Raw genomic sequence first — 56,556 nt, 5'->3', positions numbered from 1 at the left:
TGCCCACCACACTCCGCACAGCGCCCCTCTTTGACGTTGAAGGAGAATCGCCCCTTCTCGTAGCCGCGCTGTTTGGCGAGTTTCGTCTGGGCGAACAGCTCCCGGATGTAGTCGAAGACGCCGGTGTACGTCGCCGGATTCGAGCGCGGGGTGCGCCCAATGGGCGACTGGTCGATCAGTCGAACGGTCTCGATGTCCTCGATTCCCTCGATGGCGTCGTGGTCGCCCGGAATCACGGAGGTGTTGTCGTTCATCTCCCGTGCCAGGGCCTTGTAGAGCACCTTGTGCATCAGGGTCGACTTTCCAGAGCCCGAGACGCCCGTGATCGCCGTGAAACACCCCATCGGGATGTCCACGTCCACGTCGTCCAGGTTGTGCTGGCGGGCCCCGCGGATCGTCAGCGCACCCTGTGGCTCGCGGCGCTCCTCGGGGACGGGAATCCCCTTTCGCCCGGAGAGGTACTCACCCGTGATCGACTCCTCGCAAGCCTTGACCTCCTCGAGCGGCCCGTTGACGACGACTTCGCCGCCGCGCTTGCCGGGGCCAGGACCCATGTCGATGACCTGGTCGGCCCGCCGCATCGTCTCCTCGTCGTGTTCGACGACGAGCAGCGTGTTGCCGATGTCGCGAAGTTCACAGAGGGTGTCGAGCAAGCGGTCATTGTCGCGCTGGTGGAGCCCGATGGAGGGCTCGTCCAGGACGTAGAGCACGCCGACGAGGCCGGACCCGACCTGAGTCGCGAGCCGGATGCGCTGGCTCTCGCCGCCCGAAAGCGTCGAGGCCTCCCGGTCGAGCGTGAGGTACTCGAGGCCGACCTCGCACATGAAGCCCAGGCGGGCGCGAATCTCCTTGAGGATCTCCTCGGCGATGGTGAGGTCGCGACCCGACAACTCGGCCTCGAGCCCCTCGAAGTGCTCGAGGGCGTCACCGATGGACAGCCGGTTGACCTCGTCGATCGAGGTTCCGCCGACGTGAACGTGGCGGGACTGCTCTTTCAACCTCGAGCCGTCACAGGCCGGACACTCCGTGACGGCCATGTACTTCTCGATGTGGTCGCGGGTGCCGTCGGAGTCGGTCTCGAGGTAGCGTCGGTCGAGGTTGGGGATGACGCCCTCGAAGCGCTTGGTCTTGCGGCGAATGCCGTTCTTGGTGCGGCGCTTGAAGACGACCTGGCGGTCGGTGCCGTAGAGGAACTGCTCTTGAATACTCGCGTCGAGGTCTTCCCACGGCGTCTCGAGGCTCACGTCGAAGTGCTCGGCCACCGCATCGAGTCGCGTCTGGTAGTACGAGCGATTGTAGCTCCAGGGTTCGAAGACGTGTTTGAGCGACTTCGAGGGGTCCTGGATCACCAGATCCTCGTCGACCTCCTTGGTCTTGCCCAGCCCCTCACACTCGGGACAGGCGCCGTGCGGGCTGTTGAACGAGAAGCTTCGGGTCTCGATTTCGCTGAACTGGAAGTCACTGTTTGGATTGCCCAGCGCCGTCGAGAACTCGATGGTCAGGCGGTCGTCACCCTCGCCCGCCAGGTCGCCCGTCGAGCGGGTGTTCGATCCGAGGTCGATCTCGTCGCTCGGATCGGGGATGATGAGTTTGAGAACGCCGTCGGCCTCCTCGAGGGCCGTCTCGACGCTGTCGGTGATCCGGGGACGGGCCTCCTCGCTGATCTTCACGCGGTCGACGATCACGTCGATTGTGTGGTCGTAGTTCTTGTCGAGGTCGGGTTTCTCGGTCGCGAGGTCGACCTCCTCGCCGTCGACTTCGACTCGTGAGTACCCCTCGGTCAGGAGTTCTTCGAACAGGTCCTCGAAGGCCCCCTTCTGGTCGCGGACGATCGGGGCGGCGATTTTCGCACGGGTGCCCTCGGGTAGGGACATCACCTGCTGGACCATGTCCTGGGCGCTCTGGGTGCCGACCTCCTCGCCCGTGATCGGATCGTACTGGGTGCCGACGCGGGCGTACAGGAGACGGAGGTAGTCGTGTAACTCGGTGACGGTCCCGACGGTCGACCGGGGATTGTTCGCCGCGTTCTTCTGGTCGATCGAGATGGCAGGCGAGAGCCCTTCGACGGTCTCGACCTGGGGTTTGTCCATCTGCCCCAGGAAGTTGCGGGCGTACGCAGAGAGGCTCTCGATGTAGCGGCGCTGGCCCTCGGCGTAGATCGTGTCGAACGCGAGGGAGGACTTTCCGGACCCGGAAAGCCCGGTGACGACGGTGAACGACTCGCGCGGAATCGAGACGTCGACGTCCTTGAGGTTGTGTTCCTGTGCCCCACGGACGTCGATCTGGTCCTTGCTCATCGCTGCCCTCGTCTCGATCGTTCTCGCGGTCGTTCGGCGGCTCGATTCATGTACCATAGCCAGTAGTCGAAGCGACTTAACGAGACTGATAGCGGCTCATCGAGTGGCGTGATATCAAGGCACGCGGATCGCCGGAGTGGTCGACGATGCCGATTCGAGAGCGAAGTCCGTAATCGGACGGTACGGTGAGCGTACACCCGTCTGGGAGGCAGATGCAAGCAACGCGTTCCTTTGCGTGAGTGTCGAACGCATCGTATGGTCGTTGCCACAGCCATCGTCTTCCTCGTCAGCCTGCTGCTTGGCGCGGTGGGCATCTACGTCGGGGCACGGATCATCGTCGGCGAGAAGGACTTCGATCACGCGATCGTCACCGCGTTGCTCGGCGCGATCGTCTGGACCGTCGCCGGGGCGCTCGTCGGCTGGATACCGCTCGTCGGGCCGCTCGTCGCGCTCATCGCCTACGTCGGCGTGATCAACTGGCGCTACTCGGCGGAGTGGACCGGCGCCGCGATGATCGCCCTCCTCGCGTGGCTCACCGTGTTTGCCGCGCTGTACGCACTCAGTCTGGCCGGCGTGACGGGGGTCGAGGCCACCGGCGTGCCCAACGTGTGAGACGTCAGCGGGAGCGAGCGATCCGGCTCACTCGAGGCTCGATACCCGCCCGGACGTTACGTAGAAGGGAACCGTCTCCATCCGCTCGTAGGTGCCTGCTTGCATCTGCTCGATCACTTCCCGGCCCATTTCGCGCCAGGCCCGTCGCAGGTCGTCGTACTCCTCGTCCGTGAGGTCGCTCTCGAGCATCGTCGCCCGGTCGTCGGCCAGACCGGCCCCCGTCGCCTTCCGGCGGGCCACCGTCAGCGCGTGGTCGTCGTAAGGTGATTCAATCGAGCGGTCGTGGTCGTAGCGCACGGTGGTGACGTCCTCGAGGCCAACCGACTCGAACACCTCTCGAGCGTCCGCCCCGAGGGTCACGTCCGTCTCGATGCCACCGAGGTAGGCTCGGCGAGCGCGACGCTCGAGGGGAGCCTCTCGCGGGACCGTCGACTCGACGGTGACAGCCCCGTTGTCGGGTTCGACGGCGGCGACGCCATCGCTGGAGACGCGGGCGAACTCCTGGACGGCCACGGCCGGGTCGGGCAGGTTGATCAGGAGCGCCTGACAGAGCACGAGGTCGAAGCTGTCGTCGGCGAAGGGGAGGCGGATGGCGTCGCCCTGGACGACGGGGACTGCCGACGCCTGCTCGGGACCCGACGAATCACCAGCGAACTCGAGCAACGACCGGTCGACGTCACACCCGACGACCTCGCCTGGACACTCCTCGGCGAGGACGCGAGTGAGTTCACCCGAGCCACAGCCCACGTCCAGGACGCGTTCGCGAGAGCCGAGGTCGAGACTCGAGAGGGCCTCGCGGGAGTCGGCCCACATTCCCTCGCGGGTCCGGCGGAGGTAGGCTTCGGAGAACGCGCGCACGCCCTGGGGATTGCGGGTGGCGGGTAAAAAGGCGTCTGGATTGTGGCGACGAGGCGGTCTCGAGTTACGTGGGCGCTGGCGAATCGTGAATCGGGGGTCGACGTCAAGTAGCCTCAAGCGATGTCCAGGACCCTCGAGTGATTTCGATCGATGCCCAGCGTCCTGATCGACATCGAGCATTGATGCGCGTCGGTGGCCACAGCCCACGCAGTGCCGTCGGCCTGGCACACACAAGAGGTACAACACGCCCCACCGTAGTGTGACTCGAGAACGATGCTCGAGACGGTCGGAATCGTACTGTTCGTGCTGGTGGTGGGGTTCGTGCTGTTTCTCCCGTCGATTGCCATCTCCTGGTGGCAGTCCAGAGAGCGGGACGACGACCACGAAGAGCGAGAGAGTCGCTGACGCGGCGTTTCGATCGGTTGAGGAAGATTTCGATGATTTATGAGAGTTCGCCGCCCACCCCGAGCATCCTCGAGGAGCAGATCAGGCCTCTTCGGCGGCGTATCGAAACGCCCGAAGCACGTTCCGTCCGTCCTCGGTGAGGGTGACGTACTTCTCGCGACCGACTTTCTCGATCTCCAAGTACCCCTTCTCCAGCAGGGGATTCACGGCATGTCGATCCAGCAGTCGATAGTATCCCTTCCGCGTCGTCGCCTCGGACCGCGCGACGAACGGGAACGCCGACTCGAGGGCGAAGTCGATCAGGTCTGTCTTGGGAACCCCGCGATAGCGCCCGCTGGCCGTCTCCGCGGTCTCCGCGTCGACGTGTGCCAGAAACGCGACGTGGACGTCCGACGGTCGTTCGATGGGGTACCTCGGTAGTTCGAATATTTCCGCCACCTCCTCGTGAAGCGGTTCCTCGGGGATCCGCGACGCCTCTGGGCCGTACGACGGCCGGGCGTAGATCGGCCGTGCGCCGGTCGCCATGCAGGCGATCATGCCCGCGATGGCGGTGATCTTGCTCCCGGCGGAGAGGTTGACGAAGACGTCGTCGTCGGCGTAGTCCGCGATCGCCGCCGAAATCGTCCCGAGCGTGTCGTACAGGTCGAAGATGTCACAGGAGCGGCGGTCGACTGTGATGCGCTCGTTTGCCTCGAGTTCTTCGAGGAGCGCTCGAACGAACGGAATCTCCCGGTCGCTGTCACGGTACTCGATCGGTACGACGCGATCGGCCTTCCACCGCAGGATCGGTTCTTTCACGCGAGCGTACTCGAAGCCGAGCGGGACGACGTGAACGCGGTCGGTCACCGGCGAGTCGCGGCTCATACGTGGCCATGAGCGACCAATAGTAAAAGGAACCCGTTACCGTCGTTACCAATACTACCTCCGCCCAGCGACCTGGATGAGCAACACGCCCACCAGCACTGCGGCCATGCCGAGACCGTCCGTGAGCGTGAGCGACTCGCCGAGGAAGATCCAGCCGAGGAGCGCCACCTGCACGAGCATCGTGTTGTTGATGACGCTCGATTCCGTCGCGGTAAGCGTCTGTAACGTCCGGTTCCAGAGGGTGAACGCGAACGCCGTGTTGACGACCGCGAGCCAGAGGACGATGGCCCAGCTCCGAAGGCTCAGCGACGGGAGGCCCTGCACGGCGATACCCGTCCCGAGGAGTAGAGCCGATCCGACCCCCATGCTGACCGTCGTTACGGCGAGCGCCGACAGCGTTCCGTCGCGATTCGCGTATCGGCCGAAGATCGACGCGAGGGCGTTCGAGAGCAGCCCAACGGCCATGATACCGAGGCCGACCAGCGCGAGGACGCCGAGGTCGAACGGGTAGAAGTAGACCCCGACGCCGACGAACAGGACCACCATCCACAGCCACTGTCGTCGCGAGGCGCGCTCGCCAAGAAGCGGGACACTACACAGGGCAACCACCGCGGGTGTGAACGTCAGGAGAAGGCTGACGGTCGCCGCTCGCAGGTACTGTAGCGCGAGGAACTGCGCCCCTTGCGTGATCGCGTACATGAACAGCCCGAGGGCGAGCAACACGGCGAGTTCTCGCCGCTCGAGCCGTCGGACGGATCGGTGCCCGCCCTCGCGGAGAAAGAGTGGAACCAGAACGACCGTCGCCACGCCGTAGCGCAACCCCGCGAACGTCACCGCCGGAATCTCCTCGAGGCCGACTTTGATGAGGACGTACGAAGACGACCAGAGGACAGTCACGAATAGCGCTTCGAAGACGGCTCGCGTACGTTTCGATCCGGATAGGCCGCCTGCTGTCTCCGTCGTATCCGCGCGAGTTCGCATCGAACGGAGGACGGCTGGCAACGATGGTAACAGTATTTCCGTTACTATCGTTACTGATTGATACTGTTCGTTACTGTGCGTTACTGTCGACTGAGACTGACGAACTACAGAGCACGCCGGGGAAACGTGTAGAAGACGAAGAACTACCTCTTGCAGCGTTCATACTGCTTCTCGCAGCGTTCAGTGATTGACCATGTTCTCCCGTTCTTGCTCGATTGGTGAACGCGGTCTTCCTCCCTTCCGACGCAACAGCCGCCGTTACTCGTGTTCTTCGTCCGGTGCCACCGGTTCGCCGTCTTCCATCGGCCACTCGAGTTCGACTTCGAACTCGGCCTCGTCGTCGGTGACCTCGTACTCGACTTCCAGTTCGAAACGCTCTGGAACGTCCACCGTGAAGCCGTCTTCCCCCTCGATGTCGATCGTCCCGTTCTCGACGCCATCAGCGACTTCGCGCAAGATTGCCGCGCCGTCCGATCGATTCATTACCCGCTCGCCTTCGCGTTCCGTCTCGTCGGCTTCCGATTCCGCTTCCGTCTCGGATTCGTGTTCGTCGTCTGCCATACCGGAAGCACCACGGCTGCTGGTAAAATAGACGTGCTTTCAACGTCACGTCTCTGCCTCGAATCCTTCCAAACGAGTTGCGGTACCAACTCCGAAGGAGTACGATACCGGGGACTCCGAACGGGTGTCGAGGCTGGGGCTAGGCCTCGCGCAGTTCCTTGACCTTCGCGATGTTCCAGGCGAAGCCCTTCCCGTCCTCGGTAGGCGTCTCGAGCGCGAACGGCAGGTCACGGAGGTCGGGGTGATTCACGATGGCGCGCATCCCATCTTCGCCGATGTAGCCCTCGCCGATGAGCGCGTGCTCGTCCTTGTGAGTGCCCACGTCGTGTTTCGAGTCGTTGAGGTGGATGTACTCGAGGTGCTCGAGGCCGACCACGTCGTCGAAACGCCCGACGGTCTCGTCGACGGCTTCGGGCGTCGTGAGGTCGTTGCCCGCGACGAGGGTGTGGGCGGTGTCGATGCAGATACCGATGTCCTCGTCGGTGCGGTCGATGATTCCCGCGAGGTGTTCGAACTCCCCGCCCAGCTTGGTCCCGCTGCCGGCGTCGGATTCGATCAGGATGGTTACGTCTTCGGGCACATCCAGGTCGTCGATGACGCTCGCGGCGTTGTCCAGGCCGCCCTCGACGCCCGCGCCGGTGTGGGCCCCGAGGTGGACGTTCACGTACGGGACGCCCAGCTGGTCGGCCGCGTCGAGTTCGGCTTGCATGCTCGCCATCGACTTCTCCCGGAGGCCCTCCTTAGGGGTACAGAGGTTGACCAGGTACGCCGAGTGGATCACCCACGGGCCCTCAAGCAGGTCATCGGTCTCCTCGCGGAAGCCGGTGGCGGCCTCCTCGCTAATTTCGGGCTGGGCCCAGACCTGCGGGGAGGTGGTGAAGATCTGTCCGCAGTTACCGCCGAATGCGAGCTGTCGGTGAACGGCGTTGCGGACGTCGCTGTACGGTGGCGTCTCCTCGTCAGAGGAGACCCGCGATCCGGAGATTGACACGTGTGCGCCGACGTGCATAGACATATCGACGAGTCTGTATCCGGGGATCAAAGGTACTTCGAACCCGGCCAGGGAGACGAGCCGTTCCGGCGAGTTTCGAACGTACTCGTCAGACTGGCAGACTCGCCTTCGGGCGCCACGCCTCGTCAATTCGGGTGCCCGTCTCCGCCAGCGCGTCGAACACCGTCTCGATGTCCGCCTCGGTCGTCCGGTGGCTGCAGATCGACATGCGGAGGGCCCGTCGACCGCGAATGGTCGTCGTCGTGAGGAACGCGAGACCGCTCCGGACGACCTCGTCGGTGATCGCCTGGTTGAGTTCGTCCAGGTACTGGTCAACCCGCGCCAGTGGCACGTCCGGTGGGTCGGCCAGCGTCATCTGAAGGTCGTCGGGCACGTACCTGAACGAGTAGATGAACAGGTTCGGCTCCTGGACGGCCAGGAAGTCCTCGTGATCGCGAACGAGCGTATCGAGGTGTTCGCCACAGCGAACGCTCGTTCGCAACAGTTCCCGGTAGCCCTCCAGTCCGTAGTACTTCATGGACACCCAGAGCTTCAACGCGCGGAAGCTGCGGGAGAGTTGCGGGCCGAACTCGTAGAAGTCGAACTCCTGTGGCGTCTCCGCGACCGATCCCCGGAGATACGACGCGTCCATCGCGAACGTCTTCGCGAGGCAGTCCTGGTCGCGGACGAGCACTGCGCCACACTCGTAGGGAACGAACAGCCACTTGTGCGGGTCGAGCGTCACGGAATCGGCGCGCTCCATGCCGTCGTATCGCGACTCGAGTTCGGGAACCATCGCCCCCACCGCACCGCACGCGCCGTCGACGTGAAACCAGAGTTCGTGTTCGGCACAGATGTCGGCGATGTCCCCCAGGGGGTCGATGGCACTCACGTTGATCGACCCGGCCTGGCCGACGACGCAGAAGGGCTCGGCCCCCGCTTCTCGATCGGTCTCGAGCAGCCGTTCGAGGGCCTCTACGTCCATCGTGAAGTCGTCGTGGCTCGGCACCCGCCGTACAGCGTCGCGGCCGAGGTTGAGCATGTCCGCGGCCCGAACGACGCTCGAGTGGCCCTCGTGGTCGGCGACGTAGAGCGTGTATCGCGGACGATCCTCCTGTAGCCCAGGCCCCGTCGTCTCGTACGCCGTGTGATCACGCAGTGCGGTCATGAGGGCGGTGAAGTTGGCCATCGTCCCGCCGCTGGTGAGGAGGCCACCGGTGTCGGACGTGTAACCGATCGCCTCGGCCAGCCAGCGGATGCACCGCCGTTCGATCTCGGTTCCGGACGGTGCCGGATGCCACCCACCGACGTTCATGTTGACCGTCGCCGCAATGGCGTCGGCCAGCGGGGCGAGCGGCGTTCCGGACCCCATCACGAAGCCGAAGTACCGCGGCGAGGGGTTGTGGGTCGCGTACGGGATAACCGACTCCTCGACGGCGTCCAGGATGCGTTCCGGATCCTCCCCCTGCTCGGGAAGGGGTTCGTCGAACGCCGCGACGACGTCCTCGGGGTCGTCCTGGACGTAGACGGGGCGGTCGTCGATGCGCTCGTAGTAGTCGGCGATCAGGTCGACGGTCCGGTAGCCGGCCGCCCGGAACTCGTCGGGATCGAGATCGCCCACCGGCCGATCCTGGGTAGCCATGACCGCACCACCACACGTGGTGAGTTAACACTTACCAGTGGAGAGGTGCCGTACGTCGTGCGTAGCCCGGGGAACGGACGCGGTCAGTCGGTTGCGCCGCACTCGAGCGTCCTGGATGTGGACGACACCCGAGTGGCGAATTCCTCACGCGCAGGACCGCTCCCATTGTTTTCCGACGAGCGAGACGTGGGCCTCGAGTCGAGTACGTACGCTAACGAGGCGCATGGTCGTGTAGCTGATGAGGAACCACGAGACGCGCGTCGAATACGGGGAACGCTGGAGCACGACTGGATCGCTAGTAGACCCGCCCGCTACTCGCTGCTCACCCCTCGAAGCTGCTGACGTGTTCGGGTCGAATCGAGATGATGACGCGTTCAGACTGGATCGGATTCGGGTACTCGTCCTCGCCCATGTAGCGCTGTGCCAGTTCGTCGATGTGTTCGCGCGCGCCCTCCGTCGTGACCTCGTCGACTTCGCCCGTCACCGACAGCATCCGGTAGGGATTGTCCGGGTCGGTCATGCTGATTGCGATTCGCGAATCGTTCTCAGCGTTCTTCGTCTTTCGCCGGTCGCGCTCGGTGTTCACCAGCAGCCGATCCGCGTCGGCGTCGTAACCGACCCACACCGGCGTGACGTGGGGCGCCCCGTCCGGAAGCAAGGTGGCGACGTGGGCGAATGTTTGTTTCTCGAACAGGTCGTGGAAGTCGGTCGGGATCGATGCCATATCGACCGTTCGCTCCCGCGGAACTAAGATGCAAACCCCACTTACGCAAATCCCCCTCGATCACTCGAGGCGAGCCCGTTCAATCAGTTCCACGGGATGGGGCGGTCGGTCGGCCTCGAGCACCTGCGCAAGTTGACTCCGACAGGAGGTGCCGGTGGCCGTCACGCGGTCGCCTGGACTCGCCTCGACCTGGTCGGCGAGCAAGGTTCCGATAGCCAGTGACAGGTCGTAGTGCTCGGCCTCGTAGCCGAACGAACCGGCCATCCCGCAGCACGTCGAGTCCAGCGGGTCGACGGCGTAGCCGGCCCGTCGAAGGACGCCTACGGCGTGGTGATCGGTTCCCTGCGCCTTCTGGTTGCAGTGGCCGTGGTAGGTCAGCGACTCGCCCGACGCGTCGAACTCGAGTTCTCGATCGAGGCCCAACCGGTCGACGTACTCCAGGACGCCGAACGCCGCGCTCGAGACGGCTTCGAGCGCTCGCGAGTCGACGTCCGCACCGCCAGCGAGCAGGTCGCGGTACTCGTCCTGAAACATGACGGCGTCGGAGGGCTCGACGAAGACGACCGACCAGCCACGGTCGGCGTAGGGAGCCAGCGCGCGGACGTTGCGTTTCGCCCGGTCGCGCGCCTCATCGAGCAGGCCCATCGAGTAGGCCGCCCGGCCGCTGGGAGCGAGGTCGGTCGGAACGCGGACGTGAACGCCGGCGGCCTCGAGCAGGCGAACCGCGGCTTTCCCTGGCCCGAGGTCGCTGTAGGTAGTGAACGTATCGGGGAACAGGACGACGGCGGCCCCGGCGTCGGATTCCGGAACGGCGGGACCATCCCGGGCGTCCCACCAGTCGTGGAACGTCTCCCGTTCGAACGACGGCAAGTGACGGTCGCGGGCAATCCCCAGGGTTCGCTCCATCACGGGTCGAACGCCCGGCAGGTCGGGCACGCGGTTCGAGACGGGCGCGACGGCGCTCGCGAGGGCCGCCAGTCGGTCGATATTCGTGAACAACTTCGTCCGGAGGCTCGCGCCCTGATCCTGGTGGTACTGGTGTTTGGCCGCCGCCTTGAGCTTCGCCAGGTCGACACCCGTCGGGCAGTCGCTCGAGCAACCCTTACAGCCGACACAGAGGTCGAGGACCTCGGACTGGAACCGTTCGGTGTACAGTTCCTCCGGTGGAAGTTCGCCCGAGATTGCCGCTCGGAGCAGGTTCGCCCGTCCGCGTGTCGTCTGGATCTCCTCGCCGGAGGCGCGATAGGTCGGGCACATCACGTCGCTATCGGTCTGGCGGCAGGTGCCACAACCGTTACACAGTTCAACGAGGTGAGCGAAGCCGCCCTCGTCGTCGAACGAGAGCGTCGACCGCGGCTCGAGCGAGTGGTAGGCGGGCCCGTAGCGCAGGTTCTCGCGCATGTCGGCGCCCACCCCTCGTTCGCAGTCGGGACCGACGTCGTCGGGCCCGTCGCGGTAGACGACGTTACCGGGGTGGAGACGCCACTCGGGATCGAAGGCCGTCTTGAGTGCCTTGAACGCCGCCCACAGGTCGTCGCCGTACATCTTGGGGGTAAACGCTGTCCGGGCCTTCCCGTCGCCGTGTTCCCCGGAGAAGGCGCCGTCGTGCTCGAGCACGAGGTCGGTCACGTCCTCGGTGATGGCCTGCATCGTCTCGACGCCGTCGTCCTCCTTGAGGTTCAGGATGGGGCGAATGTGGAGGGTACCGGCGCCCGCGTGGGCGAAGTACGCCGCCGATGTGCCGTGGTCGCGTAGGATCTCCTCGAACCGGCGGACGTAGGTGGCCAGTTCAGCCGGCGGCACGGAGGCGTCCTCGATGAACGGGTAGGGTTTGGGGTCACCGTCCATGCTCATCAGGAGCGGGATCGCCGCCTTCCGGAGCTTCCAGAGGTCGCCCTGGGCACCGTCCGTGTAGGCCTCGACGACGTCGAAGGCGTCGCCGTCGTCGACGAACTCCGCAGTCGTTTTTGCGATGGCCGCCTCGAAGTCTTCGACCAGTTCGGAGTCGAACTCAAGCATCAGCGCCGCAGCAGCCTCCTCGGGGATGGCCCCGGCGTAATCGGCGTACCCTTCTGACTCGCGGGCGAGACGGAACACCTCGTCGTCCATCAACTCGACGGCGCTGACGTCGTGGGCGAGCGCGCGAGGGACAGCGGCGAGTGCGTCGATCAGGTCCGTAAAGGGGTAGACCACGAGCGCCGTCTCCTCGGGAACCGTCACGAGCGAGAGGGTCGCCTCGACGACGATTCCAAGGGTACCTTCGGCACCTACCAGCAGCTTCGAGAGGTTGATCGTTCGCTCGCCGTCGTCAGTCTCGTCGATCACCTTCTGGAGGTTGTAGCCGCTGACTGACCGTTTGAGGTCGGGGTAACGCGCCTCGATTTCGGCCTCGTGGTCCTCGACTAGGCCGCGTACCGTCTCGTAGATGTGGGCCTCCTGGTCGTCTTTCCCGACGATTTCGTCCCACTCCGGCCCGTCCAGGACGACTTCCCGCGCGTGGATCAGCGAGCCGTCGGCGAGGACGACCTCACAGGCCTCGACGTAGGCGTCCGTGATCCCGTAGCGAACCGAGTGCGCTCCCGTCGAGTTGTTGCCGATGCCGCCGCCGACCGTCGCCCGGTTCGAAGAGGCCGGATCTGGCGCGAACTTCAGTCCGTGGGGCTCGAGGCGGGCGTCGAGGTGGTCCTGGACGACGCCGGGCTGGACGACTGCCCGCCGGTCGTCGGGGTCGACCGCGAGGACGTCGTTCATGTGGGTCGAAAAATCGAGGACGAGACAGCCCGGACCGACGGCCTGGCCGGCCAGCGACGACCCGGCCCCGCGAGGGAGGATCGGCACGTCGAACTCGGCAGCCGTTTCGACGGCCGCGCGCACGTCGTCGACGTCAGTCGGGTGGGCGACGCCGGCCGGTCGAGCCTGGTAGATGCTCCCGTCGGTGGCGTAGAGCACCTGGGCGTACTCGTCGAAGGCGACCTCGCCCTCGAGGCGCGTCTCGAGTGCCTGGGCGAGAGCGGCGTACTCCTCGACGGGTGGGCGGTCCCCGCCGGTCGACTCGAGGTGAGATCCGACATCGCCTGCCACAGGTGGAACGTCCTCAACTGCCATGCCCCCTCGTACACGGAGGGCGGTCAAATATGCTGTGCCAGATAGTCTCTCACGAAGGATCCACAGCGGGTCGGCACCGACGCCTTCCGGATCGACCAGCAGACATACGTCGCTCGCCTCGAGAGTCCCCAGCATGCGACTCGCGAGACTGTCGACGCCCGACGGGCCCGTCTCGGGCCAGCTCGAGGTTGGGACTGCAACCTCCGAAGACGGCTACGACGGCGCCGTCCTCCGCGCCGACGGCGGGACCTACGAGGTCGGCCGGGACGGCCGCCTCCTCCCGCCGTGTGACCCCTCGGCGCTGTACTGCGTCGGGAGAAACTACGCCGACACGCTCGAACAGATGAACTACGAGCGCCCAGACGAACCGGACTTCTTCATCAAGCCTCCCACCTCCGTACTCGGACACGGTCAACCGATTCAGTATCCGGGGTTCACCGACGAGCTGACCTACGCGGGCGAGTTGGCGGCCGTGATCGACCGACGCTGTCGGGACCTCGCACCCGAACAGGTCCCCGAGGTCGTCCGCGGCTACACGATCATGAACGACGTGGACGCCCTCGACCAGCAGGGCCGAACCGCCCGCAAAGCCTTCGACGGGTCGGCGCCGCTGGGCCCCTGGCTCGAGACCGACATCGATCCGACACGCCTCGAGATGCGGACGGACGTCGCCGGGGAACGTCGCCAGGAGGCGAGCACTGAACTGATGCTGTTCGATCCCTTCGAAGTCGTCGCCTTCCTCTCCGAGCGGTTCACCCTCCGTCCAGGCGACGTGGTCGCCTTCGGCAGCCCGGCGAACCCAGGGCTGCTCGAACCCGGTGATGCGGTCGAGATCACCTACGAGGACGTCGGAACGCTACGTAACGTCGTCGAGCACTAACCGAATTCGGGCAATTCGGCCGAGCCGTCGCTCGGTGGATGCAAAAATCGAGAGAAGGGGGTATCGAGCGATTACAGGTAGGTGATCGCCGGCGGCAACTCGAGCTTCATGCCCTTGCGCTCGCGAATCTCCATGATCGTCTCGCGCTGGAGCGAGTCGGCCATGACGTCGAAGCCGGCGTTCTCGGTGTTCCATGCCGCACGACCCTCGGTGGCCGAGCGGATGTCACTCGAGAAGCCGATCATCTCCTCGACTGGCGCGACGCCTTCGACGACCATGAGGTCACCCTCCTGGTACATGTCGTCGACCTGGCCACGGCGGCCCTGGATCTCGCCGGAGGCAGCGCCCATGTGCTCGTTGGGCACGTCGATCCGGACGTCCTGCATCGGCTCGAGCAGCTTGATGTGAGCGTCGATCAGCGACTTGTGGACGGCCTCCCGCGTCGCGGGGATGACCTGTGCCGGACCACGGTGGATGGTGTCCTCGTGGAGCTTCGCGTCGTGCAGTCGGATCAGGGTTCCCTGGACTGGCTCGGCGGCCAGCGGCCCGTTGTCGAGAGCGTCCTCGAGCCCCTCGATGACGAGCTCCATCGTCTCGTTCAGGTGCTGGATACCCTTCGTGTCGTCGATGAGGATGTTCGTCCCGTGGATGTGCTCGACGTTCTGGGAGGTGTCCTTGTCGAGGCCGGCCTCCTGGAGCGCTTCACGGCGCTCGAGTTCGGGCATGTCCATCGACGCTTCGCCGAGTTGAATCGTCTCGACCAGTTCCTGGGTCAGCGGCTCGGCGGAGATGTAAAAGCGGTTGTGGCGGTTGGGCGAGATGCCCTCGACCGTGTCGCTCGGTCGCTGGACGGCCTCGCGGTAGACGACGATCGGTTCGCCGGTGTTGACCGGGATGCCCTGGTTGGCCTCGATACGCTGGGTGATGACCTCGAGGTGAAGCTCACCCTGCCCGGAGATCAGGTGCTCGCCGGTGTCCTCGTTGATCGTAATCTGAATCGTGGGGTCTTCCTTCGAGACCTGGCGAAGCGTTTCGATGAGCTTGGGGAGGTCGTCCATCGTCTTCGCCTCGACCGCCTTCGTGATGACGGGCTCGGAGATGTGCTCGATGGACTCGAACGGCGTCATATCGATGCTCGAGACGGTCGAGCCGGCGATAGCGTCGCGCAGGCCGGTGACCGCGGCGATGTTCCCCGCGGGAACGTTCTCCACTTCCTCGCGCTCGCCGCCCATGTAGATGCCAACGGACTGGACGCGGTTCTTGCCCGCAGTGCCCGATACGTACAGCTCCTGGCCCTTTTCGAGGGTGCCCGAGAAGACGCGCCCGGAGGCAATCTCCCCGGCGTGAGGGTCCATGGAGATGTCGGTGACCATGAAGACGACCTCGCCGGATTCGTCGACGAAACGCATCGTCTCGGCGAGTTCGGACTCGGAGTCGCCGCGCCAGATCCGAGGGATACGACGGGGTTGAGCGTCGACCGGGTTCGGGAAGTGCTCACAGACCATGTCCAGCACGACGTCCGAGAGCGGTGTCCGCTCGTGGAGTTCCTGGCGCTCGTCGTTGCGCTCGAGTTCCATGATGTCTCCGAAGTCCATGCCGGTGCGCTGCATCGACGGCATCGAGACGCCCCACTTGTAGAGGGCGGACCCGAAGCCGACGGTGCCTTCTTCGACGGAGACGGACCAGTCGTCGACGTCGTCCATCTCCTCGGTCATGCCGCGGATGAGGTCGTTGACGTCCTGGATGACCGAGAGGAGACGCTCTTGCATCTCCTGGGGGCCTTCCTGTAGTTCGGAGATCAGGCGGTCCACCTTGTTGATGAACAGCGCGGGCTTGACGCCCTCGCGGAGTGCCTGCCGCAGGACCGTTTCGGTCTGGGGCATGGCACCCTCGACGGCGTCGACGACGACGAGCGCACCGTCGACGGCGCGCATCGCGCGGGTGACGTCGCCACCGAAGTCGACGTGGCCCGGCGTGTCGATGAGGTTGATGAGGTGGTTCGTGTCCTCGTACTCGTGAGTCATCGAGACGTTCGCCGCGTCGATGGTGATCCCACGTTCCTGCTCGTCTTCCTCCGTGTCCATCGCGAGCTGCTGGCCGGCAGTATCATCGGAGATCATACCGGCGCCCGCGAGGAGGTTGTCGGAGAGAGTCGTTTTCCCGTGGTCGACGTGAGCGGCGATGGCGATGTTCCGGATGTTCTCCGGTTCGTCCATCAGCCGTTCACACTCCTGGACGATCTTTTTGCGTCGGCCCATATACCCACCTGTACCGGTAGCGGGGTCAAAAGGGTGCTGTTTCGTCTCGGCGGGAACAGGCCCCAAGACCGCCTCGAGACTCGAATTGGCCAATTTGCGTGAGAGAATAGCAAGCATTGAACGCCAGGGGTTCGACCGACGGCCGACGAACACCGGCGTAAGAGCCATAGGCGCCCGACCCCTGTTACGGACACACATGGATTTGCGCATACAGGGACCGGGACCTGCCGCACCGTTTCTCAGCGCCCAGGACCTGTTCGAAACCGAGTGTGACCTCTCACTCCCCGTCTACGTCCACCTGCGTGACGACCCCGACGAGCGAACCTGGGCCGCCCATCACGACGACCGGCACGTGCTCAACATCTCGAGGCAGGCCGCATCCTCGGCGATGGCGCGCGAGCTGGCACTCCACGAGTTCGCCCACATGGCCCGTCACGAGCAGGATCACCCTTCACACGTCCAGTCGACGAAGGAGGCCCTCTACCTCGCGCTGGCCGGGCAACGCGTCGAGCAGTACAAACTCTCACACTGCTACCAGATCGCCAACCACATGAAAGACATCTACGCCGACGACATCACGCTCTCGGTCGGCCCCGGGGAAAAGCTACTGGCGTTCCTGGAGTCCTCGCTCGCGACTGCCCTCCGTGATCGACCGGAGACGCCCCCTGGGACGAATCCGGGCGTCGAACGGCTCTCCCCCGCCGCCGATCCCGATATTACCGCCGTCAACGCGGCCTTTGCGCTCGCACTCGCCGAGCGACACGACCTGCTCGAGGCCGACCACCGCCTGTACGACCTCGCCCACGTGGCAGCGATGGACGCCCCGCAGATCGACTTCGAGGCGTTCCGGCGGCGATTCCGAGAACTCAGCCAGGATCCCGACCCGAGCACCTACCGGCAGGTGCTCGTCGAAACCACTCGGTCGTACGTCGGCGAGGGGACTCGAGCGGCAGATTGAACGGCGCGCGAACACCGCCGATTGGCCGTGCCTCCCGCTCGAGACGTGCCGCTTCGACCCAAACGCTTAATGTTCGATACTTCATAGATGCGGAACATACTACTGATGTTTTCGGGGAAGGATTGTCGTAATGGGACGACGGAGCGCGCATTCGCCGACGAACTGTCCCGGTTGAAACGACGAGGGGCGAGCGTCCTCGTGACCGGTGTCGTACAGGCCGACCAGCGACAGGTGATCGCTCGCCGATTGCTCGGAACGGCCCCCGAGGAAATCCGGAAGCGCATCGTGATTTCGACGCCTGGCACGGAGTTCGACATCGACCGCCTGGTCGACGACGTAGATTCCGGGAACGCCGAAATCGTCAGTTACCAGGGAACGGCCCGCAGCGTCTCGGCGGAGACGGCGGGGACAGCGGGGACAACAGAGACAGCAAAAACGACAGAGGCAGCCGGGACCAAAACTCCCTCGACACCATCGACACCAGGCGCCAAAGCACCAGTGACGACGGCCGAAACCCTCGGCGACGTCGGCATCGCCGTCTCGAGCGCCATCGAACGATTCGAACGCAACGGCGACCTCGAACCCGGCGTACTCCGCGTCGGCATCGACTCGCTCGTGCCATTCCTTGAGGAGTACGGCAGGGAAGCCGTATTCCAGTACCTGCACTTGCTCAACGGACGGACTCGAGCCGCCGGCGGCATCGCCCACTACCACCTCCCGATCGAACGCGACTCGAGTACCGTCTCGATCCTCACCCCCCTGTTCGACGTCGTCGTCGAACTTCGAGAACGAAACGGCATCGTCCAGGAGCGATGGTCGCTCACAGAGAGCGACCTCTCCACCGGCTGGGTACCGATAACCCAGTGAGCAAGACGCGTCGAGGCGCCGGTCGGGTGTCCCATCCTGGACGGGGCCGACTTCAGAGATTACTGAGATGAAGCCGACATTCGAAGCAGTCGATGGCGGGCTCGAGATTATCGATCGGATAGAGCGCCATCGCTACCGGTTGACGACCCACGAGTCGGTGTCGCCGGAGCCGGTCAGCGACGATTGTTTACAGTATCCGGTCGATTCGGCCGTCGAAATCGAAATCGAGAGCGTCACGCTACCGACGAACGACCTCGTGTACGTCCGGGACGAGACAGGTGCGATGGTCCACGAGGTTCGACCGGGTGAACAGCAAATACTTCCAGAAGGGGCGTACACTCTCGATCTCTCGACACCGTTCAAGATCTACCTTCATTTTAAAAGTTCGATGCATATCTACGCAGATAGTCAACAAACACACATCACTCTTGACGATGCAACCCGAGTGATCGTCGGCGCCCGTTCTTCACACACGCGCCCTGCAGGGACGATTATTACGACAGAAGAGCCGGCAGACCTCATGGAAGCAGTTACGGCCTTCGGGTCAGCGTTAAAAACCACCACTCCCGAACGATCCTATCCAACGCTCAGAGGACATCCACCAGCGCTTGAAATCGGAGAGACGTTATCGATTCCAGACGAGTTTGACCGCCCGGAAACCGGAATACGAATCGAGATTCCGCCGAGTCTCGAGAACGTATATGTTATAGCTCCACTCGCATACTATCTCGGAGCGGAGGTCACCTCCGGAGATGCATCGAGGATATCGACCGATGCCGGGCTATCCTATTCACTAACCAGTGACGGTGGTTTCGAAGAAACTGCTGAACGGTTACTCAAGCAGATCTTCTTCCTCGACTGTATCGTCCGTACCGAAGGGATGACTCCCGTACCGTTACACGAACGGCAGGCGATCGAATCGTCCCTTCCATTCGACTTAGAACAGGTGTACGAACAGCCCCTCTCCAAACAACTCGAGGAATATCTCTCGACGCCGTTTTCGACGATCGAACCAGTCATCCCCGAGTGGCGTCTCGAAGCCCATTTGAAGCCGACATCAGAGAGCATTACGTTCCTCCCCTTTATCGCGAACGATCTCGCAATCATTCAGATACAGCAAACCGATAGTGCTTCGCCAGAAGCCCCCGCACAGCGTGAAGCGATCCAAGAGTTTACACGGGGTGTGAGTACCTCTCGAGGTGCCGAGGAGCACGACATTCGCGATCAGGGACTGGACATACCAACAATTGAACAGCATTGGGAAACTGATGACTCGACGACTTTGATAAGTACAACACCCCTGTCCGCGTTTACTCACAGTATCGGACGAGAGCCGCGAGAGGATCCTATCGAGATCAAAGTCGTCTGTAACGACTCAGAGATGAAAGATGAACTCGAGACTGTAAACGGGATATACGGTAATCGCGACGAACTCCCGTTCAACGTGGCCGAGTACTATTCTCTGACGATGGACGAACTCAGAGAATTATTGGCCAAAGAGAGCGATTTTGTACATTACATCGGCCATATCGATCGGGAGGGGTTCCAGTGCTCGGACGGCAAATTATCGGGAACGACGCTCGAGGAAGTCGGCACAAAAGCATTCTTGCTCAATGCGTGTCAGTCACGCGACCAAGGGCTTCATCTGGTCGAAGCCGGAAGTTCTGGAGGGATTGTCACGCTCGGCGACGTAATCAATAGCGGTGCAATTCGCATGGGTAGCATGATCGCTAGAGTGCTAAATCGAGGCTACCCGCTCTATGCTGCACTCGACGTGGCACGAAGAAAGACACTTGTGGGACAACAGTATCGAATGGTCGGAAACGGATTAATCTCTATAGCGCAGTCAGAGACTGGTGCCCCGACTATTGGGAGAATTACCCAAAAAGATTCGAAAACAATGATTGCACTCGATACGTACGAGACAACCGAATTACCAAAAGGTACGATAGTTGTTCCGTATCTCGACTCGAACGACTCTTATTTTCTTACTGCAGCAACTGCAGGACCATTCCCAGTAACGAAGCAGGAGCTCAACCGGTTTCTTCAGTTAGAAGACATCCCAATTCTATACGAAGGCGAAATTCAGTGGAGTGAAACGTTCTCCATTGACGATTAAGGTCCAGTGTAAGCGCCGTTGTTCCCCGCCGCAACCGTTCCCGCCTGGGACAGCAACAGCATTGCCGTGAACAGGACGCCGATCATTCGTGGGTGGTTCTTCAGGTAGTCGCTAAGTTCCGTCATAGTACATCCAATCCATGGTACCGACACGTAATGAATTTATTTTAAGAAATCACACACAGAATACATGGGAAAATCTGATAGTATAAATAGTTAAACAACGATTTGATATAGAAAAAGGGGACTGCGTCGGGGTGGCCAGAAAATCGGCGGAAAATAATCGTTACTCGCTGAGTAACCGACGAAGCGCCCGGTCGAACCCGTCGCGCGAGAACTCACCTCTGATCGAATCCGCCCGCTCTCGCCACTCGTGTAGGTCAGCCACCACCTGCTCGTATCGCTCGTCGACGTCGACACCCGCCTCGCGTTCGTTCTCGAGCAACGCCCGCTCCGTCGCGAGTCGAAAGTACTCACTCATCGCCTCCTGGTAGGCGTGCTGGAGAACCAGTCGATCGATCGTCGATCGGAGTTTCTCGGCCGAGACGGGCGTCACCAGATACTCGTCAGCGCCGCGGTCGATGGGGTCGTCCGTCGGGACGTCGCTCGTGACCACGAGAATGGGCGTCGATGGCGCGTTCTGGCTGAGCGCATCGAGAACCCCTCTGGGGTCTGGACTCTCGAGTTCCCAGTCGACGAGGATGACGTCGTCGCCCGCCTCGAGCTGATCCAGGATCGATCGATCGAAGTCGATACGGCGAACGTCGTACACCGCGGAGAGGGCCTCAGTATCCGACACGACCTGAGAAACGTCGTGGTGAACGGCGAAAACACGAGGTGACGTAATAGACAACACAGTTAGTACGTAGAATCCACGTGCAAGGATTATAAATCTGACTCGCCTCGCCTGCAAGTGCAAGCAAACCGGTCCGAGAAGGTTGGTATCTGTCGAGGCGGGCTCGATCGACGTACGCTGTCCGGACCAGCAGTATCACTCTCGAGGTCGAATTCGAGGATACCGAGTAACGAACGTCGAGTGCGCTCGAGGAGGTGCCCGATAGATGGAGAGTCAATTGGAGGTCGACAGTTGGTAGTCGGTGTCAGTGATCGACAGCAGCCAGCCAGCAGTCAGTAGTCGACAGGCAGCGATCAGCAGTCGACAGCTGACAACGGGCCGAAACCGAGAAAAACGCAAACGTAAACGTAAACGAAACGCGGTTATCTCGCCGCAGCCGCGACGCGTTCTTTCTCCTCTTTCTGGTTGATCGCGTACGCCTGGACGTCGTAGTTCGACGCCCCAATGAGCTGGCTGGCGAGCGCTTCCGAAGCCGACGTCGGCGACTTGAACGAGGCACTGTAAGCACCCTCGGCGATGAACTTCAGGGCCTGGTCGACGCGGCGCTGGGGCGCGACGTCGACGGCCTTCGGGACCGAGATACCGCCGTACTTGAGGCGGACGGTCTCCTCACGTGGCGCCGCGTTCTCGACGGCGGTGACGAGGACCTGGACGGGGTTCTCCTCGGTGCGGTCGTTGACGATTTCGAACGCATCGCGAATGATCTTCAGCGTCTGCTGTTTCTTGCCCGTGTTCTCCTCGGTCTGCATGAGTCGGTTGGCCAGTCGCTCGACGATGGAGAGTTCGGACTTCTTGAACTGCTTGCTCGCGTGGCGACCCGCCGTGTGCGCGATGGGCGTCACCGACAGGTAGCGCTCGGTCGAGGGGTCGTTGTACTGGATTTCGGAGACGTCCCACGTGCCAAAGAGCTTGGTAGTGAGGTCGCTGCCGCCAGCGGGGGCGTCGGGTTCGGGTTGTTCTTGCTCGCTCATGTTATCGCACCGGTTTCTCCGCGTTGCCGCGAACCAGTTCGAGCATGGCGACGCCGTTGACCTTGTCGACCTTGTAGTTGACGCCGGAGAGGTCACCCATGGCACGACCCTTCGCGCCACCGATACCGGCGATGGTGACCTCGTCGTGTTCGTCGATGAACGAGATTGCCCCGTCGCCAGGACAGAAGGCCGTGACCTGCTTGCCGTTCTTGATCAGCTGGACACGGACGCACTTCCGGATGGCCGAGTTGGGCTGTTTTGCTTCGATGCCGACCTTTTCGAGGACGATACCGCGAGCCTGGGGCGCACCCTCGAGGGGGTCCGATTTCTCGCGCAGGCCGCGTGCTCGGCGCGCGTAGTCAGAGTCGGACCACCGCTGGTTCTGGCGGTCCTTCTTGAGTTTGCGCGCGGCGTATTTGCCGTTTGCCATGCCGATGGCTATCCGACGAAGGCACTTAAGCATCCCCTTTTGCTTCCGAGAGAAACGCCTCGAGAGCGCTTTATCGAGCCTCCTCGAGAGATCTGAGGGCGTTTCGCAGTCTCGAGTTACGGCCACAGCACGGTTTATCGTCCCTCGGCGTCACTGAGGCGCCGTCACTCGAGATCGAACGCCGTCCGAGCACAATCTTCTCAGTACTGAGACCGAGCGCGAGGGCGAACGTCCCAGCATCGGGCGCTCAGGCTAACTGCACGTCGTCGATTCCGAAGTGACGGTTGGCGAGCGTTCGTGCGTCCTCGATCCGCTGGCCACCCGTCCCAATCGCCACCCCGCGGTCGTCCTCGGGCACCTCGACGTAGGCGACCGTCGTGTCGTTCTCGCTGATCGTGACGTTGCGGATCGCTGCGGGCGCTAGCGCGTTCGCCACGAAGGCTTCGGGGTCGCTCGAGCCCTCGACCAGCCGCACGGATCGCCCCGTTCGGCGCTCGAACTGCTGGACGTGCTGCCCGCGGGCGCCGACTGCCTGCCCCATCGTCCCCGCAGGGACGACGATCACCAGGCGGTCCTCGAAGACGAGACAGTCCTGGCCGGAGATGCCTGAGACGTCCTCGAAACGGGCAATGAACTGGCGTGCGTCGTCCTCGAGGGTGATGGTCATCTTGGTATATGACGTCTAGAAAACGAGCGGTATGTCAGTCCGCCCGATTCGGCGACGACCCCATCCGCAGGTCGACGTCACCGGTACCGAGCTTGATCGGCTTGCCGACGATAACGTTCTCGGTGACGCCGTCGAGTTCGTCGATCTCGCCGTGGATGGCCGCGTTGAGCAGGTGGTTAACCGTCACCTCGAACGCCGCGCGGGCGAGCACGGAATCCTTCGAACCCGAGATGCCGTGACGACCGATGGACTCGATGGTCCCCTCGTTGGTCATCATGTCGGCGACCAGCATCAGGTGGCGAACGTTCACGTCGTCGAGCCCCTGCTCGGCCAGCGTGTTGTTCGTCTCCTCGATGATCGCCTCCCGAGCGGCCTCGATACCGAGGTTTCGGTGAATCTCGTGAATGTTGTTACAGGTTGTCCGCGAAGCGTCGACGCCCTCGATCGAGAGCACGTCGCCAAAGGCCGACCCCTCGGTGTAGAGGACGAACTCCTCGCGCTCCTCGACGCCGTCGTCGGTCTCGACCTCGAGGTCCTCCCGGCGGATGACGACCCGCGAGATGTCCTCGATCCCCTTGAACGTGATGTCCCGAAGCTCCTCGACCAGCTGGAGGAGGTCCCGGTAGGACGGCTCCTCGGGGCCGAACTCGATCTGGGTCCCCTGCTGGGTCGTCTGCACGCCCAGAGAGTCTTCGATGATCTCGGCAACCTCCTCGGCCGTGATGAGTCGTTCCTCGAGCGTGTCCTGATTCAGATCGATCTGGACGCGCATGTCGGCGACGTTCGTCGACACGTCACCCAGCGCGAGGATCTTCGTCGCCTCGATGTTCCAGACGACCTCGTGGGCCTTCTCGCGCTCGGTCGCGTACTCCTCTGTGAGGTGGACCTGCATCGTCGGCGTGTCCGGCGTCTTCCGGGCGTCGACGAGTTCGATCAGTCGGGGCAGTCCCTGGGTGACGTCGATCTCGGCGACCCCCGCGTAGTGGAACGTGTTCATCGTCAGCTGCGTCCCGGGCTCCCCGATGGACTGGGCGCTGACGGTCCCAACGGGGTCGAGCGGATCGACGCGCGTCTCGACGTACTCGGTCTCGACGGCGCTGACGATATCCTGGGCCTGCTCGATCGTCACGTCCCCCTTGTCCTCGAGCACCGCGTAGACGCGATCCTTGAGCCGTCGCGGGAGTTCGCTATCCTCGACGATGACGACAGCGTCGTCGTCGACGTCGTAGTCCTGGACGAAGACGTTCTCGGTCTTAGTCATCCGAGCTCACCCCCTCTGGCTCGACAACTCGACGGCTGTCGGCGTGTTCCGAGAGGTTGGTCTCGATCCGCTTGCCCGAGAGGAACGCCTCGCGCTCGGCCTCAGAGTCGAACTCCTCGTCGAGCACCGTTTCGGCGATGCCCTCGACGTCGACGTCGTGGTCGTCGTCGTAGGCCACCTGGACCGGCGATGTGCCGTCCTCGCCGAACTCGAACTGCACGATGGTGTCGCCTGTGTCCCGGACGGTGCCGTCGTACTGGGCCTCGAGTTCCGAGAGCGCGTTGATCAGCCGACGCTGGAGGTAGCCGGACTTCGAGGTCCGGACTGCCGTGTCGACCAGACCCTCGCGGCCACCCATCGCGTGGAAGAAGAACTCCCGCGGGTCCAGGCCGACCGTGTAGGAACTCTCGACGAAACCGTGAGCCTCCGCGGAGAGGTCGTTTTGCTGGTAGTGGCTCAGGGTGCGGTTCTCGTAGCCGCGGTTGATCCGCTCGCCACGAACTGCCTGCTGGCCGACACAGCCGGCCATCTGGGTCAAGTTGAGCATCGACCCACGCGCTCCGGACTCGGCCATGACGACCGCGGGGTTGTCGCCCTCGAAGTGCTCCTCGGCGATGTTCCCCGCGTTGTCACGCGCCCGCGAGAGCGTCTGCATGATCTTCATCTCGAGCGTCTCGTCGAGCGTCCGCCCGGGCAGGCTCTCGAGTTCGCCGCGCTCGTATGCCTCGATGAGTTCCGCGACGCGATCGTAGGCCTCCTCGATCGTCTCGTCGATGCGCGCTTCGGCCTCGGCCGGAATCGTCTCGTCGTCGATCCCGATCGAGAACCCGAAGTGCATGATCGCCCGCATCGCGAGCGTCGAGAGTTCGTTGATGAAGACGCGCGAGCGAGTGTTCCCGTACTGCTTCGTGATCGCGTCGACGATCTCGCCGCCGAACTCGCCGACCTCGTCCTCGGCGATGGTTCCCGAGACGAGTTGACCGTCCTCGATGACGACGTCGTCGCCGACCGTCCCCGTGAACTCGAGGTTCATGTCGTCGGGCAGGAGTTCGGAGAACACGTCCCGGCCAGTCCAGAACGGTTCGTCCTCATCGTCGATGCCGCTGGGTTCGGGCAGTTCGTCGATCCGGGTCGCCCGGAGCAAGTCGAGCGCCTGCGTCTCGTTGAACCGGGGGTTGTCCTTCGTCAGGAGGTACGTCCCGGAGATGTGGTCCTGGATCGCCCCGATGATGTTCTTCCCGAAGCGGGGACTCAGGATCTGTTCTTGCACGCGCATGAGGACGCGCGCCTCCGCGCGGGCCTCCTCGTTCTGCAGGGCGTGCATGTTCATCTCGTCGCCGTCAAAGTCCGCGTTGTACGGCGGACAGACGACGGTGTTGAGTCGGAACGTCTTGTACGGCATGACCACGACCTCGTGGGCCATGATCGACATCCGGTGGAGCGACGGCTGGCGGTTGAAGATGACGATGTCGCCGTCGATCAGGTGCCGGTTGACCTCCCATCCTGGACCGATCGTCTGGGAACTCTCGAGTTCACCTTCTTCGGACAGCCCCGCGAGCGCCTCGCAGTTCTTCTCGGTTACCTTGAGCCGGCGGCCGTCCGGCCGTCGCACGTAGTTCGCGCCGGGGTGGCTGTTCGGCCCGTTGGCGACGTAGCGTCGAGCTTCCTCTAGGTTACGCTCGGTGACGAGCATGGTCTGGGTCATCTCCGTCGCCACGCGGTCGGGGACGCCGACTTCGTTGAGGCTCAGGGTGGGGTCGGGGGAGATGACGGTCCGGGCCGAGAAGTTGACGCGCTTCCCGGACAGCGAACCGCGGAACCGGCCTTCCTTCCCCTTTAGCCGCTGGGAGAGGGTCTTCAGAGGCCGTCCGGAGCGGTGTCGCGCCGGCGGCGTTCCCGAGATCTCGTTGTCCATGAACGTCGTAACGTGGTACTGAAGCAGTTCCCACAGGTCCTCGATGATCAGCTGGGGCGCACCAGCCTCGCGGTTCTCCATGAACCGCTGGTTGATCCGGATGATGTCGACCAGTTTGTGGGTGAGGTCGTCCTCGCTACGCTGGCCGTTGTCCAGCGTGATCGACGGGCGAGCGGTGACCGGCGGTACCGGCAGCACCGTCAGGATCATCCACTCGGGTCGGGACCGCTCGGCGTCGATACCGAGTACCTCGAGGTCCTCGTCCGGGATCGCCTCGAACCAGTCGCGGATATCCGAGGGCATCAGCTTGTTCGTGTCCTCTTCGGTCAGGTCGATGTCGAGAGCCTTCTCGATCGCCTTGCGCTGATCCTCGCGCGGACGGAACGAACCCGACAGAATCTCGTTGATGCGGGTGAGTTCGATATCCGTCTTCTCTGCGAGTTCGTCGGGCGTCGTTCGGTCGATGCCCTCCTCTTCGTTGCCCTGCATCGCACCGGCGATACGCTGGGAGTACTCGCTCGTGAGAACCTGCTGGACCTCGTAGTACGTGGTCGGCTTCTCGTGGTCGATGTCGTACTGGATTTCGGCACAGAACGGACACCGATCCTTCTTTCGTGCCTGCCGAATCGCCGCCTTCGTCACGTCGTTCAGGTCGTGACCCAGCTTTCGGTACTCCGTGATCTGGTCGCGAAACTCCTGGCGCTCGTCCTCGGTGAGCAAGAGCTTCGAACACTCACGGCAGGTTCCCCGGAGCAGTCGCCGGATGAGTTTGGTGAAACCGACGTGGATCACCGGCGCCGCGAGTTCGATGTGGCCGAAGTGGCCGTTACACGACCCCGAGTGCTTCCCGCAGGTCTTGCACTCGAGTCCGGGGTCGATGACGCCCAGTCTGGGGTCCATCAACCCCATGTCGATGGGGAAACCGTCGTCGTCGTAGGTGTCGGCGGTGATGATCTTCGTCGCGCTCATCTCCCGGTACTCTTCGGGCTCCATGAGCCCGAAGTTGATCGATCCGATGTCTTTGGGTGTGCTGTGTTGCATGTGTTAGACGGCGTCCTCCAGTTCGAGTCGCGGGGCGATGCCGAGGGCCTTCATCTCGTCGAGCAGCAGTTTGAACGCGTAGCTCATCTCGATCTCGTGGATGTCGGTCTCCTCGTCGCAGTTCGGGCAGTACACCCGGCGTTGCTCGACGTTCTCGACCGCGCTCATCCCGCAATTGCCACAGATGTGGATGAATTCGCGGTCAGACTCATCGAGCAGGCGTTCCTTGAGCGTCATGGCCGCGCCGTGGCCGATGAACACGTCGCGCTCCATCTCCCCGATACGCAGCCCACCCTCGCGGGCACGCCCTTCGGTGGGCTGGCGGGTGAGTACCTGCACCGGCCCGCGCGAACGGGCGTGCAGTTTGTTCGAGACCATGTGGTAGAGTTTCTGGTAGAAAATGACGCCAACGAAGATTTCGGCCTCGATCTTCTCGCCGGTCACGCCCGAGTACATGACCTCCTTGCCCGCGGAGTTGAAGCCGGCTTCCTCGAGTCCGCCGCGGAGTTCGTCCTCGTCCTCGCCGAGGAACGGCGTGCCGTCGACACGACGGCCCTCCATCGCGCCGAGTTTGCCGCCGATCATCTCGAGAATGTGTCCGACGGTCATCCGCGACGGCAGGGCGTGGGGGTTGACGACCAGGTCGGGAACGACGCCCTCCTCGGTGAAGGGCATGTCCTCCTGGGGCGCCAGGTGACCGACGACCCCCTTCTGGCCGTGGCGGCTGGCGAACTTGTCCCCGAGTTCGGGGATTCGTTCGTCGCGCACCGAGACCTTCGACAGTTTCGAGCCGTCCTCGCCCTCCATCAGGGTGACGGTGTCGACGACGCCCGACTCGCCCGAGCGCATGGTGACTGACGTCTCCCGGCGTTTCTGGGGCGAGAGCCCGCCCATGTCGTCGGGTTCCTCGAGGAACCGCGGTGGGCTCGTTTTGCCCAGCAAGACGGAGTTCTCGTCGACGTTCGTCTCGGGGTTGACGAGGCCGTCCTCGTCCAGGTGGGTGTAGGCCTCCTCACCGCGAGCGCCGCGGACGTCCTGACTCGGAATCTCGAAGCGGTCCTCCTGGCCACCCGGGTAGCGCCGTTCCTCGCCCTCGTAGGTCCGGAAGAAGTGCGACCGGGCGAGCGCTCGTTCCACGGAGGCCTTGTTCATAACCAGCGCGTCCTCGATGTTGAACCCCTCGTAGCTCATGACGGCGACGACGAAGTTCTGGGCGGCGGGGCGCTCGTCGAACCCGATCTGTTCGGTCGTCTGGGTCTTGACCATCGACAGCTGCGGGTAGTGCAGCAGGTGCTGGCGCGTGTCCGGCCGGATTCGGTAGTTCGCGCTGGGCAGGCCCAGCGACTGCTTGACCATCCCTGCCCCCATCGTAATTCGCGGGCTCGCGTTGTGCTCGGGGTACGGAATCATTCCCGCACCGATCCCGAAGATCAGCGAGGGATCGATCTCGAGGTGGGTGTGATCGTCGTTCAGATCGTCCTCGTCGACCGCGACGTAGATGTCCTCTTCTTCCTCGGCGTCGATGAACTCGATGTAGCCGTGGTCGACGAGGTCCTCGAACTCGAGATCGCCGTCACGAAGGGCCTCGATCTCGGCGTCCGAGATACGGGGTTCGCCGTCCTGGACGACCAGCAGGGGACGACGAGCGCGGCCCGCGTCGGCGTTGACGATGACCTCGCGCGTGCGCTCTTTCACCGAGACGTTGACCATCTCGCTGACGTCGCCGATGCGTCGGGCTTCGCGAATCTGTTCGGCCAGTTCCTCCGGGTCTGGGTGCGTACCCACCAGCGACCCGTTGACGTACACCTTGGCTTCTCGTTGTTGGCTACTCATGTGTTAGTCGTCCGCACTCGTTGTCGTTCGTTCGACGCCCTCGATGCCGGGGATGCCCTCGACACCCATCGACGCCAGTTCGCGTTTCAGGTCCTGTTCGTCCTCGACGTGCTGGGAGAGTTCCATCGCCTGCGCGAAGTTCTTCACCAGCCCACAGTTCGGCCCCTCCGGCGTCTCGGAGGGACAGATTCGGCCCCACTGGGTCGCGTGCAGGTCCCGCGCTTCGAAGTGTGGCTGTGAGCGCGAGAGCGGGCTCCGCAGCCGGCGCAGGTGGCTCAGGACGCCCATGAAGTCGGTTCGGTCGACGAGCTGTGAGACGCCGGACCGGCCGCCGACCCAGTTCCCCGTCGCGATGGGGTGTTCGAGTCGCTCGGTCAGGACGTCAGAGCGCACGACGGTGTTGACCGACAGGTTCCGGTTTCGCATGTTCGCGCGCTCAAGCTGGTACTTCACGTCGCGTGCCAGCTTGTTCAGCGCCGTCCGGAACAGGTCGCGCATCAAGTCGCCGCTGACTTTCAGCCGCTTGTTCGCGTAGTGGTCCTTGTCGTCGGATTCGCGCCGGTTGAGCGCGAGTTCGAAACACGCCTCGGCCATCCGGCAGAGGTAGTGGGCCTTGTTGATTCGGACGTCCTCCTCCTCGACACCTTCCTCGTGGAGGTGAGGCAGGAGGTAGCGGTCGATCACGTAGTTCGCCCGCTTGAGCTGGTAGTTCTTGCCCTGACCGGAGGCGACGCGCTTGCCCAGCGCCTCGATAGCCTCCTCTTTCGTCTGTACCTCCGCCTCCTCGAGGTTCTCGAGCATGTACTTGACGACCTCGGGGTCGTTCGAGACCTTGTGGACGATCTCCTCGTCGGACTCGAGACCCAGCGCGCGCACGAGGGTGACGAAGTTGATCGAGCCCGATACCGAGGGGAACGAGACCTCGAGCAGGCCGTTCCGGGTCCGCTCACACAGCACCAGGGCGCGGTAGCCACGGCGCTGACTGAAGGTTTTGGCGACCTGAATCTCGTCGCCGTACTTCGTGTCGTACTCGGCGAGAATCTTGTTCGGCGCGAGGTCCTCGCTGGTCATCAACACGCGCTCGGAGCCGTTGACGATGAAGTAGCCGCCTGGGTCGGCGGGGTCCTCACCGATTTCGATGAGTTCCTGGTCGGAAAAGCCCGCGATGTTACACTTCTCGGAGCCCACCATGATCGGCATCCGGCCGATCTTCGTCTCCGTCGAGTCGACGACGCGCTCGTCGCCCTCCTCGCCCTTGACGATGCTCATCTCCATGAAGACGGGCGCGGAGTAGGTGATGTTGCGCAGGCGGGCCTCCTGCGGGTAGAGCAGTTCCTCGGACCCGTCGGCCTCGCGAACCCGGGGCGTGACGACGCGTACGTCTCCGAGATCGACGCGGACGGGCTCCTCGCCCTCCTTGTCGCCGATGTCCGTGTCGATGGTTGCCTTCTCGTCGACTACCTCCTGCATCCCTCGCGTGAGGAAGGAGTTGAACGAGCGGTAGTGGTGCTCGGCCAGTCGTTCTTTCGAAAAATACTCCCGCGAGATGTCTCGTCTGAGTGTTCGGTCCAGTTCCATTTATTCCACCACAAGTCGATAGACGACGGCCTGGTCCGTCGTTCGCGAGTTTCGCACAATTTTGATGACGTCCCCGACCTCGGCTTCGTCGGGCAGCGCCTTGTCCGTGCGTTTGATCTTCGGCAAGTCTGTACGGTCGATGTCGTACTCGTCGAGCACGTCCTCGAGTACCGCTTCGTCGAGGATTGTGTGCTCGGGCACGAGTTCGTGTTGGCTTACGTCTACCATGTGTTGTTGGTCCGGCCTACCGGGGGAGAAGCGGCTGTCACGAGATACTACAGGGACGTATTGCTGGAAGGCATTTAACGGTTACTAAGTTGCCCCACAGGCACGGCTAGTCGGCCCGCCGGCCATCACCCGTCGCCGGCGGCGTCACATACCAGTACGTACCACACGTATTGATTAAATCCTTTGCGGAGAATTGGCAACCGTTCGTCAGGAAGTTCGCTTAGCCGTTCGATAGCTAGTCTGGCTCGAGGTTTCGGTTGTCTCGAGCGATTCAAACAGCGTCGAAAATCCAGAAATCGTGTTGCGTCCCGGCCTACCAAACCGTCACCGATTGGAAAGCCTTAATACTGCGACCGGGAAACGAAGAGATGCAGGGTGCCCGGGTGGTGTAGTGGCCCATCATACGACCCTGTCACGGTCGTGACGCGGGTTCAAATCCCGCCTCGGGCGCTTTTCGAGGAACTAACCGACGAGCGGAGCGATTCGGCGTGCTTCGAGAACCACAGCGAGACGAATCGACTCGTACCCAGACGGTTGTTTTGCGGCCAGGCCTCGAGCGTATAGCGACGGGCCGGCCTGTAAGGAAACCGAGGCGGTCGGCCTACCCGTAGAAATCTCACACAGTCCAGGAGTTTTTGTACGAAAACGGGACCAGACCTCGCGTGAATACGAAGCAAACAGGAGACGAGACTGAAGCGACGATCCTGGCGGCACTGATCGCTATGGGCCACTCGGTGTCGATTCCGTTCGGAGACAACGACAAATACGACCTCCTGCTCGATACCGGTACTCGTATACTCCGGGTGCAGTGCAAAACCGGCTGGGTCGAAGGCGACGTCATTCGATTCAAGACGGCCAGCAAGACGACGGTCGACGGAACTGACACGGTCGTCGACTACGACGACACGATCGACGGGTTCGCCGTTCGGTGCCGAGAGACCGACGAGTTGTACTGGGTCCCGATGGAAGACGCCGGAAAGAAGAGCACCTATCTCCGAATTGTGGAACCCGAGATAGAGCATCCGTCGACGAAACGGGAGTCGGACTATCGACTCGAGAAGCGACTGTGAGTCCTCCAGAGAGGGGGACCAATGCTAATTATTTAGTACACTCCAGTTTACGTCTCGATAATGAGTACCGTCGCTCCTCGAGCCAGCACGAGTCACCCGGTTGGGGCTGACGCTGTGGAGCCGTCACCTCGAGACGCAGAGCGTGGTCCAACGTGACCGAAACTATGCGCGTCCTGGTCGTCGACAACGACCCCAGGTTCGCCGAATTGACGGCGACGATGCTCGAGCGCGAACGCGATGACATCGAGGCGACGGACGTCTCGAGCGCGGACGCGGCCCTCGAGACGCTCGAGGCTGAACCCATCGAGTGTATCGTGAGTGACTACGACATGCCCAGCAAGAACGGACTCGAGTTGCTCGAGGCCGTCCGGGAACGCGACCCGGAGTTACCCTTTATTCTGTTCACCGGGAAAGGCTCCGAAGAGATCGCGAGCGAAGCGATCGCTGCCGGCGTGACCCAGTATCTCCAGAAACAGCCCGGGAGCGACCGGTTCACCCTACTGGCAAACCAGATCACGAACGCCGTCTCACAGTACCGGACGGAGACCGAACTCCGGGAGAACGAACGGCGGTACGAACGGACGCTGACGACGCTCCACGACACCACGCGCGACCTGATGCGAGCGGGGACGAAACGCGAGATTTACGAGGCCGCCGTCGAAACCGCGGGGGCGATCCTGGAGGTGCCGATCGTCTCCGCGTATCGGTTCGAGCCCGCCGAGGGGGCGCTCGCTCACGCGGCGTCGACGGCGGAGACACGCCAATTGCTGACGCCGGCAGAGACGATCGGGCGTGGCGACGGACTGGTCTGGGAGGCGTTCTCGGAGGGCGAACCGCAGTACTATCCCAACGTCCGGGCGGCGGGGGTGACGGACGTTGCCGACACGGTGAGCCGAAGTAAACTCGTCGTTCCGCTCGGGACGCACGGGGTCGTCGTCGCGGGGGGCGAACGACCCGACCGATTCGACGAGTCGATGCGCGAGTTGCTCTACATCCTGGGGGCCAACACCGAGGCCGCCCTGGACCGGGCCGAGCGCGAGCAGTTGTTGCGCGAACACGACCGCACGCTCACCGAGCAAAACGAGGAACTGACACGGCTGAACCACACGAACGAGATCGTTCGGGCGATCAACCGTGGGATAGCCAAGGCCTCAACCCGCGAGGAGATCGAGAGGACGGTCTGTCAGCGCCTCGCCGAAACCGATCGCTACCTCTGTGCGTGGATCACCGCGGGCCAGGAGACGCCGTCGCCGACCGTCTGGGAGGGAATCGACGTCACCTACGTCGACCGCGTTCGCGAGGACGGGGCCAGGGCACCCGAAGCGGCCCTGATCGAGCGCGCGCTCGAGGCCGAATCGGTGCAGGTCGCCGAGAACGTGCTCGACGACGAGGCGTGGGCCGACCGGCGAAAAGCGGCGCTCACCTACGGCTACCAGACGGTGCTCGCCGTGCCGCTGGTCGACGCCGAGCGGCGATACGGCGCCATCGTGGTTCACGCCCCGCAAGCCGACGCGATAAGCGAGAGCGAGCGCGAGGTCCTGGGGGAACTCGGCGAGACGATCGGCCACGCGATCCGGTCGGTCGAGCGCACCCAGGCGATGCTCACCGACAGTCGACTCGAGATCGAACTCGAGTGTCAGGACCCGCAGTTGCTGTTCAATCGGATCGGAACGGTCGTCCCCGGGACGATCACCCTGGAGGGGATCATCGATCGGGCTCAGGAGACCGTCCTGTTTGTCTCGATCGAGGAACCGTCGGTCGACGAGATCCTCGAGCAGGCGGAGCGATGGGCGGTGGTCGACTCCCTCTCGGTCGTCTCCGACGGGGAGGAGTCGACGCTGTTCGAGGTGACGATCACGCCGACCCCGTTCGTCGAGATACTGCGAGAGTACGACGCCCACGTAACGTCAACCACGACGAGCGACGACGTAACGACCATCGCGCTGTCGGTCCCGAGCCAGATCGATACGCGGGCACTGGTCGAATCGATCCGAGACCACTATCCGGAGACGGAACTGACGGCTCGCCGGGAGACGACGGCGAGTGTCTCGAGTACCCGGTTCGACGCGCGCCTCGAAGAGTCGCTGACGGCAAAGCAGTTCGAGGCGCTGCAGGCGGCCCACTACAGCGGGTTCTTCGAGTGGCCCAGGGAGAGCACGGGCGAGGACCTCGCTGCGGCTCTCGACGTGACGCCGCCGACCTACCACTATCACCTGCGAGCGGCCCAGCGAAAGCTGGTCTCGCTGGCGTTCGGGCCCGGTTCTAATTAATTAGTACCTGTCTTCGAGACCATCTAAACAGCTAGAAGCTATTTTTAATGGCCCCGCGTCCATACCATTAGTTGGCGATCTGAGACAGACTGTCGCCACCCCCCCCCCCCCCTTAACCCCCCACCCCACTTTTCCAGATCCTCGAGTGTCAACTGGATCCCTCAGACGTGAATTTATATACTAACGAGCGGCCAGACCGGCCATGCGACCACCACATCGGTTCGGCGCGGACGACAGGGCGATCGAAGGACTCCCCATCAGGTTAATCATCGCGCTCGTCGTCGGCGTCGCGAGCCTGGCGATCATGATGAGCATGCTCGGCGGAATCGGAACGCTGGCCGAGACGGAAACGGACGTCGAGATCGACCCCGTGACGGTCGACGCCGGCCGAACGACGAGCGTCGATCTCACCGTCCTCGGTGACGACGGCAACACCGTCGAGGGGGCGACCGTCATCGTCATGAGCGACGACGCCTGGCTGGACTCGGCCGTCAAAGGCGAGACCGGAAGCGACGGCACGGTCACCCTGCGACTCGACCCGACGCTCAGACAGGGCCAGCGAACCGGGACGCTCCAGGTCGACGTCGTCCCGCCGACGAACACTGACTACGTCGACGACCAGTCGAACACCGAAATCGTCGTCATCGAGAACTGAAATTATCCCTCCCACTCGATCCACTCTCGCTCCCAACCGGTTCGGGACTGGGCGCGGCGCGTCGCGTGTTCGACGTCCTCTCGAGCCGTCCGGTTACGCTCGACAGCCCCAACCTGCTCACCGTCGACGAGCAGCGGTTCGAACGAGACGGCGCCGAATCCCTCGGTCGTGCCATCGGGTCGACGCGCCTCGAGGCGCTGGCGCTGTACCCCCCGTGGATACACGATCCGGCCGCCCTCGCGACACTGCTCGAGCAAGTCCCTGGGCGGCGAAACGGTCGCCGCCTCGAGTAAAATCCGATCGAACGGCGCGTACGCCGGCAATCCGCGGGCCCCGTCTCGACAGTCGACGAGGACGCCGCCGTACCCCGCTCGCTCGATGTTCTCGCGAGCCTCGTACACCATTGGGCGGGCGATGTCGACGGCGTGGACGTTGGTCTCGCCGACGAGTTCCGCGAGAACGGCGGCGGTGTAGCCAACGCCGGCCCCGACGACGAGGACGGAGTCGCCGCTCCGGGGGGCGAGCGCCTCGAGTAACTGCGCGACCGTACTGGGAGCCAGCACGCGCGTACCGTGACACTCGTGGGCTCGGTCGGCGTAGGCCGCCGACTCGTCCTCGACGAACTCGTGGCGCGGGACGTCGCGCATGGCGACGGCGAGCGACTCGTCCGCCAGGACGCCTTTCGACTCGTGGACGAGACCGTCAATCATGTCCTCGCGCAATACCGCCGGGTCCATAGAGACGGTATCGCCGCGACGGTAATCAACGACTCGCTTGCTGTGGCCAATTCGTTGTCACGTCAGGCGACCGAGTGCCGCCCGGCGAGCACCGCGTACGCCGTGCCAGGAACCGACTCGACGGTCCACCGCCCGAGTCCCGCTCGCTCGAACCACTCGCGATACCGATCGGTCGGGTAGATACGCCCAGCCGTCGTCTCGAGCACCGTTTCCACGGCGGCCTGCGTCGCTGCCGGCCCCTCGAGTCGTTCCGCGACGACGAGCCAACCCCCCGGCTCGAGAGCGTCCGCCGCGGCGTCAACGAGGGTTTCGTTCGCCGCCGGATCGAGTCGCGACAGCTGATCGACGGCGACGATCAGGTCGAATCCGTCAACTTCCTCGAGCGCCTCCGACAGCCCGCCGGGGACGGGGCCCTCGAGCACGTCCACTGGTTCGCGAACGAGGATGGCCTCCGAGTCGGCGACGGATTCCGACTCGTCGTACAACGTGGCGTCGACCCCACGGCGGGCGAACTCGACGGCGCGGGTTCCCGGCGCACCGCCGACCTCCAGGACGCGCTGGGTCTCGGGAGCGACACGAATCGCCGCGGTGACGAGCGCGCGGGTCCTGGCCTCGTCCGCGGCTGCTTCCCTGCCGAGGCGGTTTCGCCGCTGGGTGTCCGTCGCGGTCGGCCGGTCGTCAGTCAGGAGCCAGTCGGTCTCGAGGCCGCGGTCCAGTCGATCCAGGGTTGCGGGAAGCGATCCGATGGACCGGGCGTCCGTCTTCGTCAGGAAGCCGAGCGAGCGATTCGTGGGTTCGTGCGCGCCGTCGACGGCTTCGAGGAATCCCTCGGCCTCGAGAACGGCGACGAGTGTCTCGGCCGCGCGTTCGGTCAGCCCGGTTTCGCTCGCCAGGTCGGTTGGCGTCTCCGCAGTGGTCATCAGCGCCTCGAGCGCGCCGGTCTCGCGAGCGGCGCGCAGGAGCAAGCAGAGTTCGAGCGATGGCATCGCAGGTGGCTGTGACATGTCCTCGAGTCGTCGATGGTTCGCGGGGTCGAAAAAGCACGCGTACTCGTTCGCCGTGCCGGTCGCCGCCTCTCTCAGCCACGCATCCGAACGAACCGCACCGCCCCGCGTTCCTCGCGCTCGAGGGAGCCGTCCTCGCGCTTACGGGCGAACGTCAACGTCTGGGAGCCCAGCCCGCCCTCGAGCGGAGCGAGGAGTCGGCCGCCTGGACGGACCTGTTCCACAACCGCGTCGGGGAACGCGGGAGCCGCGCAGGTCAGGTAGGCCGCGTCGTAGGGGGCGTGCTCGGACCACCCGTCGCGGCCGTCACCGATCCGGACGTCGACGCCCTCGTAGCCGAGGTGGGTGAGGCGATCTCGCGCGTCGTCGGCGAGTCCGGGGTCGTACTCGACGCTGTAGACGTGTTCGGCACCGACCAGTTCGGCGGTGACCGCGGCGTGGTAGCCACACCCCGTGCCGATCTCCAGGACGGCGTCGCCGGGCTCGAGGGAGAGTTCGTCGGTCATCACGGCGACCATGTGCGGGGCGCTGATCGTCTGTCCGTTGGCGATGGGCAGCGGGCGATCGGCGTAGGCGTCGGCCCGCCGGTCGTCGGGGACGAACGCGTGCCGGGGAACGGCTTCGAGCGCCGACTGGACGCGGTCGCCGATCCCGTTTCGGGCGGCGACGGTCTCGACGAGTCGTTCGCGGTCGTCGCGCCGGTCTCCAGGAGCGTCGTGGGTCATGGTCTCGGTCTCGATCTGGGTCGGAGTCGTGATCGTGGTCGTGGTCGTGATCGCGAGTGTGAGCGTGTCGTGATCGTGGTCGCGAGCAAAAACCACCTACCAGGCCGACCAGGCCGTGCTCGTCTCGTCGTAGGCGTAGACCCGCTTGACGTCCTTCGCGAAGGCCATGTCGCCGGCCTCCTCGAAGCGGTCACGGTGATAGCCCTCTGCATCGCCGCGGACGACGAACGCGTCGATTTCGAACTCGTCGTCGCCGAAGGAGTCGGTTTCCCCGACGGTGAACTCGTAGTCACCGGGGACGTACACGGTGAGACTTCGACTATCCTCGCGTCGGCCGTCCTGGGGATGGATCGTGACGTTGACCGAGACGTTGTCGACCTCGCGGGTCCAGACGGTCACAGCCTCGTCGGCCGGGGCCGACTCGACGCGTTTGTCGCCTTCGAGTTCGACGCTCGTGACCCGGACGGTCGCGAGCACGTCATCGGTCTCGAGGAGGAACTCGTCACCCACCTCGACGGTCTCGTCCTCGGGCGTGGTCACGTTCGCGGTGAACGACTCGCCGTCCTGGGAGACGACGACGTCGAGGGTCACCTCGCGGTCGGGCTCGGGCTGGATCTTGTGGACGTGGCCGCACTCGCCACAGCGGACGGTGAGGCTGCCGCCGCCGGGCGAGAGCACCTCGTGGACCGTCTCGAGGTCGGGCGAACACGACGGACAGGGCGTCGGGATGCGGTCCTGGTCCTGGGCGTGGGTATCGCTCATAGCACGCCCCTACAGGCTCCGGGCGTAAAAGACGATTGAAGCGGGTCCGGCGCTCGAAGGGGAATCTACCAGAACGGCTACTCACTCGTGGGCAGCGTCACTTCCTCGCCATCGGCGTACACCGTCGGCTCACGAAGGATCCCGTCCAGATGAATCGGCGCCTCGACGTCGCCACCGATTCCCGCATCGTCGCCGATCGCAATGTGGACCGTCCCGGCCGCCTTCTCGTCCAAAAGGACGCTCCCGACCAGGGTCGTCACCGCGACGTTCGTCCCGATGCCCAGTTCCGCCAGGTTGTAGGCCGCGTCGCCGACCTCCTCGGCCGCCGTCTCGACCGTCTCGCGGATCTCCGGATCCGAAATCCGGGTGACGAGGCCGTCTTCGACCTCGAACTCGAGCGTCTGACCCGGTTCGAGCAATCCGTGGGGCATCATGGTGCCGTCGACGACGAAGGTCCCGTCGGCGGTCTCGGGGCTGACGAACACCTCGCCGGCGGGGAGGTTCGACATCCGGCCGGGTTCGTGGACGATGCCGGTATCCGAGAGGAACTGCCGGTTGCCGATGCCGAACGTGACGTCGGTACCGATAGGCGTCGTCACACGAACCTCGTCGGCACCGTCGATCTGCTCGCGAACGTCCGCACAGTGGGCCGCGATCGTCTCGTAGTCGGCGTCCAGGCCGGTGGTGAAGACGTCCTCGGTGATTCCCGGGAGGGTCGCAACACGAGCGCCGGCCTCGTTGGCCTCCGTTCGCGCCCGGGTGTGACTCAGGCTCTTGCTCGTCGGCGCGAGGACGACGTCCGCGTCGGCCATCGCGGCCGCTACGGGCGCCGGCGGCTCGCCGCCGTGGGTCTCTCCCGGCGGGTAGCGCACGATCACCGCGTCGTCGGTGATCTCGCTCGCCACCTCGTAGAGGGCCGCCCCGATCTGGACCCGCTTGTCGTCGGTAACGACGACGCACGATTCGTCGGGCTCGAGGGCCAGGCACTGTCGAACGGCGGTCTCGGCAGGTGATCGAAGATCCGTCATGGATACAGATCGACGGACGGTTCGGAAAGGTGTTCCGGACGGCAAAAATTACAGGGTTTCGACGTGTTCGGAATGCCGACGAGCACGGCGTTCGATCACCCGCGAGAGTGCCTCGAGCGCGTCGAGCACGGGGCACTCCGGCGCAACTGCCCGAAGCGGGCGGCCCATCGACTGCGCCTCGGCAATTGCAGGTCGCGTTTCGACCCGCACCGCAGGTGCCCCGAAGTGACGCTCGACTGGATCGAGTAGGCGTTCGTCGCGACGGGAACGCGATCGGTTGACCACGACCGCCGCGAGCGGCGTCTCGAGCGCCAGGGCGAGCTGGCGGGTTCGATACGCGTCGTGGATGGCGACCTTAGATGGCGTCGTGACGAGCACCGCCGCGTCCGCGCTGGCGAGTTGTACTCCCACGTCGCGGGCCAGTCCGGCCGGGCAATCGACGACGACGCGACCGTAGCGTCGGTCGAGCGCGTCCACGACGCGTGGAAGTTCGGCGAGGTCCGACGCTCGAGCGCCCTCGAGAGTGCGACCGCAGGGGAGGACCTGGACGGATCCGGTCGAATCGACGGCGTCCAGGGGCGTCGCCCGGCCGACGAGGACGTCGTGGAGGTCTGGGCCGCGTCCGGATCCCGCCGGGAGGTCGGCGGCGACGAGGTCCGCGTCGACGACGACCGCCCCGAGTTCTGCGCCGAGATTCAGCGCCATCGTCGACTTGCCGACGCCGCCTTTGCCGCCGGCGACGGCGACGATCATTGCTCCGGGGGGTCTCGAGGAAGGTGGGTGGTTCGAGAGGGGCAGGGTATTCGAGATGAGTGGGTGGCTCGAGAACGGTCCGCGGACTCGGGGGGAGCGCCAGTATCGTGGCCGGGTTCGGGATCACGATCCGAATCGCGCGCGGCATCAGAATCCCAACCGGAGCCACCGTCCAGAACCGCACCGACCGGTGCCCACGGCGCGAGCGACGCCAGGACGTCGTCCGGTCGGGCCGGTCCGTTCTCGCCGTCCGCCCGTTCGGCCGATACGAGTTCGACTGGTGACTCGAGTGCCGCCTCGAGGTCGGTTCGAGCGTCGATGGGATCGGGAGTTCGAACATCGGTTCGAGCGCCTGTGAGATCGGCGGATCCGTCGGACGCCAGCGTCCGCTCTGCCGCCGCCGCGTCGTCGACCGCCTCGGACACCGGCGTCGCGAATCCGAACCCCCGGCGACGGCCGGGCTCGAGACGGGCCGTCCACTCGTCGTTCGACCACTCGGCCGTCGCCCCCTCGCCGTCTCGCGGCGGCCACGTCGGTCCGGACACGGTACTTCGCACGCGGACGCGCTGGGGCGTCGAGTACGTGTTCCACACCGTCGCGCAGACGAACGCCACCCCGGAGACGGTCGTCGCCGTCGCCTCAACCTCGACCATGGTCGCTCCTGGCGCCCACTGGTATTTAAACTCGAGCACGGTAGCTTCCCGACTCGAGCACGGTAGCTTCCCGACTCGAGCACGGTAGCTTCCCGACGGCACGGCGCTCGGGGCTGGGGTGGACGACGGATCGACGAGCGATGGGCCGGTGGACTCGAAGCGACTGCGGTCGAGGCAGCGAGCTCGAGGCGACTGCGACCGAGATCCGAACGATCAAATCCGTGAGTCCACTGGGGACGGGCATGGAGGTTCTGCTCCGGTTACTAGCGTTGCTCGCCGTCGTGCTCGCCGGAGCAGGACTCCGATCGGCCGGGATCCTCGATGCAACGCGGACGACGCGACTGAACGCTGCCACCTACTACGTCGCCCTGCCGGCCCTGATATTCGTCGCCACCTACGACCAGGCGATCGCGTCGCTGCTCTCGCCGGCCCTCTTCGTCGGCGTCGTCGCCGTCCTGGCGACCACGGCGGCGCTGGCGTGGGCCGTCCACCGCAATCGCGACTCGAGCGCCCGGCGGAGCGTCGCCGTCGTCCAGTCGTACCACTCGAACCTGGGCTACCTGGGGATTCCGCTCGTGGCGGCGACTTTCGATGCGAGCGTAACCGCGATCGCGAGCGTGATCCTCGGCATCGCGACGCTGCTTCAGGCGCCCCTGACGATCACGATTCTCGTGGCGTTTAACGGGGCCGAAACGAGCGCGAGACGCCAGTTCGTTCGACTCCTCGGGAACCCCGTCTTACTCGCGCTGGTCGCCGGCATGGTCGTCGGCTCGCTGGGCCTCTCGGTGCCGGGGCCCTTCGTCACTGGCCTCGACGCACTCGCCACCCTGGCGCTTCCGCTCGCGCTCGTCTGCGTCGGTGCGTCCCTCGAGTTCGACCTTCCCGAACTCGATCCCGTCGCGACGGGTGCCGTGACCGCGATGAAGGTCGCGGTCATGCCCGCTGTCGCCTGGGTGATCTTCTCCGCGCTCGCAGTCGACGACGCAACGTTCACCGCCGCGGTCGTCATGCTGGCGATGCCGACGGCCGTCTCGACGTACGTCTTCTCGAGCGAACTCGGTGGCGACGAACGGTTCGCCTCGCTCAACGTCTTCGTGACGACGGTCGCGTCCGTGCTGACGCTGTTCGTCGTGATTGCGCTCGTCGGCAGCGCGTAAGCGCGTCGAGATTCGGGAGACGGAAGGACGAATTGGCCGAACGCTATATAGTGCTCCCGCGGTGACAGCAGACATGAACGTTCCCGAGGCCGCGCGAACCGGCGAGGCCACCCTCCAGGAGATCCAGACCGCCGTCGTCGGCGAGTCCGGGCGACTCGAGACCATACTGACCGCCATCCTCGCCCGGGGCCACGTCCTGCTCGAGGACGTCCCCGGTACGGGGAAGACGCTGACCGCCCAGACGATCGCGACGGCACTCGACCTCGAGTTCACCCGCGTCCAGTTCACGCCCGACCTGCTCCCGGCGGACATCACGGGAACGCACATCTACAACGAACACGACGCGACCTTCGAGTTCGAACGCGGCCCGATATTCGCGAACGTCGTCCTGGCCGACGAGATCAACCGCGCGCCGCCAAAGACCCAGGCCGCCCTGCTCGAGGCGATGGGCGAGGGGCAAGTGTCGGTGGCCGGGGACACGTACGACCTGCCGGAGCCGTTTTTCGTCATCGCGACCCAGAACCCGGTCGAGCAGGAGGGGACGTTCCCGCTCCCGGAGGCCCAGATCGACCGGTTCATGGTCAAGACGTCGATGGGGTACCCCGACCGCGACGGCGAGTTGACGCTGATCGATCGCCGGGCGAGTCGTCAGTCCAGGACGCCCACGGTCGAGAGCGTCGTCGACCGCGAGGCGGTGCTGGCGCTCCAGAAGGTCCCCGAGACGGTGACCGTCGACCCCGCCATCCGGGCGTACCTGATCGACGTCTGCCGGGCGACCCGTACCGACGACCGCGTCCAGGTCGGTGTTTCGCCGCGGGGTATCCAGCGACTGTTCGAGGCCAGTCGGGCGCGAGCGGTGCTCGCCGGGCGGGACTACGTCGCCCCGGAGGACGTTCACGCGGTCGTTCACCCGGTCCTCGACCATCGGCTGGTGCTGACGACCGAGGCGGACGTTCGCGGCGTCGATCGGAGGGCAGTGATCGATGGCGCGCTCAACGGCGTCCAGGTGCCGTCGATGGGCGGGTGAGGCGTCGAGGTGTCGAGCGGTCTCTTACCGAGACGGTCGCTCGGGACACACTATAATTTTTGTACCAATGGTTGCAGGAGCGACAGACTCCGAGAAGAAGCCAATGGATACGGCGAAGACGGACACCCGAGAGCGAGCGAGAAAGTCAGCGTACGTTAGAGAAGATACGTCTCGTGGCGCTCACCCAGGTCCTCGAAATCGTCGGCCGCCTCGACGAGTTCCTCGGCGGTCGAGGATTCGAACGCCATCACCTCGACCTTGACGCCCTCGTGGCGCAGGTGCGAGCAGAGCCTCGAAAAGTCGCCGTCGCCCGTACAGAGGATCATCGTGTCGACGTGGTTGGCGAGCGTGACGGCGTCGAGGCTCATCCCGACGTCCCAATCGGCCTTCTTCGTCCCGTCCGAGAAGCGCTTGATGTCCTTGATCTTGGGCTCGAAGCCGATATCGTACAGCGCCTCGAAGAAGCTCTCCTCCTCGGGCGAATCGGCCCGGATGACGTAAGCGATTGCGCGCGTGAGTTGACGGCCGTCGACGGCCTCCTCCAGGAGTTCCGAGTAGTCGATGTTTCGGCTGTAGATACTCTGGGCGGTGTGATACAGATTCTGCGCGTCGACCAGAACCGCAACGCGCTGGCCCGGATGAACGTCTGTCATACGGTATCCTGTGCGGGCCAGTGTGAAAACCGCTTCCATCTCGAATGTCGTGAAAAGAACGTCGCCAGCGAAATTGGGGTCGAATCGACTCGAGGCGGCCAAATTCGGTCCTTCCGCCGGTCGCGAACCATGCGAGTGACTGGTATCGGCTTATCCGTCTCACGGGTGAAGGGAGTCCCATGGAAAGAGACAATTCAGTATCACGACGGCGAGTGCTCTCCGCCGCGGGCGCCGGTGTCACCCTAGCACTGCTCGCGGGCTGTACGGAAGGAGGCGGGCCGGGCGACAACAACACTACCGGCGACGATACGGCCGATGGCGGTGACGAGAACGAGACTGGCGCCGGTGGAACGGATGACGAGACCGGAGACGGCAACGAAACCGGAGACGGCAACGAAACCGGAGACGGCAACGAAACCGGCGCTGACGGCGGTGGGGGCGACTGGGAGGATGTCGACGAAATCGTCCTCGACGGGATCACCGAGGGGTGGGAGGGCGTCGAACCGGCGCCCATCGAGGGGGAGACCAACCCGACGCTCACCCTGTTCGAGGGCCAGGAGTACGACATCACCTGGGAGAATATCGACGGCCAGCCCCACAACATCGTAATCTGGGACGACAACGACGAGGTCGTCGAGGACTACCAGACCGAGATCATCGAGGAGGAAGGCGAAACCCAGACGCTGACGCTCGAGGCGACGTCGGAGATGACCCAGTACGTCTGTGAGGTGCACATCGGGACGATGCTGGGCGAGATTCAGGTCGAGTCAGGCGGGTGAGCAGACCGACTCCGGCGAGTGATCAGTTCCGGAGCCGCGCGATGCGTTTCTCCGTTGGCGGGTGCGTCGAGAGCACCTGCTGGAGGAGGCTGCGGTCGGTGTTCAGAATGCACAGCGCGCTGACGCTGTCGTCGATCCTCGACTCGCGCCCTTCGGCGCCCCGCGAAATCTTCTCGAGCGCGCGGGCCAGCGGGTCGCCGGTGCCGATAGCCTCGCGGGCGTCGGCGTCGGCGACGTACTCGCGGTAGCGGCTAATCGCCATGACGAACAGCATGACGAGGAAGTTCGCCGCGATGGAGGCGACGTACGCGAGGACGAAACTCCCGATGTTGTTCTCGCCCAGGCCGCGGACGACGAAGAAGACGGCGTAGCTGACGATCATGCCGATCGACTGGCCGAGCACCATCGTGATCACGTCGCGGTTGTTGATGTGGGCGAGTTCGTGGGCGATGACGCCCTCGAGTTCGTCGCGCTCGAGCAAGCGGATGAGTTCGGTGGAGACGACGACGATGCCGGCGCCTTTCCGTCCCGTCGCGAACGCGTTGGGGACGCCCATATCCGCGACCATGAGCCGAGGTTTGGTCTCGAGACCCATCCGCTCACACAGCGTTTCGGTCATGTGGTGGATCTCCTGGTACTGCCCCGATTCCGGCATGTCCTCGGCGCCGACGCTCCTGACGGCCATCCATCGGCCGAGTTTGTACTGGATCGCCGGGACGACGACGATTCCGACGCCCAGGACGAGGTACAGCGGCGCGCCGAAGGCTGCGGCGAAGACGAGCCCCCCGAGGAGGTAGAAGCCGAACAGGACCGAGCCGACGATTGCCATCCGGACTTTCAATCCAAAGTCGTTCATACGCGCTCCAGTTAGCGTTTCTGACGTATAAATATCGCGGGAAGTCACAGCCTCGAGTCGGTTTTGCCCGACACTCGAGTTGCAGTTCGACGATCGACGCGGACTGTCGACCAGCCCGAACTGCCGACAGGCGGGGCCGACGATCAATTCGCGGAACCAACCGACTCGAGAGGGGGCTCGAACCGTCAGCCCGTGTGTCCGACGCTGGAATCCGTCGCGTGATAACACGCCAGGCAGCATTTGTCGAGAGGCGCAACCGATAAGTTCCTCGACTGCCGTGTGTCTCGTATGCGTCGCGTCGCGCTCGCGGTCGAGGCCCGTCCGACGGCCCGGAGCGACGCGACTCCTGGTTTTCGCCCCACAAAATCGAAAAAACGTGCGTAAGAGTGCTCACTGCGAGACTGGCACCCTCGTTTCGGGCGCATTTCGGATCGAACGCACGGTCTAACAATTCACACTTCAGAGGGCAGCGCGGCCGTTTCGCGCCGCTCTCGATTACAGAACCCACGGCCCACGACCCACCACCCACGACCTACGACCCACAGCTCACAACCCACACCAATGACACACGACATCGACTTCACGGGCGTCTTCCCGGCAATGTGCACGCCCTTCGACGCCGACGAGCGAATCGACTACGAGACACTCCGCGCGGACGCCCAGCGCCTCGAGACCGCGGGCGTCGACGGCCTCGTCCCCGTCGGCTCCACCGGCGAGTCCGCCACCCTGACCCACGACGAGCACGTTCGCGTGCTCGAGGCGGTGATCGACGCCGTCGACGACGTACCCGTGATCGCGGGCACCGGTTCGAACAACACGCGCGAGGCGCTCGAACTCTCCGAGCGCGCGGCCGACGCCGGCGCCGACGGCCTCCTGTTGATCTCGCCGTACTACAACAAGCCCGAGCAGCGCGGCCTGCTCGAGCACTACCTGACCATCGCGGACGCGGTCGACGTGCCCCAGATCGTCTACAACGTGCCCTCGCGGACGGGCCGAACGATCGAACCGGACACGGTCGTCGAACTGGCCGACCACCCGAACATCGGCGGCTACAAGGCCGCCGAGGGCGACCTCGGCGTCATCGGCGAAATCGTCGAGCGGACCGCCGACTCGGACTTCTCGGTGCTCTCGGGTGACGATGCGCTCACTCTCCCGATGCTCTCGATTGGCGGGCACGGTGCGATCAGCGTCGTCGCCAATATCGAACCCGAACGAACCGTCGCGATGGTCGGGGCCGCCCTCGAGGGCGACTACGAGCGCGCCCGGGCCATCCACCACGAACTCGGGCCGCTGATGCGCGAACTCTTCGTCGAGACGAACCCCATCCCGGTCAAGGAGGCGATGGCCATCCGTGGCTACGGTCCCGCTCGATTACGCCCGCCGCTCACCCGCCTCCAGGACGAGTACCGCGATGACCTCGAGGCCGTCCTCGAGGACCTCGAGAACCGACCCGTCTCCCGGGCGGAGGCCGAGTAATGGGGGTCCGGGTCGGCGTCACGGGCGCGGCCGGCCGGATGGGGCAACGCGTCCTCGGCGTGCTCACGGACCGCGACGACTGCGAGGTTACCTTCGCGGTCAACCGGAGCACCGACGTCGAGCGCGTCCAGGGCATCGAGATCGAGTCCGCTCTCGAGATCAACCTCCTGCTCGAGGAGCGCGACCCGGACGTCGTGATCGACTTTACGGGTCCGGCGTCGGCGCTCGAATACGCTGCCGCCTGCGCCGAGGCGGGCGTCCCCTTCGTCACGGGGACGACGGGCTTCTCTAGTGACGAGGAGTCCCAGCTCGACGCTCACGGCGACGACATCGCGCTGCTTCACAGCCCGAACTTCGCTCGTGGCGTCCAGGCGCTGCTCGCGCTCGTCGGGGACGCCGTCGCGAGCCTGCCCGGCTACGATGTCGAACTCGTCGAGACCCACCACAACGGGAAGCGCGACGCCCCGAGCGGGACGGCCAATCGACTGCTCGAGGAGATCGAAGCGGCCGGCGACTTCACGGACCGCGTCCACGGCCGGGAGGGTGAACAGCCACGAACGCCGAGCGAGATTGGCGTTCACGCCCTGCGAGCCGGGAACGTAACGGGGGAGCACGAGGTCGTCCTCGCCGGTAACCACGAGGAACTGCGACTCACCCACCGCGCCGAGGACCGCGGGGTCTTCGCCGCCGGCGCCGTCGACGCGGCGGTCTGGCTGGCCGGCCAGGAACCCGGCCGATACGACTTTTCGGAGGTACTTTCAGCATGAGTCCATCGACTGACGGCAACACGAACGGGAACGCGAACTCGAACGCAAACGCGGACGCGGACGCTGACGCGAGCGCACTCGAGTCCGAGATTACCGACCTGTGGAACCGCTACGAGGCGAACGACGTCGACGCCGAGTCGGCGACCGAAGACGACATGGCGACGCTCGAAACCTTCCTCGACGCGCTCGAGGCGGGCGACGTCCGCGCGGCCGAACCCCGCGGTGAAGATGGGGCGTGGGAAGCAAACGCCTGGGTCAAGCAGGGCATCCTGCTCAACTTCGGCCTTCGCGAGACTCGCGCCCGCGAGTACGGCAGCGTCACCTACAACGACGTGCTCCCGCTCGCGGACTCGAGCGATTTCGGCGAGCGCGGCTCCCGGAACACGCCCGACGGCACGGTCGTCCGGCGGGGCGCCCACGTCGGCTCGGACTGCATCCTGATGAGCCCCGCGTTCGTCAACGTCGGCGCCCACGTCGGCGACGGGACGCTCGTCGACTCCTGCGATACGGTCGGATCGTGCGCCCAGATCGGCGCGAACGTCAAGCTCGGCGCCAACACGCTGATCGGCGGCGTCCTCGAGCCCGTCGAGAGCGCACCAGTCGTCATCGAAGACGGCGTCTCGCTGGGCGCTGGCTGTCGCGTCACCTCGGGATTCGTCGTCGGCGAGAACTCCGTCGTCGGCGAGAACACGCTGCTCACCCCACGGATCCCAGTCTACGACCTCGTCGAGGAGGAGGTCGTCTACGGCGAGTTACCCACCGAACGGCGCGCCTTCACCAGATTCGTCGAGTCCTCGATCAGCGACCACGACCTGTTCGAGGGCGGCGCGTACAAGCCCGCCGTCGTCGCGACCGCCCTCGAGGACCGGACACTCGAGCGCTCCGAGCGCGAGGAGGTGTTACGGGACCGATGAGCGCCGCCGAATCGGGGGTACCGAACCCGCCAATACGCCGCCTCGGCGACTGGAGCGCGAGCCACCTGCGGAACCTGGCCGACGACTACGGGACGCCGCTGTACGTCCTCGACCTCGAGCGCGTCCAGGAGAACTACGAGCGACTCGAGGCGGCGTTTCCCGACAGCGAAATCATGTTCGCGGCGAAGGCGAACGCGCTCGGCAGGGTACTGGAAACGCTGCTCGAGGCCGGTGCGGGCATCGAGTGCGCCTCCGCCGGCGAACTCGTCCGGGCGCTCGAGGCGGGCGCGCCGGGCGAGCGAGTCCACTACACGGCGGTCAACCCGCCCGCGGCCGACCTGGACGTCGCCGTCGAGGCGGCCGACGAGCACCCGACCCTGACGATCACCGCCGGGGCCGAAGATACCATCGACAGGCTCGAGGAACGCGGTTACGACGGCCGCCTCTGTCTCCGGGTAAATCCCGGCATCGGCGCGGGTCACCACGAGAAGGTCCGGACGGGTGCGGACGCGAAGTTTGGCATTCCAGCGAACCAGGCGGTCGAGACGGCCGTCGACGCCGCCAAGCGCGGGCTCGACATCGTCGGCGTCCACGCCCACGTCGGCTCCGGCGTCTCGAGCGACGACCTGGACGCCCACCGCGAGTTCGTCTCCCGGATGGGCGACCTCGCACGAGAGCTGAACGAGACGTTGACCGCCGCCTCCGACGCACAGGCAGGCCTCGAGTTCGTCGACGTCGGCGGCGGCTTCGGCGTCCCCTATCGCGAGGACGAAGCGCCACTGGACCTCGAGGCGGTCGCCGAAGCCACCCGCGACGCGCTGGGAGCGGTCGACGCCCGACTGACGATCGAGCCCGGCCGGTACCTGGTGGCTGACGCTGGCGTGCTCCTGGCGCAGGTGAACACGGTCAAGGACACCCCGGAGACGACCGTCGTCGGCGTCGACGCGGGCATGACGACGCTGGCCCGACCGGCGATGTACGGTTCGCATCATCCGATTCGGAACCTCGAGGCCGATGCCGTCGACCGTCCCGAGAACCCACAAACGGTGACGGGGCCCATCTGCGAGAGTTCGGACGTCTTCTGTACGGACCGCTCCCTGCCCGAAACAGCGCGTGGCGACCTGTTCGCGATCGGCAACGCCGGCGCCTACGGCTACGAGATGGCGAGTACGTACAACTCTCGCCCGCGGCCCGCCTCGGTCGTCCTCGAGGTCGACGGCTCGACGGCGCTCTCGCGGCGCCGCGAGACGCTCGCGGACATCGTACGGCTCGAGCGGGCGGCTCGAGACGGTGAGGTCGATAGTGACGAACCGAACCGCAGCCCACCACGGGGGATGTCCCGATGAGCGCATTCGCCGACGTCCACTTCGAGAAGTACCACGGAACCGGCAACGACTTCCTCGTGATCGACGCCGAAACGTACGTCCCCGACCGGCGGGGCCTCGCCAGTCGCGAGTGCGACCGCGAGACCGGCGTCGGCGCCGACGGTATCCTGTTCCTGGCGCTCGAGGACCGGTACAACCCGCCGCGGGTAATCATGACGCTCGTCCAGCCCGACGGCGGCACGGCGCCGATGTGTGGCAACGGCGCTCGCTGTGCCGGCCGGTGGGCGATGGAGCGCACCGGGAGCGACGAGGTCATGATCGACACCCAGGCCGGGACGCGACGTGCCTATCGCGTCGAGGGCGATGGGAGCGACGGGTACGACGGGAGCCACGGAAACGACAGCGACGAACAGGACCAGGACCAGGACGACCGGATCGCCGTCGAAATGGGCGATCCGACGTTCGACCCGAAGTCGATTCCGGTACTCGCGGACGAGCCCGTGATCGAGGAACCCATCGAGGGGCTCGAGGTCACGGTCGTCAACACGGGTGTTCCCCACGCGGTCGCCTTCGTCGACGACGTGGACGCGGTCGACCTCGAGGCCGTCGCGAAGCCGGTTCGCCACGCCGATGCGTTCCCGCTGGGGACGAACGTAAACCTGGCGAGCCCAGATACAGAGGGGTTCCGCCAGCGAACCTTCGAACGCGGCGTCGAGGGCGAAACCGACGCCTGCGGGACCGGAGCCGTGGCGATCGCTGCGGCCGCCCGTCGACTGGGGCTCGCCGACGGCGACTCGATTTCCGTCAGCCCACCGGGCGGCAACCTCGAGGTCGTCTTCGACGGCGACACCGCGACCCTGATCGGCCCGGTCGAACACGAGTTCGACGGCGAGGTGCAGACGACCCACTTCTCGTCGTTCGACCCGTGACGGGGGATTCGGGGGGATTCGACCCGCTCTCGTTCCTCGAAGCCGCGGTCGCGATTCCTTCTCACCCCGACGCCGGGGTCGCGGAGATGCGAGCCTTCCTGGTCGAGACCCTCGAAGATCACGGCGTCGAGGCGACGGTCGACGAGGCGGGGAACGTGCTGGCAACGCGAGATGGAAAGACCGACGGCGAGGATGCAAGCGCTGAGCGAGGAACGCACTACGTCCTCAACACCCACATCGACACCGTCTCGCCGCACGTCTCGCTCGAGATCGGGGACGGCGAAATCCGCGGCCGTGGATCCTGCGACGCGAAGGGACAGGTCGCCGCGTTACTCGCCGCGTTTCTCGAGGCCGAGACGACGAATCGAGTGACGCTCGCGATCACTCCCGACGAGGAACTCCTCTCGACTGGCGCCCACGCCCTCGTCTCCCATCCAGACTCGCCGGTCCAGGACGCCGATGCCGTCATCGTCGGCGAGCCGACGGGCCTCGACGTCTGCACCGCCGCGAAGGGGCGCTTCGAGGGGACGATCGAACTCTCGGGGGCGAACGCCCACGCCGCCGAACCGCAATCGGGCGTCAACGCGGTGGCCGCCCTCGAGCAGGTTCTGGGGGCCCTCGAGACGTTCGACGACCGCGAGGACGCGCCGCCCGCCCACCCCGATCTCGGGCCCGCAGCGCTCACGCCGACGGTCGTCCAGGGCGGCGAGGCTACCAACCAGGTTCCCGACCGGGTTCGGCTCACGATCGATCGGCGGAGCGTTCCGCCCGAAACCGCCGAGGAGTTCGAGCGAGCCCTGGTGGCCCACCTCGAGGCAGCCGTGCCCGCCGAAGTGGGCGTCGACTTCGCCTTCACCGAGCGGCCGACGCCGTTCCTGGAGGCCTGGGCGACCGATACCGAGGCGCCGATCGTCGACGCTCTCGCGGCGAGGGGGAGCGGCGAGGTGCGCCCGTTCACGGCCGCGACCGAGGCCTCCTACTTCGCCGCCCACGCACCAACGGTCGTCTTCGGGCCGGGGGTGCTCGCGGACGAGGACGGCGCCGTCGCTCACTCCCCGCGGGAGTACGTCGAGACGGCCGCCGTTCGGATGGGAGCGGAGGCGGTGAAGCGAGTGCTCGAGTTGTCGTGAGTGGCGAGCACCGGGCGAGCGCCGACTCGTGAGGCAGGGCCGGGTCCGAAGCCCTTTCCTCGAGTCCGCGCGAACGGGCGGTAGAGAACAAGAATGAGCGGGCACGCAGTCGACGAGAGCGGGAGAAACGAGGGCGCAGACCTGCGGACCATCGCAGACTACCAGTTCGGGGCCAGCGCCGGCGCGGCGCTGTTCCCACCCGGCGAGGACCGCCGTATCGAGCGAACGACGTCCGGTCGCCCCCAGCAGATTCACGCTGACCGCGGGCGGATCGTCTCCTTCGGTACCGACGGCCGCTTCACCCTCGGACTCGAGGGTGGACACCGCCTCCACGACGCGCTCGAGCCACCCGCCTACCGCGTCGTCGTCGACGACGAGAGCGAACCATTCGTCCGCGACGGCAAGAACGTCTTCTCGAAGTTCGTCCTCCAGGCGGGCCCCGAGATCCGGCCGGGCGACGAGGTGCTCGTCGTTCACGAGCGGGGCGACCTGCTCGCGGTCGGGCGGGCGGAACTCGACGGCGAGTCGATTCTCGACTTCGAATCTGGGATGGCGGTGAACGTTCGGAGCGGAGCGAGTCGGGCGGACGACTAGGTCAGTAATTTCACCCGTCTCACTCGAGGTGTCGCGCTCGGACCAGCGCTTTGAGCGGGGCGAACGAGACGACGCGACCATCTTCGACCCGAATGTCGAACGTCTCGACCGCCTCGTCGGAGGCCTCCCGTAGCGTTCGTTCGACCCGTTTTCGCTCCTCGCCGGTACAGGACTGGCCGTCGGCCCAGGATTCGAACTGGAGTGGCTTGTGCAATCGGACCGTCTCCTCGAGCGCGAATCCCGCTTCTCGGAGCCACTCGTGCCACCGCTCGATCGTATAGGACTCGACGTGGGTCGGATCACGGAGCCGTTCGACGCGGTTGATGAACTCGCCCAGCGACGGGTCCGCAGGCGCTACGTTATCCTCGAGTGCGAGCACGCCACCGGGCTCGAGCACGCGGGACACCTCCCTCACGAACGCCGTCGGGTTCGGGAAGTGGTGGGCGGCGATCCGACAGGTGACGGCGTCGAACGCGTCGCGGGCGAACGGAAGGCGCTCGGCGTCGACGATGGCCCCCTCGAGGCCGCCGAAAGCGTCGACGGCGGTCTCGACCATGGACGGCGCGGCGTCGGTCGCGACGACGGTCGGAACGCCTCGATCGGCGACGGCACCAGCGGTGTGACCCGCGCCCGTCGCGACATCCAGGGCACGCGTTGCATCCGCACACCACGACGTCAGTCGCTCGAGGTCGGCGCCGTGGCGGTGGACGTCGCTGTCGAGGTAGTGGTCGCTCGCCGCATCGAAGGTGGCGGCTGTCTTCCGTTTTCCATCGTGTTCCTCGGTCACTGGCTCGCTATCGGTCGACGAGAGCCGTATAGGTGTCGACCGTCCGTCAGCGTCGTCGCGCGCTCGAGGCCGCCGTCCTCTCGAGTCCCCGAGTCGCGCGGTCGAGGTCGTACGTCGGTCTCGACTCGAGTCAGTATACTGACCGGTGATAGGCCTATGTTACTCGATGACATAGATGCAGTATGCTTCCACGCCTCCGACGATTCCTGGTCATGCTCGGCGGGGCGGTCGTTGCCGCCGCTGTGATCACGCTCCTGTTCGCCCCACCGACGCTCGTCGCCGGAGTGGTTACCTTCGCCATCGTGATGGTCGCCGGCGCCACGCTCTCGTACGTGATCGGCTACCTCGAGACGCCGTGGGCGACGTCCGGCTACGTCGACGCCGACGAAGAAATTCGGTCACGTAACCACACCGAAACGGCCGACCGCGACGCCGAAGAGCTTCGGTGGGCGATCCGGGAGGGAATCGGCGTCGCCATCGCCTCGCTGTTCGGGCTGTTGTTGCTCGTCGCGTTCTTGCTCCAGGCGACCACCCTGTTTACCGGCTCGGCGCTGACGGCGACCCAGATCGGCGTCTGGGCGGTCATCGCGATCCTCGGGATCACGATGATGGTCCTCGGACTGTGGAGTTGGCGGGGCCGGGACGGCCTCGAGAGCGGCGAGTCACCGGAGTCGGGAAGCCTTCGGTGAGGTCGCATCTCGAGTTCCGTCGCTCGAGTCGAGATGCGGCGGAGACACGAAAGACGGAAAGTCGAAGGACGCGAGAGACGGTTCCGGTGGGTTTTTGCCCGCGGCTGGCCACGTCTCGAGTATGTTTGGAGGCGGCGGCGGACTCAATCCACGGAAGATGGAACAGATGATGAAACAGATGGGAATCGACGTCGACGAACTCGACGCCGAGGAGGTCATCATCCGGACGGCCGACCACGACCTCGTCTTCACCGACGCGGACGTCACGAAGATGGACGCCCGTGGTCAGGAGACCTATCAGGTCATCGGGACGCCCGAGGAGCGCGAGCGCGGGAGCGCCGGCGACGCTGGCGGCGCCGACGCGGACGAAACTGACGCGGACGCCGACAGCGAGTCGGCCATCCCCGACTCGGACATCGAAATCGTCGCCGCCCGCACCGGCGTCAGCGACGACGAGGCCCGCGAGGCCCTCGAGGCCGAGAACGGCGACCTCGCGGCCGCAGTCGAACGCCTCGAGTGAGCCCAGTACTCGCGTGATGGGATCACCTGACGGCGGAGACGAGAGTGGAACTGACGAGCGAGACACGAACGCAGACGTGAACGCGAGCGACGCGGGCGAACCGGTAGCCGAAGCCGAAGCGGAACCCACCGACCGACCGCCAGTCCTGCTCGTCCACGAGGACCGCGAACACCTCGTCCAGCCCGGCGAGGAGTTCGGCTCCGACCTCGGCGTCCTCGAGGTCCCCACCGACGTCGAACCGGGGCAGGTCCTCGAGACCCACCTCGGCACCGAGTTTCGCGTCCGAAAGCTCCGCGGCCCCGACCTCTTTCATCACTTCGAGCGCACCGGCGCCCCGATGGTGCCCCGCGACGTTGGTCTCGTGCTCGGTGAGACCGGGGTCCGCGTCGGCGACCGCGTGCTCGACACCGGTACCGGTACCGGCGTCCTCGCGGCCTCGATGGCCCGCGCTGGGGCGAACGTGGTGAGCTACGAACGCGATCCCGAGTTCGCCGACGTCGCGCGGGAGAACATGGCCCTCGGCGGCGTCTCGAGCGACGTCGAGGTCCGGACGGGCGACCTTCGAGACGACCTCGAGACCCTCGCCGCGGGCCCCGGCTTCGACGTGATCACGCTCGATACCGGCGACGCGCCGGCCATCGTCGAGTACGCGCCCGACCTCCTCGTCGAGGGCGGGTTCGTGGCCGTCTACAGCCCGTTCGTCGAGACCGCCCGCGAGACCAGCGAGGCCGCCCGCGGGGCCGGACTCTCGAGTGTCGTCACCCGCGAGACCATCCAGCGAGAGATGACCTTCGACGACCGTGGGTCGCGGCCGTCGACTGCTCCCGTCGGCCACACCGGGTACCTGCTCGTGGCTCGACTCGAATAGAACCAGTCGGATCGAGAGCGATTCTCGCGAGAATCAGTTATCGTCTTCGCGCCACTTGTACTCACACTCTGCGCAGACGAAGAACCTGGTTTCGGACTCGTCCGCCGAGCGCGTCTGCTGGAGGTACCAGTACGCCTGATCGTGCCCACACTCGGGACACCGGGCCTCGGTCTTCGGGAGCGACGTCTCGTCGGAGGACTCGATCACTTCAGTGGCCTCCTGATCTTCGGTGACCACGTACTCGTCGCTGTTGCCCTTCGGTTTCGTGAAGTCACAGCTACCGCAGACCCAGTAGCCATCGTCCGCCTTCATCATCGAGCCGCATTCGTCGCAGAATTCCATGTATCCGGCTACGGGAGTCGAGACACATTAATGGCGCGTTCCGCCGCGGACGGCGAGGAATCGAGAGACGTGAGAAACGGAATCGGAAGAAATCGAGCGGCGAAGGGCCCCGAGGGCGATTGAGGCATCGAGACGCTCGAGCATCGTGCTCGCCGTTTCGTCGCGACCGCAAAAAACGGAAACAGGCGATCCCCCCAGTGGATCGGTTAGTGGTAGATGGTTTCCCCCCATCACTCGCCCGCGTCTGCCGGGCACCCCATACGCACGGCATCCGCGGTGCGCAGCAGCCTGTCTAACGTGCTGCTAACTCGGGATAGCAGGTTCTTCCATATAAAAACATGGGATTTTCCGTCTCTCGTTTTCCGCCTACTGGTGCTCGCAAGGAGTTTGGCCATCAACAGCCAGCCACGGCCTCGTACCGTTCGAACGCGGACGGGAAAGCGACTGCATCGCTCGAGCTACTCGAGCAACCAGCTCAACACCGCCTTCTGGGCGTGGAGCCGATTTTCCGCCTGATCGAACACGATAGAGCGCTCGCTTTCGATGACAGCGTCGGTGATCTCCTCGCCACGGTGGGCCGGCAGACAGTGCATCACGGCTGCTTCGGGCGCGTGCTCGAGCAGTTCCTGGTTGACCTGGAACCCCTCGAACGTCCGGAGGCGGATCTCGCGTTCGTCCTCCTGACCCATGCTGACCCAGACGTCGGTGTAGACGACGTTCGCGTCCGTCACCGCTTCGACGGGGTCGTGCGTCACCGTTGGCGCCGTTCCAAGTTCGGCCGCCCGCTCGAGGACGGCCTCGTCGATGCCGTGTTCTTCGGGCGTCGCTACCGTGAGGTCGATTCCGGCGAGTGCACAGCCGAGGACGAACGACTGGGCGACGTTGTTGCCGTCACCGATCCAGGTCGCCGAGACGGAATCGAGGTCGGCGAAGCGCTCCCGGATCGTCAGGAGGTCCGCCAGCGTCTGACACGGGTGGGCGTCGTCGGTTAGCCCGTTGACGATCGGTACGTCCGCGTACTCAGCCATTACCCGAATGTTCTCGTGTTTGAACACTCGGGCCATCACTGCGTCGACGTACCGCGAGAGGGTCCTCGCCGTGTCTTTGAGCGGTTCGCCCCGACCTAGCTGGATGTCGTCGGCCCCGAGGAAGATGGCGTGCCCCCCGAGGTGAGTCATCCCCGTT

54 protein-coding genes and 1 tRNA gene (2 of these 55 running past the window's edge) are annotated in these 56,556 nt (G+C 64.9%); 23 read left to right on the top strand and 32 right to left on the bottom strand.

All coding sequences use genetic code 11. The features are described 5' to 3' along the window. Positions 1-2,297: the 5' portion of an excinuclease ABC subunit UvrA gene (uvrA, locus tag NGM15_RS15095; RefSeq protein ID WP_253432686.1), read on the bottom strand. 655 nt of this gene lie to the left of the window's left edge; the window shows 2,297 of its 2,952 coding nt (coding positions 1-2,297); it begins with the start codon at positions 2,295-2,297; its stop codon lies off the left edge, out of view. A gap of 255 nt (positions 2,298-2,552) precedes the next feature. Between uvrA and NGM15_RS15090 the strand changes: the two genes are divergently transcribed. Further along, positions 2,553-2,909: a hypothetical protein gene (locus tag NGM15_RS15090; RefSeq protein WP_253432683.1), complete on the top strand. Its 357-nt coding sequence runs from the start codon at positions 2,553-2,555 to the stop codon at positions 2,907-2,909. Positions 2,910-2,936: 27 nt separating this feature from the next. Here the strand turns inward: NGM15_RS15090 and NGM15_RS15085 are convergent, their stop codons facing one another. Further along, positions 2,937-3,767: a class I SAM-dependent methyltransferase gene (locus NGM15_RS15085; RefSeq protein WP_253432681.1), complete on the bottom strand. Its 831-nt coding sequence runs from the start codon at positions 3,765-3,767 to the stop codon at positions 2,937-2,939. Positions 3,768-4,040: 273 nt separating this feature from the next. Here NGM15_RS15085 and NGM15_RS18760 point away from each other — a divergent pair, with 273 nt between their 5' ends. Then, on the top strand, positions 4,041-4,172 hold the full coding sequence (locus tag NGM15_RS18760) for a hypothetical protein (RefSeq protein WP_256498876.1): 132 nt from the start codon (positions 4,041-4,043) through the stop codon (positions 4,170-4,172). A gap of 81 nt (positions 4,173-4,253) precedes the next feature. Here the strand turns inward: NGM15_RS18760 and NGM15_RS15080 are convergent, their stop codons facing one another. From NGM15_RS15080 to NGM15_RS15050, 7 genes are all read right to left on the bottom strand, one after another. Then, the gene (locus NGM15_RS15080; RefSeq protein ID WP_253432679.1) at positions 4,254-5,036 is read right to left on the bottom strand and encodes an HFX_2341 family transcriptional regulator domain-containing protein; all 783 of its coding nucleotides are present in this window, start codon (positions 5,034-5,036) and stop codon (positions 4,254-4,256) included. Positions 5,037-5,090: 54 nt separating this feature from the next. Then, entirely contained in the window at positions 5,091-6,017 is a 927-nt protein-coding gene (locus tag NGM15_RS15075) for a DMT family transporter (RefSeq protein ID WP_253432676.1), read from the bottom strand. A gap of 258 nt (positions 6,018-6,275) precedes the next feature. Beyond that, positions 6,276-6,578, bottom strand: coding sequence for an amphi-Trp domain-containing protein (locus NGM15_RS15070; RefSeq protein ID WP_253432673.1), 303 nt, complete (start codon positions 6,576-6,578; stop codon positions 6,276-6,278). Positions 6,579-6,717: 139 nt separating this feature from the next. After that, a complete protein-coding gene (locus NGM15_RS15065) occupies positions 6,718-7,587 on the bottom strand; it encodes a deoxyribonuclease IV (protein WP_253438134.1) in 870 nt (289 codons plus the stop codon). Positions 7,588-7,678: 91 nt separating this feature from the next. After that, entirely contained in the window at positions 7,679-9,211 is a 1,533-nt protein-coding gene (locus tag NGM15_RS15060; protein WP_253432672.1) for a pyridoxal phosphate-dependent decarboxylase family protein, read from the bottom strand. Positions 9,212-9,533: 322 nt separating this feature from the next. Further along, on the bottom strand, positions 9,534-9,935 hold the full coding sequence (locus NGM15_RS15055; protein WP_253432669.1) for a PPOX class F420-dependent oxidoreductase: 402 nt from the start codon (positions 9,933-9,935) through the stop codon (positions 9,534-9,536). A gap of 60 nt (positions 9,936-9,995) precedes the next feature. Continuing rightward, on the bottom strand, positions 9,996-13,040 hold the full coding sequence (locus NGM15_RS15050; protein WP_253432666.1) for an FAD-binding and (Fe-S)-binding domain-containing protein: 3,045 nt from the start codon (positions 13,038-13,040) through the stop codon (positions 9,996-9,998). Positions 13,041-13,173: 133 nt separating this feature from the next. Between NGM15_RS15050 and NGM15_RS15045 the strand changes: the two genes are divergently transcribed. Continuing rightward, positions 13,174-13,920, top strand: coding sequence for a fumarylacetoacetate hydrolase family protein (locus tag NGM15_RS15045; RefSeq protein ID WP_253432664.1), 747 nt, complete (start codon positions 13,174-13,176; stop codon positions 13,918-13,920). Between the two features lie 71 nt (positions 13,921-13,991). Here the strand turns inward: NGM15_RS15045 and NGM15_RS15040 are convergent, their stop codons facing one another. After that, a complete protein-coding gene (locus NGM15_RS15040; protein WP_253432662.1) occupies positions 13,992-16,178 on the bottom strand; it encodes an elongation factor EF-2 in 2,187 nt (728 codons plus the stop codon). A 196-nt stretch (positions 16,179-16,374) separates the two neighbouring features. Here NGM15_RS15040 and NGM15_RS15035 point away from each other — a divergent pair, with 196 nt between their 5' ends. From NGM15_RS15035 to NGM15_RS15025, 3 genes are all read left to right on the top strand, one after another. Beyond that, complete coding sequence (locus NGM15_RS15035) at positions 16,375-17,136, top strand: DUF5781 family protein (protein ID WP_253432659.1); 762 nt, start codon at positions 16,375-16,377, stop codon at positions 17,134-17,136. An 87-nt stretch (positions 17,137-17,223) separates the two neighbouring features. Further along, positions 17,224-18,003: a DUF7504 family protein gene (locus NGM15_RS15030; protein WP_253432656.1), complete on the top strand. Its 780-nt coding sequence runs from the start codon at positions 17,224-17,226 to the stop codon at positions 18,001-18,003. Positions 18,004-18,070: 67 nt separating this feature from the next. Next, entirely contained in the window at positions 18,071-20,122 is a 2,052-nt protein-coding gene (locus tag NGM15_RS15025) for a CHAT domain-containing protein (RefSeq protein WP_253432654.1), read from the top strand. Here NGM15_RS15025 and NGM15_RS18755 read toward each other — a convergent pair. The 10 genes from NGM15_RS18755 to NGM15_RS14980 all read right to left on the bottom strand — a co-directional run bounded on the left by NGM15_RS18755 (position 20,119) and on the right by NGM15_RS14980 (position 30,901). Beyond that, on the bottom strand, positions 20,119-20,247 hold the full coding sequence (locus tag NGM15_RS18755) for a DUF7503 family protein (RefSeq protein ID WP_256498875.1): 129 nt from the start codon (positions 20,245-20,247) through the stop codon (positions 20,119-20,121). The genes NGM15_RS15025 and NGM15_RS18755 overlap by 4 nt on opposite strands. Positions 20,248-20,407: 160 nt before the next feature. Continuing rightward, positions 20,408-20,920: a HalX domain-containing protein gene (locus NGM15_RS15020; RefSeq protein WP_253432652.1), complete on the bottom strand. Its 513-nt coding sequence runs from the start codon at positions 20,918-20,920 to the stop codon at positions 20,408-20,410. 419 nt (positions 20,921-21,339) lie between these two features. Then, positions 21,340-21,948: a 30S ribosomal protein S7 gene (locus tag NGM15_RS15015; RefSeq protein ID WP_253432649.1), complete on the bottom strand. Its 609-nt coding sequence runs from the start codon at positions 21,946-21,948 to the stop codon at positions 21,340-21,342. Position 21,949: 1 nt separating this feature from the next. Continuing rightward, positions 21,950-22,378: a 30S ribosomal protein S12 gene (locus NGM15_RS15010; protein ID WP_253432648.1), complete on the bottom strand. Its 429-nt coding sequence runs from the start codon at positions 22,376-22,378 to the stop codon at positions 21,950-21,952. Between the two features lie 247 nt (positions 22,379-22,625). Further along, positions 22,626-23,045: a NusA-like transcription termination signal-binding factor gene (locus NGM15_RS15005; RefSeq protein ID WP_253432645.1), complete on the bottom strand. Its 420-nt coding sequence runs from the start codon at positions 23,043-23,045 to the stop codon at positions 22,626-22,628. 34 nt (positions 23,046-23,079) lie between these two features. After that, entirely contained in the window at positions 23,080-24,306 is a 1,227-nt protein-coding gene (rpoA2, locus tag NGM15_RS15000) for a DNA-directed RNA polymerase subunit A'' (RefSeq protein WP_253432642.1), read from the bottom strand. Next, positions 24,299-27,262 (bottom strand): DNA-directed RNA polymerase subunit A', encoded by a 2,964-nt coding sequence (locus NGM15_RS14995; RefSeq protein ID WP_253432640.1) that lies wholly within the window; start codon positions 27,260-27,262, stop codon positions 24,299-24,301. Before NGM15_RS14995 ends, rpoA2 begins: the two co-directional genes overlap by 8 nt. 3 nt (positions 27,263-27,265) lie before the next feature. Continuing rightward, a complete protein-coding gene (gene rpoB, locus NGM15_RS14990; protein ID WP_253432637.1) occupies positions 27,266-29,095 on the bottom strand; it encodes a DNA-directed RNA polymerase subunit B in 1,830 nt (609 codons plus the stop codon). Between the two features lie 3 nt (positions 29,096-29,098). After that, positions 29,099-30,673 carry a DNA-directed RNA polymerase subunit B'' gene (locus NGM15_RS14985; RefSeq protein WP_253432635.1) on the bottom strand — a complete coding sequence of 525 codons (1,575 nt, stop codon included), beginning with the start codon at positions 30,671-30,673 and terminating at the stop codon, positions 29,099-29,101. Further along, complete coding sequence (locus NGM15_RS14980) at positions 30,674-30,901, bottom strand: DNA-directed RNA polymerase subunit H (RefSeq protein ID WP_253432632.1); 228 nt, start codon at positions 30,899-30,901, stop codon at positions 30,674-30,676. Positions 30,902-31,278: 377 nt separating this feature from the next. On the opposite strand from NGM15_RS14980, the gene NGM15_RS14975 reads away from it, so the two are divergent. From NGM15_RS14975 to NGM15_RS14960, 4 genes are all read left to right on the top strand, one after another. Next, positions 31,279-31,351 (top strand) — tRNA-Asp (locus NGM15_RS14975). 212 nt (positions 31,352-31,563) lie between these two features. Then, on the top strand, positions 31,564-31,971 hold the full coding sequence (locus NGM15_RS14970) for a group I intron-associated PD-(D/E)XK endonuclease (RefSeq protein WP_253432630.1): 408 nt from the start codon (positions 31,564-31,566) through the stop codon (positions 31,969-31,971). 152 nt (positions 31,972-32,123) lie between these two features. Next, a complete protein-coding gene (locus NGM15_RS14965) occupies positions 32,124-34,241 on the top strand; it encodes a bacterio-opsin activator domain-containing protein (RefSeq protein WP_253432627.1) in 2,118 nt (705 codons plus the stop codon). A gap of 202 nt (positions 34,242-34,443) precedes the next feature. Then, positions 34,444-34,896, top strand: a complete 453-nt coding sequence (locus NGM15_RS14960) for a DUF7382 domain-containing protein (RefSeq protein ID WP_253432625.1) — start codon at positions 34,444-34,446, stop codon at positions 34,894-34,896. A gap of 2 nt (positions 34,897-34,898) precedes the next feature. On the opposite strand, the gene NGM15_RS14955 is transcribed toward NGM15_RS14960, so the two are convergent. From NGM15_RS14955 to NGM15_RS14925, 7 genes are all read right to left on the bottom strand, one after another. Further along, on the bottom strand, positions 34,899-35,633 hold the full coding sequence (locus tag NGM15_RS14955; protein WP_253432622.1) for a protein-L-isoaspartate O-methyltransferase family protein: 735 nt from the start codon (positions 35,631-35,633) through the stop codon (positions 34,899-34,901). 62 nt (positions 35,634-35,695) lie between these two features. Continuing rightward, positions 35,696-36,637: a methyltransferase domain-containing protein gene (locus NGM15_RS14950; RefSeq protein ID WP_253432619.1), complete on the bottom strand. Its 942-nt coding sequence runs from the start codon at positions 36,635-36,637 to the stop codon at positions 35,696-35,698. Positions 36,638-36,711: 74 nt separating this feature from the next. After that, positions 36,712-37,362: a protein-L-isoaspartate(D-aspartate) O-methyltransferase gene (locus NGM15_RS14945; protein WP_253438131.1), complete on the bottom strand. Its 651-nt coding sequence runs from the start codon at positions 37,360-37,362 to the stop codon at positions 36,712-36,714. Between the two features lie 96 nt (positions 37,363-37,458). Next, positions 37,459-38,124: an HVO_0476 family zinc finger protein gene (locus NGM15_RS14940; protein ID WP_253432617.1), complete on the bottom strand. Its 666-nt coding sequence runs from the start codon at positions 38,122-38,124 to the stop codon at positions 37,459-37,461. 77 nt (positions 38,125-38,201) lie between these two features. Beyond that, a complete protein-coding gene (locus tag NGM15_RS14935) occupies positions 38,202-39,152 on the bottom strand; it encodes an aminopeptidase (RefSeq protein ID WP_253432614.1) in 951 nt (316 codons plus the stop codon). A 48-nt stretch (positions 39,153-39,200) separates the two neighbouring features. Next, positions 39,201-39,905 (bottom strand): MinD/ParA family ATP-binding protein, encoded by a 705-nt coding sequence (locus NGM15_RS14930; RefSeq protein ID WP_253432611.1) that lies wholly within the window; start codon positions 39,903-39,905, stop codon positions 39,201-39,203. Next, positions 39,902-40,558, bottom strand: coding sequence for a DUF7857 domain-containing protein (locus tag NGM15_RS14925; protein WP_253432608.1), 657 nt, complete (start codon positions 40,556-40,558; stop codon positions 39,902-39,904). The genes NGM15_RS14930 and NGM15_RS14925 overlap by 4 nt, the downstream gene beginning before the upstream one ends. Positions 40,559-40,800: 242 nt before the next feature. On the opposite strand from NGM15_RS14925, the gene NGM15_RS14920 reads away from it, so the two are divergent. After that, a complete protein-coding gene (locus NGM15_RS14920; RefSeq protein WP_253432606.1) occupies positions 40,801-41,715 on the top strand; it encodes an AEC family transporter in 915 nt (304 codons plus the stop codon). A gap of 73 nt (positions 41,716-41,788) precedes the next feature. Beyond that, positions 41,789-42,742 carry an AAA family ATPase gene (locus NGM15_RS14915; protein ID WP_253432603.1) on the top strand — a complete coding sequence of 318 codons (954 nt, stop codon included), beginning with the start codon at positions 41,789-41,791 and terminating at the stop codon, positions 42,740-42,742. Between the two features lie 155 nt (positions 42,743-42,897). Here the strand turns inward: NGM15_RS14915 and NGM15_RS14910 are convergent, their stop codons facing one another. Beyond that, positions 42,898-43,395, bottom strand: a complete 498-nt coding sequence (locus NGM15_RS14910; RefSeq protein ID WP_253432602.1) for a LabA-like NYN domain-containing protein — start codon at positions 43,393-43,395, stop codon at positions 42,898-42,900. 179 nt (positions 43,396-43,574) lie between these two features. Between NGM15_RS14910 and NGM15_RS14905 the strand changes: the two genes are divergently transcribed. Further along, positions 43,575-44,174, top strand: coding sequence for a plastocyanin/azurin family copper-binding protein (locus tag NGM15_RS14905; protein ID WP_253432599.1), 600 nt, complete (start codon positions 43,575-43,577; stop codon positions 44,172-44,174). Positions 44,175-44,196: 22 nt separating this feature from the next. Here the strand turns inward: NGM15_RS14905 and NGM15_RS14900 are convergent, their stop codons facing one another. Next, positions 44,197-45,030, bottom strand: a complete 834-nt coding sequence (locus NGM15_RS14900; RefSeq protein WP_253432596.1) for a M48 family metallopeptidase — start codon at positions 45,028-45,030, stop codon at positions 44,197-44,199. 561 nt (positions 45,031-45,591) lie between these two features. On the opposite strand from NGM15_RS14900, the gene dapA reads away from it, so the two are divergent. The 7 genes from dapA (at position 45,592) to NGM15_RS14865 (ending at position 52,165) form a co-directional block, all read left to right on the top strand. Continuing rightward, positions 45,592-46,506, top strand: coding sequence for a 4-hydroxy-tetrahydrodipicolinate synthase (gene dapA, locus NGM15_RS14895; protein WP_253432593.1), 915 nt, complete (start codon positions 45,592-45,594; stop codon positions 46,504-46,506). Beyond that, positions 46,506-47,273, top strand: coding sequence for a 4-hydroxy-tetrahydrodipicolinate reductase (gene dapB / locus NGM15_RS14890; protein ID WP_253432590.1), 768 nt, complete (start codon positions 46,506-46,508; stop codon positions 47,271-47,273). The genes dapA and dapB overlap by 1 nt, the downstream gene beginning before the upstream one ends. Further along, complete coding sequence (locus tag NGM15_RS14885; protein ID WP_253432587.1) at positions 47,270-48,187, top strand: 2,3,4,5-tetrahydropyridine-2,6-dicarboxylate N-succinyltransferase; 918 nt, start codon at positions 47,270-47,272, stop codon at positions 48,185-48,187. The genes dapB and NGM15_RS14885 overlap by 4 nt, the downstream gene beginning before the upstream one ends. Beyond that, positions 48,184-49,533, top strand: a complete 1,350-nt coding sequence (lysA, locus tag NGM15_RS14880; protein WP_253432584.1) for a diaminopimelate decarboxylase — start codon at positions 48,184-48,186, stop codon at positions 49,531-49,533. The genes NGM15_RS14885 and lysA overlap by 4 nt, the downstream gene beginning before the upstream one ends. Further along, a complete protein-coding gene (gene dapF, locus NGM15_RS14875) occupies positions 49,530-50,441 on the top strand; it encodes a diaminopimelate epimerase (protein WP_253432581.1) in 912 nt (303 codons plus the stop codon). The genes lysA and dapF overlap by 4 nt, the downstream gene beginning before the upstream one ends. Then, positions 50,438-51,571 carry a M20/M25/M40 family metallo-hydrolase gene (locus tag NGM15_RS14870; RefSeq protein WP_253432578.1) on the top strand — a complete coding sequence of 378 codons (1,134 nt, stop codon included), beginning with the start codon at positions 50,438-50,440 and terminating at the stop codon, positions 51,569-51,571. Before dapF ends, NGM15_RS14870 begins: the two co-directional genes overlap by 4 nt. A gap of 93 nt (positions 51,572-51,664) precedes the next feature. Further along, positions 51,665-52,165: a PUA domain-containing protein gene (locus NGM15_RS14865; RefSeq protein ID WP_253432575.1), complete on the top strand. Its 501-nt coding sequence runs from the start codon at positions 51,665-51,667 to the stop codon at positions 52,163-52,165. Positions 52,166-52,184: 19 nt separating this feature from the next. Here NGM15_RS14865 and NGM15_RS14860 read toward each other — a convergent pair whose 3' ends face one another. Then, positions 52,185-52,952 carry a class I SAM-dependent methyltransferase gene (locus NGM15_RS14860; RefSeq protein WP_253432572.1) on the bottom strand — a complete coding sequence of 256 codons (768 nt, stop codon included), beginning with the start codon at positions 52,950-52,952 and terminating at the stop codon, positions 52,185-52,187. 182 nt (positions 52,953-53,134) lie between these two features. On the opposite strand from NGM15_RS14860, the gene NGM15_RS14855 reads away from it, so the two are divergent. The 3 genes from NGM15_RS14855 (at position 53,135) to NGM15_RS14845 (ending at position 55,029) form a co-directional block, all read left to right on the top strand. Next, the gene (locus NGM15_RS14855) at positions 53,135-53,641 is read left to right on the top strand and encodes a hypothetical protein (RefSeq protein WP_253432570.1); all 507 of its coding nucleotides are present in this window, start codon (positions 53,135-53,137) and stop codon (positions 53,639-53,641) included. Positions 53,642-53,762: 121 nt separating this feature from the next. Then, positions 53,763-54,161, top strand: a complete 399-nt coding sequence (locus NGM15_RS14850) for a nascent polypeptide-associated complex protein (RefSeq protein ID WP_253432567.1) — start codon at positions 53,763-53,765, stop codon at positions 54,159-54,161. Between the two features lie 16 nt (positions 54,162-54,177). Beyond that, complete coding sequence (locus tag NGM15_RS14845; RefSeq protein ID WP_253432564.1) at positions 54,178-55,029, top strand: methyltransferase domain-containing protein; 852 nt, start codon at positions 54,178-54,180, stop codon at positions 55,027-55,029. Positions 55,030-55,062: 33 nt separating this feature from the next. Here NGM15_RS14845 and NGM15_RS14840 read toward each other — a convergent pair whose 3' ends face one another. Next, the gene (locus NGM15_RS14840) at positions 55,063-55,371 is read right to left on the bottom strand and encodes a transcription factor S (protein ID WP_253432562.1); all 309 of its coding nucleotides are present in this window, start codon (positions 55,369-55,371) and stop codon (positions 55,063-55,065) included. 458 nt (positions 55,372-55,829) lie between these two features. After that, a protein-coding gene (argF, locus tag NGM15_RS14835) for an ornithine carbamoyltransferase (RefSeq protein ID WP_253432559.1) crosses the window boundary here: on the bottom strand, positions 55,830-56,556 show its 3' portion. 239 nt of this gene lie beyond the right edge of the window; the window shows 727 of its 966 coding nt (coding positions 240-966); the start codon falls outside the window, past its right edge — the gene reads right to left on this strand; it ends in the stop codon at positions 55,830-55,832.

This window comes from Natronosalvus halobius, assembly GCF_024138145.1.
Classification (GTDB): Archaea; Halobacteriota; Halobacteria; order Halobacteriales; family Natrialbaceae; genus Natronosalvus; species Natronosalvus halobius.
This window is presented reverse-complemented; position numbering and strand designations above follow the sequence as displayed.

Coding starts and splice junctions, on each gene's coding strand:
- NGM15_RS15040 (WP_253432662.1), bottom strand. CDS start 16,178: ATGGGCCGACGCAAAAAGATCGTCCAGGAGTGTGAACGGCTGATGGAC.
- lysA (WP_253432584.1), top strand. CDS start 48,184: ATGAGCGCCGCCGAATCGGGGGTACCGAACCCGCCAATACGCCGCCTC.
- NGM15_RS14850 (WP_253432567.1), top strand. CDS start 53,763: ATGTTTGGAGGCGGCGGCGGACTCAATCCACGGAAGATGGAACAGATG.
- NGM15_RS15055 (WP_253432669.1), bottom strand. CDS start 9,935: ATGGCATCGATCCCGACCGACTTCCACGACCTGTTCGAGAAACAAACA.
- NGM15_RS15010 (WP_253432648.1), bottom strand. CDS start 22,378: ATGGCAAACGGCAAATACGCCGCGCGCAAACTCAAGAAGGACCGCCAG.
- NGM15_RS14855 (WP_253432570.1), top strand. CDS start 53,135: ATGCTTCCACGCCTCCGACGATTCCTGGTCATGCTCGGCGGGGCGGTC.
- NGM15_RS14925 (WP_253432608.1), bottom strand. CDS start 40,558: ATGGTCGAGGTTGAGGCGACGGCGACGACCGTCTCCGGGGTGGCGTTC.
- NGM15_RS15025 (WP_253432654.1), top strand. CDS start 18,071: ATGAAGCCGACATTCGAAGCAGTCGATGGCGGGCTCGAGATTATCGAT.
- NGM15_RS15050 (WP_253432666.1), bottom strand. CDS start 13,040: ATGGCAGTTGAGGACGTTCCACCTGTGGCAGGCGATGTCGGATCTCAC.
- NGM15_RS15080 (WP_253432679.1), bottom strand. CDS start 5,036: ATGAGCCGCGACTCGCCGGTGACCGACCGCGTTCACGTCGTCCCGCTC.
- NGM15_RS14980 (WP_253432632.1), bottom strand. CDS start 30,901: ATGGTAGACGTAAGCCAACACGAACTCGTGCCCGAGCACACAATCCTC.
- NGM15_RS14935 (WP_253432614.1), bottom strand. CDS start 39,152: ATGACGGATCTTCGATCACCTGCCGAGACCGCCGTTCGACAGTGCCTG.
- NGM15_RS15005 (WP_253432645.1), bottom strand. CDS start 23,045: ATGACCATCACCCTCGAGGACGACGCACGCCAGTTCATTGCCCGTTTC.
- NGM15_RS14840 (WP_253432562.1), bottom strand. CDS start 55,371: ATGGAATTCTGCGACGAATGCGGCTCGATGATGAAGGCGGACGATGGC.
- NGM15_RS14995 (WP_253432640.1), bottom strand. CDS start 27,262: ATGCAACACAGCACACCCAAAGACATCGGATCGATCAACTTCGGGCTC.
- NGM15_RS14900 (WP_253432596.1), bottom strand. CDS start 45,030: ATGAACGACTTTGGATTGAAAGTCCGGATGGCAATCGTCGGCTCGGTC.
- NGM15_RS14930 (WP_253432611.1), bottom strand. CDS start 39,905: ATGATCGTCGCCGTCGCCGGCGGCAAAGGCGGCGTCGGCAAGTCGACG.
- NGM15_RS14985 (WP_253432635.1), bottom strand. CDS start 30,673: ATGGAACTGGACCGAACACTCAGACGAGACATCTCGCGGGAGTATTTT.
- NGM15_RS14905 (WP_253432599.1), top strand. CDS start 43,575: ATGGAAAGAGACAATTCAGTATCACGACGGCGAGTGCTCTCCGCCGCG.
- NGM15_RS14865 (WP_253432575.1), top strand. CDS start 51,665: ATGAGCGGGCACGCAGTCGACGAGAGCGGGAGAAACGAGGGCGCAGAC.
- NGM15_RS15060 (WP_253432672.1), bottom strand. CDS start 9,211: ATGGCTACCCAGGATCGGCCGGTGGGCGATCTCGATCCCGACGAGTTC.
- NGM15_RS15075 (WP_253432676.1), bottom strand. CDS start 6,017: ATGCGAACTCGCGCGGATACGACGGAGACAGCAGGCGGCCTATCCGGA.
- NGM15_RS15045 (WP_253432664.1), top strand. CDS start 13,174: ATGCGACTCGCGAGACTGTCGACGCCCGACGGGCCCGTCTCGGGCCAG.
- dapA (WP_253432593.1), top strand. CDS start 45,592: ATGACACACGACATCGACTTCACGGGCGTCTTCCCGGCAATGTGCACG.
- rpoA2 (WP_253432642.1), bottom strand. CDS start 24,306: ATGACTAAGACCGAGAACGTCTTCGTCCAGGACTACGACGTCGACGAC.
- NGM15_RS18760 (WP_256498876.1), top strand. CDS start 4,041: ATGCTCGAGACGGTCGGAATCGTACTGTTCGTGCTGGTGGTGGGGTTC.
- NGM15_RS18755 (WP_256498875.1), bottom strand. CDS start 20,247: ATGACGGAACTTAGCGACTACCTGAAGAACCACCCACGAATGATCGGC.
- NGM15_RS15035 (WP_253432659.1), top strand. CDS start 16,375: ATGGATTTGCGCATACAGGGACCGGGACCTGCCGCACCGTTTCTCAGC.
- NGM15_RS14945 (WP_253438131.1), bottom strand. CDS start 37,362: ATGACCCACGACGCTCCTGGAGACCGGCGCGACGACCGCGAACGACTC.
- NGM15_RS15015 (WP_253432649.1), bottom strand. CDS start 21,948: ATGAGCGAGCAAGAACAACCCGAACCCGACGCCCCCGCTGGCGGCAGC.
- dapF (WP_253432581.1), top strand. CDS start 49,530: ATGAGCGCATTCGCCGACGTCCACTTCGAGAAGTACCACGGAACCGGC.
- NGM15_RS14955 (WP_253432622.1), bottom strand. CDS start 35,633: ATGGACCCGGCGGTATTGCGCGAGGACATGATTGACGGTCTCGTCCAC.
- NGM15_RS15030 (WP_253432656.1), top strand. CDS start 17,224: ATGCGGAACATACTACTGATGTTTTCGGGGAAGGATTGTCGTAATGGG.
- NGM15_RS14960 (WP_253432625.1), top strand. CDS start 34,444: ATGCGACCACCACATCGGTTCGGCGCGGACGACAGGGCGATCGAAGGA.
- NGM15_RS14950 (WP_253432619.1), bottom strand. CDS start 36,637: ATGTCACAGCCACCTGCGATGCCATCGCTCGAACTCTGCTTGCTCCTG.
- NGM15_RS14910 (WP_253432602.1), bottom strand. CDS start 43,395: ATGACAGACGTTCATCCGGGCCAGCGCGTTGCGGTTCTGGTCGACGCG.
- NGM15_RS14940 (WP_253432617.1), bottom strand. CDS start 38,124: ATGAGCGATACCCACGCCCAGGACCAGGACCGCATCCCGACGCCCTGT.
- NGM15_RS14915 (WP_253432603.1), top strand. CDS start 41,789: ATGAACGTTCCCGAGGCCGCGCGAACCGGCGAGGCCACCCTCCAGGAG.
- NGM15_RS14920 (WP_253432606.1), top strand. CDS start 40,801: ATGGAGGTTCTGCTCCGGTTACTAGCGTTGCTCGCCGTCGTGCTCGCC.
- NGM15_RS14885 (WP_253432587.1), top strand. CDS start 47,270: ATGAGTCCATCGACTGACGGCAACACGAACGGGAACGCGAACTCGAAC.
- NGM15_RS15065 (WP_253438134.1), bottom strand. CDS start 7,587: ATGCACGTCGGCGCACACGTGTCAATCTCCGGATCGCGGGTCTCCTCT.
- NGM15_RS15070 (WP_253432673.1), bottom strand. CDS start 6,578: ATGGCAGACGACGAACACGAATCCGAGACGGAAGCGGAATCGGAAGCC.
- NGM15_RS14845 (WP_253432564.1), top strand. CDS start 54,178: ATGGGATCACCTGACGGCGGAGACGAGAGTGGAACTGACGAGCGAGAC.
- NGM15_RS15090 (WP_253432683.1), top strand. CDS start 2,553: ATGGTCGTTGCCACAGCCATCGTCTTCCTCGTCAGCCTGCTGCTTGGC.
- dapB (WP_253432590.1), top strand. CDS start 46,506: ATGGGGGTCCGGGTCGGCGTCACGGGCGCGGCCGGCCGGATGGGGCAA.
- rpoB (WP_253432637.1), bottom strand. CDS start 29,095: ATGAGTAGCCAACAACGAGAAGCCAAGGTGTACGTCAACGGGTCGCTG.